The organism is Lentzea albidocapillata, assembly GCF_000719115.1.
Classification (GTDB): domain Bacteria; phylum Actinomycetota; class Actinomycetes; order Mycobacteriales; family Pseudonocardiaceae; genus Lentzea; species Lentzea albidocapillata.
This window is the reverse complement of sequence record NZ_JOEA01000009.1, coordinates 56,702-114,372: the sequence shown is the minus strand read 5'-3', so window position 1 is coordinate 114,372 and position 57,671 is coordinate 56,702. Positions and strand designations below refer to the sequence as shown.

At 70.1% G+C, this 57,671-nt stretch carries 47 protein-coding genes (2 of these 47 running past the window's edge); 26 read left to right on the top strand and 21 right to left on the bottom strand.

All coding sequences use genetic code 11. From position 1 onward, the window contains the following. Both IG04_RS0114625 and IG04_RS0114620 read right to left on the bottom strand, forming a co-directional pair. Positions 1-570, bottom strand: the 5' portion of a protein-coding gene (locus IG04_RS0114625) for an oxygenase MpaB family protein (RefSeq protein ID WP_030477179.1). 261 nt of this gene lie to the left of the window's left edge; the window shows 570 of its 831 coding nt (coding positions 1-570); the start codon lies at positions 568-570; its stop codon lies off the left edge, out of view. A 69-nt stretch (positions 571-639) separates the two neighbouring features. Continuing rightward, a complete protein-coding gene (locus tag IG04_RS0114620) occupies positions 640-3,519 on the bottom strand; it encodes an alpha-L-fucosidase (RefSeq protein WP_030477178.1) in 2,880 nt (959 codons plus the stop codon). Between the two features lie 201 nt (positions 3,520-3,720). Between IG04_RS0114620 and IG04_RS0114615 the strand changes: the two genes are divergently transcribed. Beyond that, positions 3,721-4,587: a DUF4231 domain-containing protein gene (locus IG04_RS0114615; protein WP_030477177.1), complete on the top strand. Its 867-nt coding sequence runs from the start codon at positions 3,721-3,723 to the stop codon at positions 4,585-4,587. Positions 4,588-4,599: 12 nt separating this feature from the next. On the opposite strand, the gene IG04_RS0114610 is transcribed toward IG04_RS0114615, so the two are convergent. Beyond that, on the bottom strand, positions 4,600-4,986 hold the full coding sequence (locus tag IG04_RS0114610; RefSeq protein WP_030477176.1) for a hypothetical protein: 387 nt from the start codon (positions 4,984-4,986) through the stop codon (positions 4,600-4,602). A gap of 30 nt (positions 4,987-5,016) precedes the next feature. Here IG04_RS0114610 and IG04_RS0114605 point away from each other — a divergent pair, with 30 nt between their 5' ends. From IG04_RS0114605 to IG04_RS0114560, 10 genes are all read left to right on the top strand, one after another. Beyond that, complete coding sequence (locus tag IG04_RS0114605; protein ID WP_144065363.1) at positions 5,017-5,562, top strand: helix-turn-helix domain-containing protein; 546 nt, start codon at positions 5,017-5,019, stop codon at positions 5,560-5,562. 27 nt (positions 5,563-5,589) lie between these two features. Next, positions 5,590-6,669 (top strand): NAD(P)/FAD-dependent oxidoreductase, encoded by a 1,080-nt coding sequence (locus IG04_RS0114600; RefSeq protein WP_030477174.1) that lies wholly within the window; start codon positions 5,590-5,592, stop codon positions 6,667-6,669. Then, positions 6,666-6,848, top strand: a complete 183-nt coding sequence (locus tag IG04_RS48800; protein WP_051769887.1) for a 2Fe-2S iron-sulfur cluster-binding protein — start codon at positions 6,666-6,668, stop codon at positions 6,846-6,848. The genes IG04_RS0114600 and IG04_RS48800 overlap by 4 nt, the downstream gene beginning before the upstream one ends. Next, positions 6,845-8,038, top strand: coding sequence for an NAD(P)/FAD-dependent oxidoreductase (locus IG04_RS0114590; RefSeq protein WP_030477172.1), 1,194 nt, complete (start codon positions 6,845-6,847; stop codon positions 8,036-8,038). The genes IG04_RS48800 and IG04_RS0114590 overlap by 4 nt, the downstream gene beginning before the upstream one ends. After that, positions 8,035-8,928, top strand: coding sequence for a dihydrodipicolinate synthase family protein (locus IG04_RS0114585; protein WP_030477171.1), 894 nt, complete (start codon positions 8,035-8,037; stop codon positions 8,926-8,928). The genes IG04_RS0114590 and IG04_RS0114585 overlap by 4 nt, the downstream gene beginning before the upstream one ends. Beyond that, on the top strand, positions 8,925-9,917 hold the full coding sequence (locus IG04_RS0114580; RefSeq protein ID WP_030477170.1) for a proline racemase family protein: 993 nt from the start codon (positions 8,925-8,927) through the stop codon (positions 9,915-9,917). Before IG04_RS0114585 ends, IG04_RS0114580 begins: the two co-directional genes overlap by 4 nt. A gap of 17 nt (positions 9,918-9,934) precedes the next feature. Continuing rightward, positions 9,935-10,801, top strand: a complete 867-nt coding sequence (locus IG04_RS0114575; protein WP_051769885.1) for a hypothetical protein — start codon at positions 9,935-9,937, stop codon at positions 10,799-10,801. A gap of 67 nt (positions 10,802-10,868) precedes the next feature. Next, positions 10,869-13,313 (top strand): hypothetical protein, encoded by a 2,445-nt coding sequence (locus IG04_RS47160; protein ID WP_084401270.1) that lies wholly within the window; start codon positions 10,869-10,871, stop codon positions 13,311-13,313. 20 nt (positions 13,314-13,333) lie between these two features. Continuing rightward, positions 13,334-13,909 (top strand): ATP-binding cassette domain-containing protein, encoded by a 576-nt coding sequence (locus IG04_RS0114565; RefSeq protein WP_245816193.1) that lies wholly within the window; start codon positions 13,334-13,336, stop codon positions 13,907-13,909. Next, positions 13,906-14,502, top strand: coding sequence for an ABC transporter ATP-binding protein (locus IG04_RS0114560; RefSeq protein ID WP_030477166.1), 597 nt, complete (start codon positions 13,906-13,908; stop codon positions 14,500-14,502). The genes IG04_RS0114565 and IG04_RS0114560 overlap by 4 nt, the downstream gene beginning before the upstream one ends. An 87-nt stretch (positions 14,503-14,589) precedes the next feature. Here IG04_RS0114560 and IG04_RS0114555 read toward each other — a convergent pair whose 3' ends face one another. Then, positions 14,590-15,036: an Lrp/AsnC family transcriptional regulator gene (locus IG04_RS0114555; protein WP_030477165.1), complete on the bottom strand. Its 447-nt coding sequence runs from the start codon at positions 15,034-15,036 to the stop codon at positions 14,590-14,592. Beyond that, entirely contained in the window at positions 15,033-16,154 is a 1,122-nt protein-coding gene (locus IG04_RS0114550) for a M24 family metallopeptidase (RefSeq protein WP_030477164.1), read from the bottom strand. Before IG04_RS0114550 ends, IG04_RS0114555 begins: the two co-directional genes overlap by 4 nt. 28 nt (positions 16,155-16,182) lie before the next feature. Here IG04_RS0114550 and IG04_RS0114545 point away from each other — a divergent pair, with 28 nt between their 5' ends. Continuing rightward, complete coding sequence (locus IG04_RS0114545; RefSeq protein ID WP_030477163.1) at positions 16,183-17,127, top strand: 5'-3' exonuclease; 945 nt, start codon at positions 16,183-16,185, stop codon at positions 17,125-17,127. On the opposite strand, the gene IG04_RS0114540 is transcribed toward IG04_RS0114545, so the two are convergent. From IG04_RS0114540 to IG04_RS0114470, 15 genes are all read right to left on the bottom strand, one after another. After that, positions 17,124-18,473 carry a GNAT family N-acetyltransferase gene (locus tag IG04_RS0114540; RefSeq protein ID WP_169745997.1) on the bottom strand — a complete coding sequence of 450 codons (1,350 nt, stop codon included), beginning with the start codon at positions 18,471-18,473 and terminating at the stop codon, positions 17,124-17,126. The two genes, IG04_RS0114545 and IG04_RS0114540, sit on opposite strands and share 4 nt — an antisense overlap. After that, positions 18,380-19,084 carry a DUF4333 domain-containing protein gene (locus IG04_RS0114535; RefSeq protein ID WP_030477161.1) on the bottom strand — a complete coding sequence of 235 codons (705 nt, stop codon included), beginning with the start codon at positions 19,082-19,084 and terminating at the stop codon, positions 18,380-18,382. The genes IG04_RS0114540 and IG04_RS0114535 overlap by 94 nt, the downstream gene beginning before the upstream one ends. Positions 19,085-19,181: 97 nt before the next feature. Beyond that, positions 19,182-21,923, bottom strand: a complete 2,742-nt coding sequence (locus IG04_RS0114530; protein ID WP_030477160.1) for a DEAD/DEAH box helicase — start codon at positions 21,921-21,923, stop codon at positions 19,182-19,184. 511 nt (positions 21,924-22,434) lie between these two features. Next, positions 22,435-24,279, bottom strand: a complete 1,845-nt coding sequence (gene htpG / locus IG04_RS0114525) for a molecular chaperone HtpG (protein WP_030477159.1) — start codon at positions 24,277-24,279, stop codon at positions 22,435-22,437. Positions 24,280-24,324: 45 nt separating this feature from the next. Continuing rightward, positions 24,325-25,185: a diacylglycerol/lipid kinase family protein gene (locus IG04_RS0114520; protein WP_030477158.1), complete on the bottom strand. Its 861-nt coding sequence runs from the start codon at positions 25,183-25,185 to the stop codon at positions 24,325-24,327. Beyond that, complete coding sequence (gene tatC / locus IG04_RS0114515; protein WP_084401314.1) at positions 25,182-26,090, bottom strand: twin-arginine translocase subunit TatC; 909 nt, start codon at positions 26,088-26,090, stop codon at positions 25,182-25,184. Before tatC ends, IG04_RS0114520 begins: the two co-directional genes overlap by 4 nt. Before the next feature lie 113 nt (positions 26,091-26,203). Further along, positions 26,204-26,494 carry a Sec-independent protein translocase subunit TatA gene (gene tatA, locus IG04_RS0114510; RefSeq protein WP_030477156.1) on the bottom strand — a complete coding sequence of 97 codons (291 nt, stop codon included), beginning with the start codon at positions 26,492-26,494 and terminating at the stop codon, positions 26,204-26,206. Further along, on the bottom strand, positions 26,487-26,759 hold the full coding sequence (locus tag IG04_RS0114505) for a bacteriophage holin (protein ID WP_051769878.1): 273 nt from the start codon (positions 26,757-26,759) through the stop codon (positions 26,487-26,489). Before IG04_RS0114505 ends, tatA begins: the two co-directional genes overlap by 8 nt. A gap of 9 nt (positions 26,760-26,768) precedes the next feature. Next, positions 26,769-27,749, bottom strand: coding sequence for a helix-turn-helix transcriptional regulator (locus tag IG04_RS0114500; RefSeq protein WP_030477154.1), 981 nt, complete (start codon positions 27,747-27,749; stop codon positions 26,769-26,771). After that, positions 27,746-28,711, bottom strand: a complete 966-nt coding sequence (locus IG04_RS0114495; RefSeq protein WP_030477153.1) for a helix-turn-helix transcriptional regulator — start codon at positions 28,709-28,711, stop codon at positions 27,746-27,748. The genes IG04_RS0114500 and IG04_RS0114495 overlap by 4 nt, the downstream gene beginning before the upstream one ends. Positions 28,712-28,772: 61 nt before the next feature. Continuing rightward, positions 28,773-29,618, bottom strand: a complete 846-nt coding sequence (locus IG04_RS0114490) for an alpha/beta fold hydrolase (protein WP_030477152.1) — start codon at positions 29,616-29,618, stop codon at positions 28,773-28,775. Between the two features lie 99 nt (positions 29,619-29,717). Next, positions 29,718-30,719, bottom strand: coding sequence for a beta propeller repeat protein (locus IG04_RS0114485; RefSeq protein WP_030477151.1), 1,002 nt, complete (start codon positions 30,717-30,719; stop codon positions 29,718-29,720). Positions 30,720-30,768: 49 nt separating this feature from the next. Beyond that, positions 30,769-33,609 (bottom strand): helix-turn-helix transcriptional regulator, encoded by a 2,841-nt coding sequence (locus tag IG04_RS0114480; RefSeq protein WP_144065365.1) that lies wholly within the window; start codon positions 33,607-33,609, stop codon positions 30,769-30,771. Between the two features lie 610 nt (positions 33,610-34,219). Further along, positions 34,220-35,443, bottom strand: a complete 1,224-nt coding sequence (locus tag IG04_RS0114475) for a cytochrome P450 (RefSeq protein WP_030477149.1) — start codon at positions 35,441-35,443, stop codon at positions 34,220-34,222. Continuing rightward, the gene (locus IG04_RS0114470) at positions 35,440-36,741 is read right to left on the bottom strand and encodes a glycosyltransferase (protein WP_084401277.1); all 1,302 of its coding nucleotides are present in this window, start codon (positions 36,739-36,741) and stop codon (positions 35,440-35,442) included. Before IG04_RS0114470 ends, IG04_RS0114475 begins: the two co-directional genes overlap by 4 nt. Positions 36,742-36,933: 192 nt before the next feature. Between IG04_RS0114470 and IG04_RS0114465 the strand changes: the two genes are divergently transcribed. The 11 genes from IG04_RS0114465 to IG04_RS0114415 all read left to right on the top strand — a co-directional run bounded on the left by IG04_RS0114465 (position 36,934) and on the right by IG04_RS0114415 (position 52,500). Then, positions 36,934-38,526 carry a flavin monoamine oxidase family protein gene (locus IG04_RS0114465; protein ID WP_084401279.1) on the top strand — a complete coding sequence of 531 codons (1,593 nt, stop codon included), beginning with the start codon at positions 36,934-36,936 and terminating at the stop codon, positions 38,524-38,526. After that, the gene (locus IG04_RS0114460; protein ID WP_030477146.1) at positions 38,523-41,600 is read left to right on the top strand and encodes a ferritin-like domain-containing protein; all 3,078 of its coding nucleotides are present in this window, start codon (positions 38,523-38,525) and stop codon (positions 41,598-41,600) included. Before IG04_RS0114465 ends, IG04_RS0114460 begins: the two co-directional genes overlap by 4 nt. A 1-nt stretch (position 41,601) precedes the next feature. Beyond that, positions 41,602-42,813 carry a cytochrome P450 gene (locus tag IG04_RS0114455; RefSeq protein WP_030477145.1) on the top strand — a complete coding sequence of 404 codons (1,212 nt, stop codon included), beginning with the start codon at positions 41,602-41,604 and terminating at the stop codon, positions 42,811-42,813. Beyond that, positions 42,810-43,619 (top strand): SAM-dependent methyltransferase, encoded by an 810-nt coding sequence (locus IG04_RS46470; RefSeq protein WP_030477144.1) that lies wholly within the window; start codon positions 42,810-42,812, stop codon positions 43,617-43,619. Before IG04_RS0114455 ends, IG04_RS46470 begins: the two co-directional genes overlap by 4 nt. A gap of 12 nt (positions 43,620-43,631) precedes the next feature. Beyond that, entirely contained in the window at positions 43,632-45,053 is a 1,422-nt protein-coding gene (locus IG04_RS46465; protein WP_030477143.1) for an NDP-hexose 2,3-dehydratase family protein, read from the top strand. Between the two features lies 1 nt (position 45,054). Beyond that, complete coding sequence (locus IG04_RS0114440; RefSeq protein WP_030477142.1) at positions 45,055-46,017, top strand: NAD-dependent epimerase/dehydratase family protein; 963 nt, start codon at positions 45,055-45,057, stop codon at positions 46,015-46,017. Continuing rightward, entirely contained in the window at positions 46,014-47,123 is a 1,110-nt protein-coding gene (locus tag IG04_RS0114435; protein ID WP_030477141.1) for a DegT/DnrJ/EryC1/StrS family aminotransferase, read from the top strand. The genes IG04_RS0114440 and IG04_RS0114435 overlap by 4 nt, the downstream gene beginning before the upstream one ends. Before the next feature lie 16 nt (positions 47,124-47,139). Next, positions 47,140-47,757 (top strand): dTDP-4-dehydrorhamnose 3,5-epimerase family protein, encoded by a 618-nt coding sequence (locus tag IG04_RS0114430; RefSeq protein ID WP_030477140.1) that lies wholly within the window; start codon positions 47,140-47,142, stop codon positions 47,755-47,757. Between the two features lie 41 nt (positions 47,758-47,798). After that, complete coding sequence (locus IG04_RS0114425) at positions 47,799-48,632, top strand: SAM-dependent methyltransferase (protein WP_030477139.1); 834 nt, start codon at positions 47,799-47,801, stop codon at positions 48,630-48,632. A gap of 63 nt (positions 48,633-48,695) precedes the next feature. Then, positions 48,696-51,488, top strand: a complete 2,793-nt coding sequence (locus IG04_RS48605; protein WP_084401281.1) for a cytochrome P450 — start codon at positions 48,696-48,698, stop codon at positions 51,486-51,488. Between the two features lies 1 nt (position 51,489). Further along, a complete protein-coding gene (locus IG04_RS0114415) occupies positions 51,490-52,500 on the top strand; it encodes a methyltransferase (RefSeq protein WP_051769877.1) in 1,011 nt (336 codons plus the stop codon). 54 nt (positions 52,501-52,554) lie between these two features. Here IG04_RS0114415 and pafA read toward each other — a convergent pair whose 3' ends face one another. Continuing rightward, positions 52,555-53,913 carry a Pup--protein ligase gene (pafA, locus tag IG04_RS0114410; protein ID WP_030477136.1) on the bottom strand — a complete coding sequence of 453 codons (1,359 nt, stop codon included), beginning with the start codon at positions 53,911-53,913 and terminating at the stop codon, positions 52,555-52,557. 116 nt (positions 53,914-54,029) lie between these two features. Here pafA and IG04_RS0114405 point away from each other — a divergent pair, with 116 nt between their 5' ends. The 3 genes in view from IG04_RS0114405 to glpK are tightly spaced (at most 50 nt apart) and all read left to right on the top strand, a layout consistent with a single transcriptional unit that may run on beyond the window. Then, complete coding sequence (locus tag IG04_RS0114405; protein ID WP_051770009.1) at positions 54,030-55,394, top strand: bifunctional phosphatase PAP2/diacylglycerol kinase family protein; 1,365 nt, start codon at positions 54,030-54,032, stop codon at positions 55,392-55,394. 40 nt (positions 55,395-55,434) lie between these two features. Next, complete coding sequence (locus IG04_RS0114400; RefSeq protein ID WP_030477134.1) at positions 55,435-56,193, top strand: IclR family transcriptional regulator; 759 nt, start codon at positions 55,435-55,437, stop codon at positions 56,191-56,193. Between the two features lie 50 nt (positions 56,194-56,243). Continuing rightward, a protein-coding gene (glpK, locus tag IG04_RS0114395) for a glycerol kinase GlpK (protein ID WP_245816195.1) crosses the window boundary here: on the top strand, positions 56,244-57,671 show its 5' portion. The gene runs 42 nt beyond the window's last position; the window shows 1,428 of its 1,470 coding nt (coding positions 1-1,428); its start codon is at positions 56,244-56,246; its stop codon lies off the right edge, out of view.

Below are 57,671 nucleotides of genomic sequence, written 5' to 3'. Positions count from 1 at the left end.
GAGCGCGGCGGTCGTGCGCGGCGGATCGGGAATGCCCATGGCGTCGGCGATGACCGCCATGTCGGCGACGTACCCGTCGTAGTCGTCGAGCGGCTTTTCGCCGTAACGCTGGTGGCAACGCAGGAAACTGTCGACCTCGGCCACGTGCACCCACCCCAGCAGGTGCGGGTCGTCGGCGCGGTACAGGCGGCCGTCCGGCGCGGTGCCGTGGATGTGCCGATGCACGCGCCCGAGCCGTTCGACGGCCTTGAGCGCGTCCTCGGCGGTGCCGTAGGTGGTGACGCCGACGAACAGGCTCGTGCGCTGCAACCGGCCCCACGGATCGGTCAGGTAGTCGGAGTGCTGCGCCACCGCCGCCATCGCCAGCGGGTGCAACGACTGCAGCAGCAACGCCCGCAGCCCGCCGATGAACATGGCGTGATCCGCGTGCACGTGCCGGATCGGCCGGTCGTCCGCGAACAGCCGCGGGCCGGGCGCGTCGTGGATGCGGCGCGCGTGTTTCTCCCGCTCGGGCCCCACGACCTTCTCGAAGAGTCCTTGGCTCACCTGCCGCCGCAATGCCTCCAGCATCACCCCATGATGCGCTCCGGTCCCTGAGAAAGGCACCTCGCGCGGGCAGGGTGCCTTTCAGCGGTGGAGTCAGGCGAGCGCGATCTGGTCCAGATCGGGAGCGCCGGCGGTGTCGTTGCCGAACCTGATGGTGTTGGCACCGGCGTTCAACGTCACCGGGATCTCGGCCACGTAAGGGGTGTTGTTGCCGACGCCGTCGACCTTGACCTCGACCGGCGCACCACCGTTGACCGTCACGAAGTACGACCGGGCCCCGTTCACCGTGAACCGGACGAACAACCTGTAGGAACGCGTCTCCGGCACGATCACCTGAGGAAAGGTCACCGAAGCGTCCGCGCTACCGCCGATGTTGCGCACCTTCTCCGCACCGGAGCACGCACCGCAACCCGTCAACCCGGTGCTGCCGAACTGGTTCGCCGAGTCCTCAGCCTCACGGACGAACACACGGTCGGCAGGCCTGGTGCGCACCGGCACGGCGCCCGAGACCTTGCGGTCGCTGCCCAGCAACTGGAACGACGCGGCGACGGGAATGCTCGCCGAGCCCACGTCCTGTCCGGCGGGCGAGGTCGCGGTCCAGGTGCCTTCGAGCAGACCGGCCAGGCGCATCGACGTCCGCACAGCGGGTGCGCCGGTCAGGGTCCAGCCGGCGGGCAGCGCCGGTGCCAGCGAGACCTCGTCGATCTGGTCGTCGGCGTCGAGCCGGAGGCGTGCGGTGATCTTCACGGACTGCTGACCGGGTCCGACCCATTGCACGCCATGGGGTTGCACGGTCAGGGTCGTCTTCGGCGTGTAGTTCGACGGCGGCAGCCCGCCGACCGAGACGCGGTCCAGGCCGAGCCGGCCGGTGCTGAAGACCTTCACGGTGTTGGCGCCCGCGTTCAACGACACCGCGATCGACGCCGCGTCCGGCACGTCGGCGCGATCCCTCGGCACCGCGACGGACGTCGGTGCCGCGCCGTTCACCGAGACGGACACGGTGGACGTCTCGGCGGCCGTCACGTCGAGCTGCAGGGCGTAAGTGCCCGCCGTGGCAACGGAAATGTCGCGGTAGGTCACGGCGTTGCGCTCGCCGCCGCCGAGGCCGGTCACCTGCCTCGCGCCGGAGCAGGCCGCGCAGGACTCAGTGCGCGCCGAGCCCGATCGTGACGCGTCTTCGGCCTCCAGCGCGCCGTCACGCGAGCCGCGCGGATAGCTGTGGCCGACGCGGATCTCGTCGATCTTGAGTTGTTTGGAGTACACGGGCGCCTGCGGTCCGCCCCAGGTGCCGAGCACGGTCAGCTTCAGGAACCGGCCCTCCTGCGCGCCGATGTCGATGAACTGGGTGCCACGAGCGGAAGGCAGTGCGCCGCTGCGGACGTGCCACCACGTGCGGCCGTCGTCGGACCCCGTCACCTGGTAGTCCTTGATGCGGCTCGAGTCCTCCGGCCTGCCGAACGACACGCGGGCGTGCGTCGGCGACGACTCGCGCTGGTTGATCGCGAGGAACGCGGCCTTCCTGCGGCGGCCGAGGTCGAGCGAGATCGACACGGGCTGGGCGCCGCCGGCGTCCCAGTACGTCTCGTGGCTGCCGTCGGTGAGGTTCGAGGCGGGGAAACCGTTCCCGGACGAGGTCGCCGACGCCTTCACGTCCGGGTAGAAGCCTTGCTGCCCAAGGGTTTCCACGGCGAACACCGTGTCGTACTCGTCCCACTTCGTGATGCCCTGGATCGTCAGGTGCCCGGCCGACTGCGTGAACCGCAGCTGTTCACCGGTCCGCAGATCACGGACGCCGGTGACCCGGTATCCGTTGTCCCGCAGGCGAACGAAGTCGGCGCGCGGCCGGGTGACGACGTGCACGTACTGCTTGCCGGTCCTGGGGTTGATGGTGATCACGCCGTGCGCGCCGTCGTTCCAGAACCCCGGCTGCATGCCGCCGTACAGGTAGCCGGCGCCCTCGACTCCGTGGATCGACTCGCGGATCGGCGGCACCCAGCCGGCCATGAAGTTGTTGTAGGTCTCCTGCTGCGCGGGCATCCTGCCGTTCACCATCGGTGTCTCGGCCATCAGCGACTTGATCGACGAGCCCGCGTTGGTGATGTAGCGGCCGGTGTTCAGGCGCGTGTCGACGGCGTGGTTCCCGCCGTCGTACCACCAGTCGCCGGTGTTGGGCAGCTTGTAGCAGGCCTCGGACAGGCGCGGCATCGGCGTGAACGTCGCCGCCGGGTAGTCGTAGGACGGGAACATGCCGGTCTTCTGCTCGTTCGAGACCGTGTCCATGATCGGCGTGTCCTCGTTGTTGTTGCTCAGCAACCACGTCGGCCGCAGCTGCCGGACCTGCTCGTAGAGCTTGTTGCGCTCCCAGTACTCGTTGTCGTTGTCGATCCAGAACCCCGCGAGGTCGTCGTAGTTCCTCATCACCTCGAAGAAGAGGTCGTAGCTGTACCTGCCGAAGCCCTCGCGCGTGGTGAGGTCGACCTGCTCGCCCTTGTGGGCCGAGTAGGCGGCCGAGTCGAGCATCTGGACGCCGTGCTCGCTGTGCCACTGCGGGTCGTCGGTCATGTAGAGGATGACCTTGACGTCCTTGGCCTTGCCCGCCCGGACGAGCTCACCGAGCAGGTCGCGTTCGGTGGCACAGCTCCCGGGGATCTTCGACGGCCACGGCCGCGCGTAGCCCAGCCTGCTGTGGAACGTCGCCAGCACGACGTAGGAGGCGCCGAGCTTGCGCGCCTCGTCGATCCAGTAGTCGGCGGTCCAGCCGCCACCGGTGACGTCGCGCTCCCACTCGGCGCAGTTCAGGTGCTTCGGGGCGGTGAACATGCCCCAGTGCAGGAACAACCCGGCGGTGGACTGCCGCAGCCAGTCCTGCCGCGGATGCCGCACCTCCGCCTGCGCGGGCCCCTGGGCCACCACGGTGAGCAGGCTTGCGAGCAGCACGGCCACCACGGCCGCGCACACACGACGTAATCCCATGCGCCACGCTCTTCTCGTCCGGGGCGGCGGCGAGAAGATCCGATGATTGCAACCAGAACAAGCGCGGTCAAGTCCTCGTCTTGGCGCAAACCCCACTACTCATCGGAGCAATTCACGATCACCCGCGCGGTCGGGCGCCGCCGTGGTAATCAAACCCTGGCCTGACCACGATCAACTTCGGCGCGCGAGAGCAGGACCTGAATGAACGACGAGCACCTGCCCGGCTTCTACCACGACGCGGAGGCGGCCTCCCGGCTCGGGCAGCGGCTCACGCTGCTGTTCAGCCGGGTGCGACTGATCGGCGCGGTGGTCGCGGCGGTCGGCGGTGCGTTCAAGTGGCAGATCGGCGGCGGTGTCGACGTCTGGGCGTGGGTGGCGCTGGGCGGGTTCCTCATCGCCCTGTTCGGCGAGCTGCTGCTGTGGGTGATGCACCCGGAGCTGAAGTGGAACGCGGGCCGGACCGTCGCCGAACGGGTGAAGTCGCTGGCGTGGCGCTACGCCGTGGCGGGCGCCCCGTTCCACGGCGGCGCCCAGGACCCCCGCAGGGCCTTCGAGCTCGCCGTCGCCGACGCGGTCAGGGACCACCGCGGGAAGGTCCTGCTCACCAGCGCGAACGACACGGGCGAGCAGGTCATGACCGAGCTGCGGACCAGGCCGTTCGACGAGCGCAGGACCACCTACCGCGAAGACCGCGTGCGACCCCAGCTGCAGTGGTACCGCGACAGGTCGGCGATGAACGAGACCCGCGCGAACGTGTTCCGCGTGCTGATGATCGCCGGAGAACTCGTCGCGATCGTCTTCGCCATCCTGCGCATCAACGGCGTCTGGGACGTCGACCTGTCCGGCGTGATGGCCGCGGCCGTCGCGGGCGGTGCGGCGTGGATCGGGCTGCGGCAGTACGAGAACCTCAGCGTCGGCTACGCGGCGGCGGCCGGCGAGCTCGCGGAGATCTACCACCGGCTGCCCCACGCCGTGGAGAGCGACTGGGCCTCCACGGTCGCCGAGACCGAGGCCGTGATCGGCAAGGAACACTCCACCTGGCTCGCGTCGCGGCCCAGCGCGACCTGACCGGCGCGTCCGTCAGCCGAGCGCCTCGACGACCTTGGTCACCATCGCGCGTTCCGCCGCGGCCACCTCGCCGTCCGCACCGGCCACCGAACGGCACATCTCCGACACGGCGGCACGGAAGATCGCCACGTCCCGCGGTTCGTTGGCGTTGATGATCGCCACGGAGTCCCGCAGCGCGGCCAGGACACCGGACTCCACATCGGACGCCGAGCCCTTCGGCAACGAGGGCGGGGCGGTGGCGATGATGGCGCGCAGGTCGTCCGAGAGCAGGGTGATGGCCCTGACGCCGGCCTGGCTCTCCTCGTCGACCGAGCCGGGGTCCGCGGTGGACACCAGCACCATGGCACCGAAAACGGCCGTGCGGAGGGTCTGCCCCTCCGCCTCCGTGTACGCAGTCATGGGCGCAAGCCTATGCAACGATCACCGACCATGAGTGCGGGTCAGGTGCTTGGCGCCAACATCAGGGCGTTCCGCGAGCAACGCGGGCTGTCGCTGTCGGAGCTCGCGCGGCGGTCGTCCATCGCCAAGGGCACGCTGTCCCAGCTGGAGAGCGGCGCGGGCAACCCGACGATCGAAACAGTGTTCAGTTTGTCGAACGCTTTGGACGTGCCGGTGTCGGAGCTCGTGACCGAGCGGACGTCGCCGGAAGTCGTGCTGGTGCGCGCCCGTGACGTCGAGGTGCTCAGCAGCAACGCGGTCGACCTGCGGCTGATGCGGCGGATGGACATCGGGGACACCGTGCTGGAGATCTACGACCAGCGGGTCCGGCCCGGCGCCACGCAGACCAGCGAAGGTCATCCCGGCAAGGAGCACGTGCTGGTCACGAGCGGGCGGCTGCGCGTGGGACCGGCGGACGCGCCGTACGAGCTGGGGCCGGGCGACTACGTGTGCTTCCCCGGCTCGATGCCGCACTCGTACGAGACCGTCGGCGATGAGGTCAGCTCGGTACTGGTGCTGGAGTATCCGAAGCACTAACGTTCATTCTATTGAACGGAGGTGGCGATGCAGCCGGACGTCGTGGTCATGGGCGCGGGCATCATCGGGGCCGCGTGCGCCCAGGCCCTGAGGGCGCGCGGACTCGGTGTGCTCGTCGTCGACCGTCACGGACCGGCGTCGGGCACCAGCGCGGCCGGCGAGGGCAACGTGCTGGTCAGCGACAAGGAGCCCGGCCCGGAACTCGGCCTCGCCCTGGCGAGTCGCGACCTGTGGCCGGAACTCGCGCAGGACGCCGAGTGGGAGGAGAAGGGCGGACTGGTCGTCGCCACGACCTCCGGGGCCGTCGTCCCGCTCCAGGCCTTCGCCGCAGCCCAGCGCACGGCGGGCGTCGACGCCTGCGAGATCACCGCGGCGGACGCCCTGGCGCGCGAGCCGCACCTCAACCCGGAGATCACCGCCGCCGTGCATTACCTGCAGGACGCGCAGCTCAACCCGGTCAAAGCGACCCGGACCCTGCTGCGCGGCATCGAGGTCAGGCGCACCGAGGTGTCCGCGACGGACGGACGCAGCGTGACGACGCCGGAGGGCGTGATCAGCTGCGGCGCGGTCGTCAACGCCACCGGCCCGTGGGCGCGGAACTTCGGCGTCAACGTGCTGCCCCGGCGTGGCGTGGTGCTCGTGACCACGCCGATTCCCGGCACGATCCGGCACAAGGTCTACGACGCGGACTACGTCGGCGCGGTCGCGAGCGGCGACGCGGACCTCCAGACGTCCGGTGTGGTCGAGTCGACGCAGGCCGGCACCGTGCTGATCGGGTCGAGCCGTCAACGCAAGGGCTTCGACGACACGATCGAGAGCAAAGTACTGAAAGCACTGGCGCGCAAGGCGATCGCGATGTTCCCGATGCTGACGAACGTCCCGGTCATGCGCGCGTACGGCGGTTTCCGCCCGTACGCGCCGGACCACCTGCCGATCATCGGCGAGGATCCCCGCACGCCCGGCCTGTGGCACGCCACCGGCCACGAGGGCGCGGGCGTCGGCCTCGCCCCGGCGACCGGACGTCTGCTCGCCCAGCTGCTCACCGGCGAGGACCCCCTGGTGGATCCCCACCCGTTCCGCGTGGACCGGCCGGAGGTGATGGCGTGAACGTGACGTTCAACGGCCTGCCGCGCGAGGTCGCGCACGTCGCGGAGTTGTTGCCCGGCAGGTACTTCTGCGGCATCGGCGTGTGCTTCGGCTGTGTCGCGGAGATCAACGGCGTGCCCGAGGTGCGCGCGTGCCGCCACCCGCTGCGCGACGGCGACGTGATCAGGACGACGTCATGAGGATCGTGGTGGTGGGGGCGGGCCCCGCTGGAATGGCCGCCGCCCGGACGGCCGCCGACGCGGGCGCCGAGGTCACCATGGTCGACTCGGAACCGGAGGCCGGTGGCCAGTATTTGCGCGGCAGCGCCAGGTTCGGCCACTCCGGGGTCACACACCTCAAGAACACCGAGGCCTGGCTGGTGGAGGGGAACACGCTCCACCTGCGCGGACCGGAACAACTGCGGTTCGACGCGCTGATCATCGCCACCGGCGCCTACGACCGCCCCCTCCCCTTCCCCGGCTGGGACGGCCCCGGCGTGATCACCGCAGGCGCCGCCCAGGCGCTCGCGAAGCAGGGCGTCACGCTGGCAGAACGCGTGATCGTCACGGGCACCGGCCCGTTCCTGCTGCCCGTCGCCACCGCGCTGCAGGACCTCGGCGCCACCCTCGTAGGCGTCTACGAAGCGTCGTCCCCCGCCAGATGGCTCCGCGAGGCCAAGGCGATCACCGCGAACCGGCACAAGATCGGCGAGCTCGCCGGCTACCGGAAAGTGCTGCCACGCCTGGAAACCCGCACCGCAGTCATCGCCAAGCACGGTGACCGCGTGACGGTCGCGAAGCTCGACAGCCGGTGGCGCCCGGTCAGCCACCGCACCGTGCACGCCGATCTCGTCTGCGTCGGCTACGGCTTCCTGCCCCGCACCGATCTCCTGCCGGACGCCCGGCGCACCAACGACTTCTACGACGTCGACGAACGCCAGCGGACGTCGGTCGAGAACGTCTACGCGGCCGGCGAGGTCACCGGCATCGGCGGCGCCGACCTCGCCGAGGCCGAGGGAGTCGTCGCCGGAGCCGCCGCGGCAGGACTGAACCCGCCCGCGAAGGCCGTGGAAGCCGTGCGCAAAGGCCGCCTGTTCGCCCAGGCCCTGGCCAGAGCGCATGCCGTGCAGCCGGGCTGGCAGACGTGGCCGGCCCCGGACACCACCGTGTGCCGCTGCGAGAAGGTCCGTCTCGAAGACCTGACCGACGCGACCGGCATGCGCGAGCTCAAGCTCTCCAGCCGGGTCGCGATGGGCCGCTGTCAGGGCCGCATCTGCGCCCGCAACGCCGCCGAACTGACCGGCGTGCCGTTCGACGGCCAGCGCCGCGTGATCGCGGTCCCGATCCCCCTCGGCGAACTCGCCGCACTTCCGGAGGAGAACAAGTCATGACCGAACGCCTCGACGGCGTCATCGTCGCCACCGCACTCCCCTACGCCGAGGACCCGAGCGCCCCGGCGGGACTGCGCCCCGACCTCGACAGGTTCGCCGAGCACTGCCGGTGGGTCGTCGACAGCGGCTGCCGCGGTGTCGGCCCGAACGGGTCGCTGGGCGAGTACTCGTCGCTGACCGACGCGGAACGCCGTGAGGTCGCGCAGACCGCCATCGCGGCGGTCAAGGGGCGGGGCATCGCGGTCATCGGCGTGCACGGCGTGGGCGCGCACCAGGCCCGGCACTGGGCCGAGCTCGCGGCCGAGGACGGCGCGGACGGCGTGCTGTGCCTGCCGCCGACGATGTACCGGGCCAACCGCGGCGAGGTCGTGCACCACTTCCGCGAGGTCGCGAAGGCCGGGCTGCCGATCATGGTCTACAACAACCCGATCGACACCAAGGTCGACCTGACGCCGGACCTGCTCGCCGAGATCGGCCAGATCGAGAACGTCGTGGCGGTCAAGGAGTTCTCCGGTGACGTCCGGCGCGTGCTGGAGATCCGCGCGGCCGCCCCGCACCTCACCGTCGTGGCGGGCGCGGACGACGTCGTGCTGGAGAGCCTGCTGATGGGCGCGACGGGCTGGTTCGCGGGCTACCCCAACGTGTTCCCGGCCGAGAGCAAGCAGCTGTTCGACCTGGCGCTGGAGGGCAGGCTCGACGAGGCGCGGGCGTTGTACGAGAAGCTCGTGCCGGCGTTCCGCTGGGACTCGCGCATCGAGTTCGTACAGGCCATCAAGCGCTCGATGGACTACGTCGGCCGCTACGGCGGTCCGTGCCGTCCGCCGCGTGGCCCGCTGAGCCCCGAGCAGCTCGCCCAGGTCGACGCGGACATGAAGCTGGCGACGTCATGAGGTTCGCCAAGTACTTCAGCGCCGTCGACTCGCACACCGAGGGCATGCCGACGCGGGTGATCACGGGCGGGGTCGGCGTGATCCCCGGCGAGACCATGGCCGAGAAGCGGCGCAACTTCATCAAGAACCACGACCACATCCGCAGGCTGCTGGTCAACGAGCCGCGCGGCCACGCGGCGATGAGCGGCGCGATCCTGCAGCCGCCGACCCGCCAGGACGCGGACTGGGGCGTGCTGTTCATCGAGGTCTCCGGCCTGCTGCCGATGTGCGGGCACGGCACGATCGGCGTCGCCACGGTGCTGGTCGAGACCGGCATGGTCGAGATGACAGCACCTGTCACGACCGTGCGCCTGGACACCCCGGCCGGGCTGGTGCTCGCCGACTACGACACCCGCACGAAGCTCGTGACGATCCGCAACGTCCCGTCCTACGCGCACGAACTGGACGCCGTGGTGACCGTGCCGGGACTCGGTGAGGTCCGGTACGACATGGCGTACGGCGGCAACTTCTACGCGATCGTGCCGCTCCCGGACCTGGGCATCCCGTTCGACCGTGCGGAGAAGGACCGGATCCTGGCCGCCGGTCTGTCCATCATGGACGAGATCAACGCGGTGAACCGGCCGGTGCACCCCGTGGACGCGGCGATCGGCGGGTGCAAGCACGTCCAGTTCGTCGCGCCCGGCCAGGACGGCGCCCACTCGCGCAACGCGATGGCGATCCACCCCGGCTGGTTCGACCGATCCCCCTGCGGCACAGGCACCTGCGCCCGGATGGCCCAGCTGCACGCCCGCGGTGAGCTCGGCATCGGCGAGGACTTCGTGAACGAGTCGTTCATCGGCACGAGGTTCGTCGGCCGGCTGCTGGAGGAGGTGCCGCTCGGCGACCGCACGGCCGTCGTGCCCACGGTGGCCGGACGGGCGTGGATCACCGGCATGGGCCAGTACCTCCTGGACGAGACCGACCCGTTCCCCGAGGGATTCACGCTCTAGTCACTAGAGTCAAGTCCGTGACAACGACGCCCAGTCTGGAAGCGCTGCTGCGCATCGGACCGTTCCACTCGGCGCTGCGCGCGGCCATCCGCCGGCGTGGCCTGACGCTGGAACGGCTCCGGCTGCGCCTGGGGCAGCAGGACGTGGCGGTCGCGCTGTCGACGCTGAGCGACTGGCAGCAGGGCCGGGTGCGGCCGGTCTCCCCGAAGTCGCTCAGGGCCGTGGCGGTGCTGGAGGAGCTGCTGGAGGTGCCGCCGCGTTCGCTGCTGGCCCTGCTGGAGCACACCGGCCCGAGCGGCTGGCCCGACGTCGTGCCCGGCATGATCCCCGGCTTCAACGCCAACGACCTGGAGATCCTCTCCCGGCACGACAGGGTGTTCGTGGACGCGGAACGGCACGCGTCCCGCGTCCACACGCAGATGGTCGTCCGCGCGCGCAATGACGGCGTCGACAGGTTCTACGCGCACTACTTCTGCGACGACTCGGTGGAGACCGCGCAGCTGCGGCAGGAGCCTGTCCGCAACTGCCGTCTCGGCCGGTCCACGCGTCACGAGGCCGAGCGCGTGGTCGTGCACGAGCTGCTCTTCGACAAGCCGTTACGGGAAGGCGAGACCTGGGTCTTCGAGTTCGTCGCGCACGACGCCACGCGGATCGACAGCATCGAGTACGCGCACGGCGTGCGCTGTTTCCTCGCGCAGAGCCTGATCGAGGTGCACTTCGACCCGGCGGCGCTGCCCGTCGACCCGCACGTGTACCTGCAGGACTGGGAGGAGCAGGAACCGCACCGGACCATCGACCTGGTGCCGGACCACACGAACTCCGTGCACCACTTCGAGACCGACGTGTCGGTGAACTGGGTGGGTATCCGCTGGAGCTGGGCTTAGGCCTGGCCGTCGTTCCGTTACCTCCAGAAGGCTCCCCAAATCGGGGAACGGCGGTTAGCGTGCGCAGGTGCAGTTGCCGTGGAGAGCCGCGCCCAGAGCGGCGCTGTCGAGTCCGCTCACGTTGCTCGTGAGCATCGCGACGACGTTGCTGCTGGGCTTCGTGGTGGCCGCGGCCGCCCTGCACTCCTCCGCCGCGGGCAGTGCCGCTCTCGCCTACCAGCAGAGCCGGATGTGCCCGCATTCCGTGCACCCGTCGCTGGACGGGGACGGGCTCCCGCTGTCCACGGCCGTCTCCCTGGCGGCGCGCAGTGACCTGGGCGGGGCCTACTCGCGGATCGGCCGGCCCGACTTCAACGGCATCGCGACCTACGGCCGGTTCGGATATCGGCCGGACGCGTTGTCGCACCTGACCGTGGTGCAGGGCGGTGGCACCGGGCTGTGGGTGCCGCAGACGATCGCGACGGCCGCGCAGGTGAAGATCGGCGACCGGCTGACCGGGTCCTCGCTGGTGGTGAGCGCGATCTACGCCGACCTCGCGCAGCCCGTGGACGGCTGGTGGTGCTCCGAGGCGAAGACCGTGGTGCCGAACCCGCTGGCCGGCGACGGCGCCAGCACGTCGGTGATCTGGGTGGCTTCCGCCGCGGACCTCTCCGCGCTGCCGCCGGAGTTCGAGTCGAACGCCACGGTGTCGTTGCGCTTCCCGGCCGAGGCGCCGTCCACGCTCGCCGAGGCGGAGGCGTTGCGGGACAACGGCAACGCGCGGCTGGCGGCGCTCGGGCTGCCGCTGACGCGGACCGACCTGCTGTCCGGTGCCGTCGTGGCGGCACGGACCTCGGAACGCAACGTCTCCTCCTCGCTGCTGCCGTTGGTGATCATCAGCGTGCTCGTCGGGCTCGCGGGCGTGGGCACCGTGACGGTGCAGTGGGCCCAGCGGCGCCATTCCGAGCTGCGGTTGCTGTGGGTGCGCGGGGCGAGTCCGTTGGCGCTGGGCTTCCGCGGTGTGCTGGAACTGGGGCTGCCGCTGGTCCTGGGCGGTGTGCTCGGGCTGGTGGCCGCCCGGCTGCTGCTGCCGCTGTACGCGCCGGGTGTGGTACTGGCTCCCGGGACGCTCTGGGTGGCGCTGGGGTTCGTGCTGGCCGTGGTGGTGCTGAGCCTCGCGGTGACGGTGCTGGTGGCGTCCTGGCGCGCGCATCGGACGTTCCAGCAGCAGGCCCGTTCGCGGCGGCTCGGGCTGGTGCCGTGGGAACTGGTCGTCGCCGGGCTGGCCGTACTCGCGTGGGTCCGCCTGTCCCACAACGGACTGGGCACGTCGTTGAAGCCCGGTTCACTGCCCCGCGTCGACGTGGCCGCGCTGGCGTTCCCGCTGCTCGTGGTGCTGGCGGCGGCGTTGTTCGCGACCCGGCTGCTGCGCTGGTCGCTGGAGTGGTCGCATCACGTGCAGTGGTGGCAGGTTCCGGCCGCGCAGCTCGCGTTGCGCCGCCTGGCCGCGGCCGTCGGACCGGTGACCGGTGTGCTGCTCGTGGGCGTGCTGGCGGTCGGCACCATCGCCGTCGGCAGCGCGGTGGCGGGGGCGCAGCAGTCGGCGCTGGACTCGAAGTCCGGTGTGTTCGTCGGCGCCAACAGCACCGTCCAGGTGTCGCAGGACATCGCGCTCGGCCGGGTCACGCTGCCCTCTTCGTTGCGGGGCAACACGACTCTCGTCGGCGTGAGCACGGGCGCGCTCGTCGTGGACCCCGCGACGTTCACCGACGCCGCCGTGCTGAACGACGCGACCGAGGTGCGCTCGCTGCTCTCGGGCCTGAAGCGCACCGGCGAGGTCGCGCCCGCCCTGCGCATCGGCCGCTCGGCGAACCAGGAGATCCAGATCGCCGGCCTGCCGCTGCTCAAACCCGTGGCGGCGCTGCCGTCGTTCCCGAAGCTCGGCACCCGCGGGTACGTCGTCGCCCGTGACTCGGTGCCCGCCGCCGAGCAGGTCGGCTCGTGGCACCTGTGGTCGACACTTCCGTTGGCCGCCTTGACTTCCGCGCTGCAGGCCGACGGCATCCACTACACGAACGTCGCCGACCGCGCCCGTGTGCTCGACGGCCTGCCGTTCCTGACCGTCGAGTGGACCTTCGGCTTCGTGGCGGCGATCGGCGTCGTCCTGGCCGTGGTGGCCGCCGTGGCGCTGCTGCTGGCCATCGAGGTCCGCCGCCGCCAGAACGCCGTCTCCGGCGCCCTGTCGACCCGCATGGGCATGCGCCCGTCGGTGCTGTGGTCGAGCCATCTCATGGAAGTGGGCGCGCTGGCGTTGCTGGCCATGGGGATCGGCGTGGTGGCTTCGTTCGTGAGCGCCGGGGCGGCCGTACCGCGCCTGGACCCCGCGCCCTGGCTCAACCCCGCGCCGATGCTGCCGGACCTGCTGCCGTTGCTGGGTTCGATGGTGACGTGCGGCGCCCTGGTGGTCGTCGTGGCGGCCTGGCTTGCGTTGCGCGGTGTGCGAACCGCGCGGATGGGAGAACTGCTCAGGTGATCCGTGCTTGTGGCGTAGGGGTGTCCTACGGTTCCGTGCACGCCGTCGCGGACGTGTCGCTGTCGATCGCGCCCGGCCTCACCGTCCTGTCCGGTCCGTCCGGCTCGGGCAAGTCGAGCCTGCTGCGCGTCCTCTCGCTGGTCGAACGCCCTTCGCTGGGTGAGGTTTACGTCCACGACGTGCCGACCTCGTCGTTGTCGTGGTCGGAGCTGCGTGTGTTGCGGCGCAAGGAGATCGCGGTCGTCTTCCAGAACCCGGCCGACAACCTGATCTCGCACCTGACCGTGGGCGAGAACCTGCGCGCGGCCGGTGCCACGGACCTCTCCCTGCTGGACCGGCTCGGGCTGGGCGGGTCCGCGACCTGGCGGATCGGCGCTCTTTCCGGTGGCCAGCAACAACGTCTGGCGTTCGCCTGCGCGCTCGCCCGCGGCGCTTCCGTCGTGGTGGCCGACGAACCGACCTCGCAGCTCGACGCGCGGTCGGCCGATCTCGTGCTGGAGACGCTCGGTTCGCTGCCGGTGCCGGCCGTGGTGGCGTCGCACGACCCGCGGCTGGTGGCTCTGGCGGACCTGTGCGTTCCACTGGCCGCGTCATGATCCGGGCGGCCGGGGTGCACCGGGCCTTCGGCGGCGTGTCCGTGCTGCGCGGGGTGGATCTGGCGGTCTCCTCGGGCGAGCTGGTGACCCTGAGCGGGCCGTCCGGATCGGGGAAGACCGCGCTGCTGTCCCTGTTGTGCGGGTTCGACTTCCCGGACAGCGGATCGGTGCTGCCCGGCCTCGCCTCGTGGTCCGCGTGTGCCGTTCTACCGCAGTCGCTCGGCCTGGCCTCCGAGCTGACGCTGGAGGAGAACGTCGCCCTGCCGTTGCGGCTGGCGGGACGGGACGTGGCCGGTGTCCGTGAGTTGCTGGCGGAGCTGGGGATCGCCGGGCTGGGCGCCCGGTATCCGGGGCAGGTCTCGTTCGGGCAGCAGCAACGGGCGGCGCTGGCGCGGGCCGTGGTGACGGGGCCTTCGGCGTTGCTGGCCGACGAGCCCACCGCGCACCTGGACGCCACCAGTGCCGAGGCCGCGGTCGGCCTGCTGCGGCGGGTCGCGGACGAGGGGGCCGCGGTGCTGATCGCCACTCATCACGACGCCGTGCACGCCGTCGCCGACCGGGTGCTGGTGCTCGCCGACGGCCAGGTTCGCTGACGCCGGCCGGTGCTGCGGCGGGTTTCCCCGCCGCAGCTAGTGCCGTGACCGGCAGCCTTTGCCCGTCGCGGCACTGCCATTCCTCTGTCAGACCGCGGGCGGCCTGTCCTCGTACGGCGTCGAGAGCACGACGGTCGTCCTGGTCGACACGTTCGCCGACTCCCGGATCTTCTGCAGCAGCTCCTCCAGCGCGACCGGCGAGCCGACGCGGACGCGCAGGACGTAGGAGGCGTCGCCCGCCACCGAGTAGCAGGCCTCGATCTCCTGGAGGTGCTCGAGGCGCTTCGGGTAGTCGTCCGGCTCGGCCGGGTTGATCGGGAACAGCGAGATGAACGCCGACATCGGCAGGCCGATCTCGGCGCCGTCCAGGCGGGCCGCGTAGCCCTTCACGATGCCGCGCTGTTCGAGGCGCTTCACGCGCTGGTGCACGGCCGAGACGGACAGGCCCACGCGTTCGGCCAGGTCGGTGAAGCTGCACCGGCCGTCCGAGGCGAGTTCCTTCAGTATCGCTCTGTCGATCTGCTCGAGGGTCAAAGCACCACCAGGTCGTGAGGTCGGTTGTTGAAGGACTCGACGCCGTCCGGGGTGGCGACCACGATGTCCTCGATGCGAGCGCCCCAGCGGCCGGGCAGGTAGATGCCGGGCTCCACGCTGAACGCCATGCCTGCTTCGAGCGGCAGCGAGTTGCCGCTCACGATGTAGGGCTCCTCGTGCACGTCCAGGCCGATGCCGTGGCCGGTGCGGTGGACGAAGAACTCGCCGAAGCCCGCGTCCGCGATGACGGTGCGGGCGGCGGCGTCCACCTCTTCACAGGTCACGCCGGGCTTCACGGCATCCACGGCGGCCTGCTGCGCGGCCTGCAGGACGGCGTAGGTGTCCCGGACGTCGTCGTAGGAGGGCTCGCCCATCACGTACGTGCGGGTCGAGTCGGAGTTGTAGCCCTCGGCGACCGGGCCGCCGATGTCGATGACGACGACGTCGCCCGCCTGGACCACGCGGTCGGAGTCGCGGTGGTGCGGGGACGCGCCGTTCGGGCCGGAGCCGACGATCACGAACTCGGCGACGGTGTGGCCCTCCTCGACGATCGCCAGCGCGATGTCGTGCGCGACCTCGCGTTCGGTGCGGCCCACCCGCAGGAACTCGCCCATGCGCGCGTGCACGCGGTCGATCGCCGCACCGGCCTTGCGCAGGGCGTCGATCTCGGCGGCGTCCTTGCGCATGCGCAGTTCGCGGATGATCGGGCCGGCCAGCGACTGCGTGCCGCCGATCGCCTGGCCGAGCTTGATGGTGTGCAGGGCCGGCATCATGTCCGCCACGGCCGTCCGCGAGCCCTTGAGCGCGGCCTTGACCAGCGCGTACGGGTCCTCGCCGTCGACCCACGTGACGACCTCGACACCGAGTTCGCCGGTCGGGATGGCCGCGTAACCCGGCTGCTCCAGCTTCGGCACGACCAGCGTCGGCGTGCCGCCCACGGGCAGCGCGAGGCAGGTGAGGCGCTCGAAGGAGTCGCCACCGGCACCGATCAGGTACCGCAGGTCCGAGCCGGGCGAGATGAGGAGGGCGTCGACGCCCGCCTGCTCGGCGGCGGCGGAAGCGCGGTCGAGCCGCGCACGAAGCGCGGACACGTCGATGGGCCCGATGATCGTTGCCATGGCCGAAAGCCTAGTAGCTTGTCCCTCCGTGAGCTCTCCCCTGGTGCTGCTGGACTCCGCGAGCCTCTACTTCCGGGCGTACTACGCGCTGCCGGACTCGATGACCGCGCCCGACGGCACGCCCGTCAACGCCGTGCGCGGGTTCGTCGACACGATCGCCCGCGTCATCACCGAACGTGGCGCGGCCCGCCTGGTCGCCTGCCTCGACGCCGACTGGCGCCCCGAGTTCCGGGTGAAGGCACTGCCGTCCTACAAGGCGCACCGGGTCGCCGACGACGCCACCGACGGCTCGGAGGAGGTCCCGGACACGCTGACGCCGCAGATCCCGATCATCCTCGACGTGCTCGACGCCGCCGGCATCTGCACCGCCGAGGCGGCCGGCCACGAGGCCGACGACGTGATCGGCGCACTCGCCCACCGCGAGACGAGGTCGCCCGTCGAGGTCGTCACCGGCGACCGGGACATGTTCCAGGTCGTGCGCTTCGAGCCGACGCCCGTGCACGTCGTCTACGTCGGCCGCGGCTGGAGCAAGGCAGAGGTCCTCGGCCCCGGGGAGCTGGCCGCCAAGTACTCGCTGCCGGTCGAGAACGCGGGCTCGGCGTACGCCGACATGTCCGTGCTACGTGGCGACCCGTCCGACGGCCTGCCGGGCGTCGCGGGCATCGGCGAGAAGACGGCGGCGAAGCTCATCACCGAGTTCGGCTCACTGGACGCCGTCCTCAAGGCCGTGACGGACCCGATGGACCGCAAGCTCACCACCAAGGCCCGCAACGCGCTCATCGCGGCCGAGGACTACCTGGCGGTGGCGCCCGTGGTCGTCCGGACCGCGCTGGACGCCCCGGTCGTGCTGGACCGCGCCGACGACGTGCCGCGCGTGCCCGCCGACCCCGAGCGGCTGCGTGAGCTCACGCAGCGCTGGGGTCTCGGCAGCTCGGTGCCACGTCTGGTGAACGCGATGGAGCGGCGTCCTTAGAAGAACGTCGAGCAGAGCGGGGCGACGGAGCCGGCGAACAACGCGTCGGCCTCGTCGAACCGCGAACCCTCGATCCGCTTGGCGGCCGCGAGGTCGGAGAACCGCGTGTCACCGAGGTAGACGGCACCGAGCAGGTCGGCCGGGATCGTGATGTCGGGCTGCGCCTCGACACGTTCGGCACCGTCGGGCGACACGCGGTAGCAGCCGTCGTTGGCGGGCAGCAGCGTGTCGCGCACCTCGATGACGACAGGGTCGGCGCTGCCGTAGGTGCGGGCGGCGAGCATGCGCGGCACGTCCACGAGCCGCAGCCAGATCTGGTCGTAGACGTCCTTCGTGGACACGACGCGCGGGTCCTCGAAGAGCCAGTGGAGCGGGTCGTCGAGTGCGGCGTCGACGTTGATCTCGTCGATCAGGTCCAGCCGTGTCAGGTAGATCCAGAGGTCGCGCCACGCGTGGGCGTTGGCCCACGCGAAGTCCTGGACCTCCATGTAGTGCTTGAAGTCCTTGTCCTCGGACACCTTGTAGCAGACATAGCCGTCGTCGCCGTCCGATCCACTGTGGACGATCATGACGCGGTTCTCCGCCTCGGTCTTGCGGTCGAGCGCCCTGGCCCACCAGCCCGGCCAGCGGGAGATCTGTCCCGGCCGGTCCTGCCCGAACTCGGCGTGCAGCTCCGGCAGCAGCTTGTCCGAGGTGTCGGGGTCGACCATCCGCACCTGTCCGGTCGGCGAGCCCGGGATCACGGCCTTGCGCGCGTCGATCCGCAGGAACCGCACGCGGCCGGCCATGCCGTAGCCGAAACGGCCGTAGATGCGCCCCTCGGACGCTCGGAGCGTCGCGACGGGTTCCGCGAGCGTCGAGAGTTGCTCGCGCATCAGGGCGCTCAGCACGCCACGGCGCGTGTAGTCCGGACGCACACCCACGCGTGACACGGCCGCGTGCGGTACGACAGCACCGCCGGGCACCACCATCGTGCCGCCGAACGACTGGGTCGTGCCGACCATCTCGTCGCCCTCGAACGCGGCGAGCACCCGGCCGGGCTCGTAGGACGGCAGAACGACAGACCATTGCTCGTCGGTGGGCAGGCCCCAGTGCATCGCGCGGCGGAAGAGCGTGCTGTGGGCTCGGTACTGCGATTCGTCGGTGAGAACGCCACGTTCTCGTACTGGTTGTACGGGGGCGTGGGGGCGGCGCCGCGAGGTGCCCTGCTGAGCGTGGATTACCTCGCCGACGTTCCGGGTCGCGCCACTACTCAGCCGGTGGGCTGGCCGACCTCGTACTCGCCGTCCTCGGTCTTGACGACGATCTTGACCTTCTTGTCCTTGCCGCCGACCTGCACCTTGCACTCGAACGAGGTGTTGGGCTTGACCTCGTTCTCACCGGTGCACGTCGCCGCGCCGACGTCCGAGATCTTGTACTCGTCCTTCAGGATCTGGACGACGCCCTTCTGGACCTCGGTGTTGTTGAAGATCTTCTTCTTGAAGAAGGCCGGCGACACGAAGCCGGTGAACAGCACGCCGCCCACGAGCAGGACGACGACGACCGCGGCCACCCAGATCGCGGCGCTGGACTTCTTCTTCGGCGGCATCGGCGGGCCGTAACCCGGCTGCTGGCCGTACGGGTTGGGCTGCTGCTGGCCAGGCATGCCGTACTGCTGCGGCTGCTGGCCGTACGGGTCCTGGGCGGGAGTGCCGTACGGGTTCGACTGCGGCTGCTGACCTGGCACGCCGTACTGCTGCGTCTGCTGCTGCGACGGGTCGAAACCCGGATACGGCTGCTGCTGGCCCGGCTGGGGCTGCGGCTGGCCGTACGGGTTCTGTCCCGGGTTCTGCGCCGGGAAGCCGCCAGACGGCGTGCCGGGAGGGAAACCGCCTCCATAGGGCTGCTGCGGCTGTTGCGGCTGGCCCCAGGGCTGCTGCGGATCGTTCCCTCCGGACGGTCCGTACGGGCTGCTCATCAGTCGACCTCCGTATGTACGACGTTGCGGCGAAATCCAATCACACCGTTGACGTCAGTCTTTACTCCGACTCGCAAAACCTTCGTCAGGACTAGGGTCACATCATCGCCACCACTCCGCGGCGCAGCGCGTCGACGGCCTTGGCGGCGGCCGCGCCGACCGGGTCCTGGCGGCCGACCACCTCGCGGATCTGGTCCAGGAGGTCGATCACCTGCCTGCACCAGCGCACGAAATCGCCCGCGCCGAGCTCGTTGCCACCGGCCTCGGCGGCGCTCAGGACCTTCTCCAGCGACTCGCCGCGCGCCCAGCGGTACACCGGCCAGGCGAAACCGGGGTCGGGCTGACGGGTGATGCGTTCGAGCTTGAGGCGGCGCTCGTCGTCCTCGATCTCCGCCCACAGCCGCACGGTCTTGAGCATCGCGTCGGCCACCGCGCCCTGCGGCAGGCGTGCCTCTACGGGACCGTCCCGGCGCGCCTCGTAGACCAGCGACGACACGACGGCGGCGAGCTCCTCCGGCTTGAGGCCCTTCCACACGCCGTTGCGGATGCACTCGGCGGCGAGCAGGTCCGACTCGCTGTAGAGCCTGGTCAGGCGCTTGCCGTCGGCGGTGACCTCCTCCGACTCGCTGAGGTAGCCACGCTCACGCAGCAGCGCGCGGATGCGGTCGAACTGGCGCGCCAGCGAGTGCGTCGTCGCCGCGACCTTGCGCTCCAGCTGCTGGTTCTCGGCCAGCAGCCGGTGGTACCGCTCGCCCCATCGGGCGTGGTCCTCGCGCTGGTCACAGCCGTGGCACGGGTGGGCGCGCAGGGCGCGGCGCAGCGTCGCGAGCTCGGGGTCGTCGTCCGCCGTGGTCTGCCTGCGGCCCCGCGACGGCACCGTGATGCCCGTGTTGCGGATCGTGGACGCCAGATCGCGACGCGACTTGGGCGAGCGCACGTCGACCTGCTTGGGCAGCCGGATGTGGCCCAGCACCTCGACCGGCGACGGGAAGTCGGCCGACGTGAGGCGGCCCGACCAGCGGTCCTCGGTGACGACCAGCGGCTTCGCCTCGCCCATCGGCTCGAGGCCGGGGTCGACGACGACGGCGAGGCCGCTGCGGCGCCCGGACGGCACCGCGATCACGTCGCCCTTGCGCAGGCGTTCGAGCGACTTGGCCGTCTCGATGCGGCGCGAGTTCGTGTTCTGCTTCGCGAGCTGCTTCTCCCGGTCGCCGATGCGGCGGCGCAGCGTCGCGTACTCGCTGAAGTCGCCCAGGTGGCACGTCATCGCCTCGGTGTAGCCGGCGAGCGCCTCCTTGTTGCGCTCGATGCGGCGCGCGAGCCCGACGACCGACCTGTCCGCCTGGAACTGCGCGAACGACTGCTCCAGGATCTCGCGCGCGGACGCGGCCCCGAGCTGGTGCACGAGGTTGACGGCCATGTTGTAGCCCGGCCGGAACGACGACCGCAGCGGGTACGTGCGGGTGGACGCGAGCCCGCCGACCGCCTTGGGATCGATCCCCGGCTGCCAGACGACGACCGCGTGCCCCTCGACGTCGATGCCGCGACGCCCCGCACGGCCCGTGAGCTGCGTGTACTCACCCGGCGTGAGGTCGACGTGCGCTTCTCCGTTGTACTTCACGAGCTTTTCGAGCACGACCGTCCGCGCGGGCATGTTGATGCCCAGCGCGAGCGTCTCGGTCGCGAACACGACCTTGACGAGCCCGCGGACGAACAGCTCCTCGACCGTCTCCTTGAACGCGGGCAGCAGCCCGGCGTGGTGCGATGCGATGCCGCGCTCCAGCGCCTCGCGCCACTCCCAGTACCCGAGCACCGTCAGGTCGGCCTCGGGCAGGTCCCGCGTCTTCTCGTCGACGATCCGGCGGACCTGCTCGGTCTCCTCCGGCGAGTTGAGCCGCAGCCCCGCCCGCGCCGTCTGCGTGACCGCCGCGTCACAGCCGGCCCGGCTGAACACGAACACGATCGCGGGCAGCAACGACGCCGCGTCGAGCCGCTGGATCATGTCGATGCGCGACGTCGGCTTGAACCCGCTGTTGCGCGCCGCCCGCCCATTGCCGCCGGTGCGGTTGCGCCCGCGGCTGAACGGCACGTGGTACCGCACGAGCTCCTCGGTCTTGCGGACCACCTGGGAGTTGATCCGCGCGTGCGTCTGGTCGCCCTCGAACAGGTCGAGCATCTGGTTGCCCACCAGCATGTGCTGCCACAGCGGCACGGGCCGGTGCTCGTCGACCACAACGGAGGTGTCGCCGCGGACCTCGACCAGCCACTCGCCGAACTCCTCGGCGTTGCTGACCGTCGCGGACAGACCGACCACCTGCACGTGCTCGGGCAGGTGCAGGATGACCTCTTCCCACACCGGGCCGCGGAAGCGGTCCGCGAGGTAGTGCACCTCGTCCATCACGACGTACGCGAGTCCGTCCAGAGTGGACGAACCCGAGTACAGCATGTTCCGCAGCACCTCGGTCGTCATGACCACGACCGGCGCGCCGCCGTTCACGCTCGTGTCGCCGGTGAGCAGGCCGATGCTCTCCGGCCCGTACCGCGCGGTGAGGTCGGCGAACTTCTGGTTGCTCAGCGCCTTGATCGGCGTCGTGTAGAAGCACTTGCGGCCCTCGGTCAGCGCGAGGTGCACGGCGAACTCGCCCACCACCGTCTTACCGGCACCGGTGGGGGCGCAGACGAGCACTCCGTGACCGTCCTCCAGGGCCTCGCAGGCCTGGCGCTGGAACGGGTCCAGCTCGAACGAGATCACGGACAGGAAATCGGTCAGCTTGGGCCGCTGGGCATTGCGCCGGGAGTGGGCGTAGGCCTCGGCCGGGGACCGCGAAGCACTTGACACCCCATCAGGCTGTCACATCGCACCGACAATTGCCGTCGAGATAGATTAACTTCAACCGACACTGAAACGACAGAGGGCGATGTCCCCAGGACATCGCCCTCTACCTGCGGTTTCACGTCAGGCGTCGACTTGCGTGAGACGACGGTCGTACGGCAGACGCCCGCCCTCACAAGCCCACCACGCACGCAGCCTGGCGTGGCGATGCGAAGCGAGCCGTCTGAACCTAGAGCGCCGGGTAGCGGCTCGGGTCCGCTCATGGCGATTGGGGCTTTACCTTGAGTGGGCGGGATGCTCCCCTCACGGGCACGGCCGGGCGCTTTTCAGCCCGGCCTTGCCCGGCCGTCAAGCATCCCGCCAGAGGCTCAAGGTCAAGCCCCAATCGCAACCCCGCGCAGTTCCGTCACGACCTGACGGACCACCCTCGCAAGGCGACCTCTCGCGCGCCAGCGCAACCACCCCGCTGGAACGCGACAAACGCCCTCAAGCCGACCCGCACGGGCCACCACCAGCGTCAGAACGTGCGCTGCACCCGGTCCGCCACCAGCTTCACGAAGCGGGACGGGTCGGCGAGCTCGCCGCCCTCGGCCAGCAGCGCCAGCCCGTGGATCAGCTCCGCGGTGTCGGCCAGCCCGTCGCGTTCGCCGCCCGCGAACGCCTTGTGCAGCCCCTCCACCAGCGGGTGCGACGGGTTGAGCTCCAGGATCCGCTTGATCTTCGGCAGCTCCTGCCCCATCGCCTTGTACATCTTCTCCAGCGTCGGCGTGATGTCGTACGAGTCACCGACCACGCACGCCGGGGAGGTCGTCAGACGGGACGAGAGGCGGACCTCCTTGACGCTGTCCTCCAGCTGCTCCTTCATCCACGTGAGCAGGTCGGCGAACTCCGCGGTCCTGGCCTCGTTGGCCGACTTCTCCTCGTCGGTCTCCAGGTCCACCTGGCCCTTGGCGACGGACTGGAACGTCCTCCCGTCGAAGGCGGGGACGGAGTCGACCCACATCTCGTCGATCGTGTCGGTGAGGATCAGCACCTCGAAGTCCTTGGCGCGCAACGCTTCCAGGTGCGGCGACTTCTCGACGGCCACCCGCGAGTCGCCGGTCATGAAGTAGATGTGCTCCTGGCCGTCCTTCATCCGCGAGACGTACTCGGCCAGGGTCGTCAGCGACTCTTCGGAGTGCGTGGACGCGAAGGAGCAGACGTCCAGGATCGCGTCGCGGTTGTCCGCGTCGGAGAGCAGGCCCTCCTTCAGTGCCGCGCCGACCTCGCCCCACAGCTTCGCGTAGTCGTCCGGGCGCGTGCCCATCAGCGACTTGATCGAGGACAGCACCTTCTTGACCAGGCGGCGGCGCATCAGCTGGATCTGGCGGTCCTGCTGCAGGATCTCCCGCGAGACGTTCAGCGAGAGGTCCGCCGCGTCGACGACACCCTTCACGAAGCGCAGGTACTCCGGCATCAGCTCGGCGCAGTCCTCCATGATGAAGACGCGCTTCACGTAGAGCTGGACGCCGCGCTTGCCGTCGCGCATGAACAGGTCCATCGGCGCCTGCGCGGGCAGGAACAGCAGGGCCTGGTACTCGAACGTGCCCTCCGCCTGCATGCGGATGGTCTCGAGCGGCGCGTTCCAGTCGTGGCTGACGTGCCGGTAGAACTCGGCGTACTCCTCCTCCGTCACCTCGGAGGCCGGGCGCGCCCACAGGGCCTTGCGCGAGTTGATGTCCTCGCCGCCCAGGCGCACCGGCCAGGTGATGAAGTCCGAGTAGCGCTTGACGATCTCGCGGATCTTCGCCGGCTCCGTGTAGTCGGGCAGGCGGTCCTCGTCGTCGGACGGCTTGAGGTGCAACGTGACCGAGGTGCCCTGGGGCGCGTCGTCCACGTCGTCGATCGTGTACGTGGCCTCGCCGGTCGACTCCCAGCGCACGCCCTTCTCGGCGTGCGGGTACCTCGTCACGAGGGTGACCTTGTCCGCCACCATGAACGACGAGTAGAAGCCGATGCCGAACTGGCCGATCAGGTCGGACGCACTGCCGGACTGCTGTTCCTTGAGCTGCTTGAGGAACTCCGCGGTGCCGGACTTGGCGATCGTGCCGATGAGCCCGACGACGTCCTCGCGCGTCATGCCGATGCCGTTGTCCCGCACCGTCAGCGTGCGCTCGGCCGGATCGGACTCGATCACGATGTGCAGGTCGTCGACGTCGACCTGCATGTCCTTGTCGCGGAACGACTCCAGCCGCAGCTTGTCGAGCGCGTCGGAGGCGTTCGAGACCAGCTCGCGCAGGAACGTGTCCTTGTTCGAGTAGATCGAGTGGATCATCAGCTGCAGCAGCTGACGTGCCTCGGACTGAAACTCCAGCGTCTCCATGAATCCCTACCGAAAACCGTGAAACGAACCGAACAGCCCCATAACTTAGCGACCCACGACCGTGAGGGCGCCAGGAACCGTGTGAACTGAGACGGGCAACGCCTCCTGGCGTTCGCCATCGGCGTAAGCGATCCAGCCGTTGCCGCCGGACAGCGAGACCTCACGCGCGCGAAACGTCCGCACGGCCGGGTGCTCGGTGTGCTTGCCCGTGCGCAACGTCGGCAGCATCCGGGCCATCATCGCGCGGCTGCCGCCCTCGACGACCGTGACGTCGAACAACCCGTCTCCGGCATCGGCCGCGGGGCACACGGGGATACCGCCGCCGTAGTTCGGTGTGTTGCCGATCGCGACCAGCGTCGCGTCCAGCTCGAACGTCCCGGACTCGGTGGTCACGACCAGCGGCGCCGGCTTCAGCGACGCGAACTCGGCGACGATCGCCAGGTCGTAGCGGCGCCGGCCGGCGGGCCAGCGCATCGCGTTCGCCCGCTCGTTCACCGCGGAGTCGAACCCGGCGCACAGCACCGTCGCGAACCACTGCCCCGTCGACAACCGCCCGAGGTCGAGCTGTTTGCGGGTGCCGTGCACGACGTCCTCGACCGACCGCGCGCCCACGGCCGCGGCCAGGTCGTTGCCGGTGCCCGCCGGGACGATGCCCAGCGCCGTCGACGTGCCCGCAACTGCCTGGACGCCCAGGTGGGCGGCTCCGTCACCGCCCAGGACGACCAGCAGGTCGACGCCGTCCGCGACGGCCCGGCGCGCCATCGCCAGCGCGCCCTCGGCGTCGTGCGCGACCATCTGCGTCAACGACGACACGTGCGGCCGCAACGCCGCGGCGGTCGACCCGGCCATCCGGGCTGCCCGCCCCTTGCCCGACGCGGGGCAGACCAGTAAGGCGGCCCGCGTCACGTGGCATCGTCGTAGTTCACGCGCTTCGGGGGCTCCGTGGCGATGGCCTTCTCACCGGGGTCGTTGCCGTCAGCGTCGGACGCGACGTAGTCGAACGGCGCCGCCTCGTCGTCGTCGAGCGCGTCCCAGCCCTCGGCCACGCGGAGCTTCGCCTTGCGCTTGTCGTGCACGCGGGCGATCTGGATCGCCATCTCGAACAGCACCGACAACGCGAGGGCCAGCACGACCATCGAGATCGGGTCGGTGCCCGGCGTCGCGATCGCGGCGAACACGAACAGGCCCATCATCAGGCCGCGGCGCCACTTGCGCAGCTTCTCGTAGGACAGCACACCCGCGCGGTTGAGCATCACCACGACCAGCGGGATCAGGAAGCTGACACCGAAGATGAAGAGCATCGTGATGACGAAGTTGATGTACTTGCTACCGGTGAGCGCCGTGACCCAGTTGTCGCCACCGAACCCCAGCAGCACCTTCAGGCCCTCGGGTACCACGAGGTACGCGAGCACCGCGCCGGCCACGAACAGCAGCGCGCCGGCGCCGACGAACACCCGCGCGAAGTTGCGTTCCTTCGTGTACAGGCCAGGCGTGATGAAGGCCCAGACCTGGTACAGCCACAACGGGCTGAGCAGCACCGCACCTGCCGCCGCACCGACCTGCAGCTGCACGAGGAAGATCTCGAACGGCTCGGTCTGCAGCAACGCGCAGGCGCCGTCGTTGGTGATCTTGGCCCGGTACTTCGCCAGGTCTTCGTGGCAGTACGGCCCCGTCAGGATGTCGCCCAGCGACGGAATCGGGCCGAGGCGCACCTGGAACCAGATGAAGCCGAAGATGGCGCCGACGGCGATGACCAGCATCGCCAGGCCGAGCCGGTACCTCAGCTCGTACAGGTGCTCTTTGAGCGACATGGTGCCGTCGGCGTTGCCCCGACGGCGCTTGCCGCGCTCCCGGCGCTCGGCGAACCACCGGAACGGACTTGCCACCGCGTCGACCGTCCTTACAAGTCAGGAGAGCAGGAAGGTCAGTTGTTCGCGGCCTTGTTCTGGCTGGTCTGCTCGATGGGAGGCGCGACCTGGGGCTGCTGCGCCGGCTGCGGCTGGGCAGGCGGGAGCTGCTGGACCGGCTGCTGCACGGGCTGCTGCTGTACCGGCGCGTCGTCCGCGTCCTGGTCGCGCAGGCCCTTGGTCTCAGCCTTGAAGATCTTCGCCGACTTGCCGAGCGAACGGGCCATGTCGGGAAGCTTCTTCGCACCGAACAGCAGAATGATCACCACAGCGATGATGATCAGCTCGGTGGGTCCGAGGTTACCCATTGGTGATCCTCCTGTCTGCCCCGCTACGACGATCGTACGCGGAGTTTGCCCTGGTGCGGGCCTGTTCCCTGGGCCGCCGTCCGGCGATGGCCACCTTCAGCGCCGCGGAGCGCGCCTTGAGCAGGCCGACGCCGTTGCCGAGCCCGTCCCCCACCAGAGTGCGGGCACGGGCGAATCGACGCAAGGATCGGATGACTCGGATCGCGATCACGATGAGCACGATCAGGCCGAGAGCGATCAGCGCCAGGGTCGGTGTGGACGGCACAGGCACACGTTATACGTCTTGGGTGGACAGCAGGTGATCTGCCCGGCGCAATGCCTCTGCCGCTTGGCGAACAACCTCCTCCGCGAGTTCCGACGGCTTTTCGACGTGCACGTCACCGCCGAGCCCGAGGAGCAGGCGGACCATCCAGGACGGGTCGTCGTAGCGCATGAGGACACGCGTGCGGCCGTCCGAGAGCTCCGCCGCGTGGTCGACCGGGTAGTACTCGGCGACCCAGTGCGCGTCCGGTTCGAGAAGCAGCACGGCGACCTTCTGGTCGTCCCTGGGGTGGAACAACCCCTCCGATGTATCGGTCAGCTGGGCGTGCGGCGGAGGCGACGACTGCTCGTCGAGCACCTGCACGTCGTCGATGCGGTCGAGCCGGAACAACCGCACGCCGAGCGCCGATCGGCACCATCCTTCGAGGTAACCGCGCCCTTCGACGAGCAGCAGACGCATCGGATCGACCACTCGGTCGCTCATCGCGTCGTGCGACTGCGAGTAGTAGCGGATGCGCACGGCCCGTTCGCGCTTCACGGCGTCCTGCACGGCGGCACGAACCTCGGCGGTCTCCCCGCGTTCGAACGCACCGAGCCCGACGACCATGCCCGCCGGCTGCGCCTTGCCGACCGCCGCCTCGATCTTGGCCAGCGCCCGCTGCACCGCGTCCGTGTCGACGACGCCCGGCGTGTCCGCCAGCGCGCGCAACGCGACCAGCAGCGACGCCGCCTCGGCCGCGGTCAGGCGCAGCGGCCGGTCGAGGCCCGCGTCGAACGAGACGGTGATCGTCTCGCCCTCGAACGACAGGTCGATCAGGTCGCCCGGCCCGTAGCCGGGCAGCCCGCACATCCACAGCAGCTCGAGGTCCTTGCGCAGCTGCTTGGGCGTGATGCCGAAGTCGGCCGCGGCCTCCTTGACGGTGATCGCGGGCCGGTTGAGCAGGTACGGCACGAGTGCGAGCAGCCGCGGCAGCCGTTCGTTCGACGCGGTCACCGCGCTCCTTCCAGTGCGCCCTGCAGGCGGTCGCGGACCGACTTGGCCAGGACCTCGGGCTCCAGCACGACGACGTCGGGCCCGAACCCGGCGAGCCACTTGGCCGCCGAGTCGGGGAACTTCAGGTCGATCTCGACGACGTCGCCGCCGTCGCGTTCCTCGACGACCTTCGCGTGCCGCCGCAGCCCTTGCGCCCGGTCCTTGGCGACCCAGATCTTGGCGGGCGACGTGTGGTGCGGATCGGCCTGCGTGCGCGCGATGAGGCTCATCAGGTCCGTGCCCTCGGGCACGGTGAAAGCGCCGGGCTTGCCGACGGTCCGGACCGCGCCCACGACGCGGGAGAGCCGGAAGCACCGCGTGTCCTGGCGTTCACGGTCCCAGCCGACGAGGTACCACTTGCCGCGCCACGCGACCACGCCCCACGGTTCGACCGTTCGTTCCTTCTGCCCGCCCGGCGGCGGCTTGCGGTAACCGAACGAGACGACCTGCCCCGCCTGCACGGCCTGCAGCAGTGGCGGGAACGCGGGCTCGTTGGCCCGCACCTTGGGTTCGACGGCCGCGGGCGTGTCCTGGTCGACGTCCACCCCGGCGGCCCTCAGCTTGATCAACGCGCCGTGCACGGCGCCCGTGAGCTGCGGCGAGTCCCACAGCCGGGCGGCCAGCGCCACGGCGGCGGCCTCGTCGGGTTCGAGGTCGATGTCACCCAGCTCGTAGTCGCGCCGCGCGATCCGGTAGCCGTCCTCCGCTCCCTCGGCGTTGGACTGCCGCCCGGTCTCGAGCGGCACGCCGAGATCGCGCAGCTCGGACTTGTCCCGTTCGAACATGCGGAAGAACGCCTCGTCCGTCGGCGCTTCGTGATAGCCGGGGACGATGGCGCGGATGCGCTCCGCTGTCAGGTACTGACGGGTCGACAGCAGGCACAGCACCAGGTTGACAAGGCGTTCGGCACGTGCGATGGCCACGGACAGACCCTAACGCGTGCGCGCACCGAAACCTCATCACCACCTGTCGTCAACGGTCCGTTCAGAACAACTCACGTAACTCGCGGACCAGTTCGACGGGTGCTTCCTCGGCCATGTGGTGCCCGCAGTCGAGGGAACGAACCCGCACGTCGTCGGCCCATTCGGCCCAGATCGCGGGCAGGTCGCCGTACAGGTCGCCGAGGTCGTCCTTGGCCGACCAGAGAGCGAGCACCGGACACGTGATCCTGCGTCCCGCGGCCCGGTCCTCGTCGTCGTGGTGGCGGTCGACCTCCAGCCCGGCGCGGTAGTCACCGCACATCGCGAGCACGGTCTCGGGGTCGTGGATCGCCCGCTGGAAGTCGGCCCAGTTCTCCACGCCCATCGCGAGTGGCGTGTCGTGGTGGCGGCCGCCGTACCAGAGGCCGGGGTTCTCGTTGATCATCGCGGCGGCGAGTTCCTGCCTGGCCAGGAAGAACCAGTGGTACCAGGCCTGGGCGAACCGGGCGTCGCAGCGGCTCAGGTGGGCACCGATCGGCAGTCCGTCCAGCACGGCCAGGTGCGTGACCCGGTCCGGGTGGTCGAGCGCCAGCCTGATCGCCGCGGCGGCCCCGCGGTCGTGGCCGACGACGGCGAACTCCTCGTGGCCGAGCCCCCGCATCAGGTTCACGAAGTCGCGGGCCATCGCCCGTTTCGAGTAGTCACCGGGTTTGCTGGATTCGCCGTAGCCGCGCAGATCCGGGCACACGACCGTGTGGTCCGCAGCGAGCAGTGGCGCGACACGGTGCCAGGTGGTGTGGGTACGGGGGTGGCCGTGCAAGAGGAGGACCGGCGGCCCTGCACCGCCGGTCCTCACTCGCAGATTGGCCTCGCCGACGTCCCTGCAACGCAACGAGAATCCGTCGAACACCTGCTTCGGCTACCCCGCACGGGAGTGGCCGACACGTTCTTTTTCGCCAGAGGCCCGACAGGTGTTACACCGCGACGGGGAGGGATGACCGGCGCCTCCTCACGTGCGACCGACGCGGCCCTTCTCGCCGGCAGCCCAGCAGGTGTGTCCGACGCAGTCCACGGTGTCGAAACTTCCCGTGTCCGCGACCTTCCAGGTCTTGCCGTCCTTGCTGGTGTCCGTTCCGGACGGACCGACCGTGACCAGGCCGTTGCCGCGGTAGGCGATACCCGACCGGTACCCGACGGGAGCCTGCTTGCCCGCCGTCCAGCCGCGTCCGTCGTTAATCGCGAACGCCGGCGTCGGGTCGGTCGGCAACAGGTAGTCACCACCGATCGCCACACCGCGCCACGGCGTCTTGAACGCCACCGCGAACACCCCGGCCGCCTCGCCGGACGGCAACGGCACCTCGCTCGCCTTCCACGACCGGCCGCCGTCGCGCGACTCCAGCACCCGTGCCTTCGCGCCGCCGCCGGTCGCGATCCACGCGTGGTTGCCGCTGGTCGTCACGCACTGCCCGGACGCCGCGAACGCGAACTCGCCCGGCAGCGCGTCCGGCATGCCCAACGTGGCGTTGACGTGCCACGACCGTCCGCCGTCCCACGTCCGCAGCACCCGGAACTTGCCGTCGACGGGGTCGCTCAGCGCCAGCCCGCGGAACCGGTCGAAGAACGCCACGCAGTCGTAGAACGCCTTCGGGTCGGTGTTGCGGAACTCCTCCTGCCAGGTCCGGCCGCCGTCGGACGTGCGGTAGATCCGTGACGACTCGCCCTCCCCGATCGACAGCGCCACGGCGTTGCGCGCGTCGAAGGCCTCGATGTCACGGAACTCGAGCGCCTCGGTGCCGGGTGGGCCCACCGACTCCCACGTCCGGCCGGCGTTCACGGTGCGCAGGACGGTGCCCTTGGAGCCGCTCGCCCACGCGACCTGACCGGACACGGCGGACAGGCCGCGCAGGCGGGCGTCGGTGCCGGTCGGCTTCAGTTCCCAGTAGGTGTCCGTCGCCGAAGCCACCCCGGGAAGAACCAGAAGTGCGGCGAGTGCCGCCGCAATGATCCTCATGCGGCCACTCTGGTCGAGCCGGTGATCGCTTCCTACCCCCGATCGGCGGTCAGGGCGCGATCCGGGCCAGGTCCACCCTGGACGCGATGGCGAGCTTGCGGTAGATCTGCCGCAGATGGAATCCGACCGTGTGCGGTGAAATGAAGAGTTCCTTCGCCACCTGGCGGTTGGTGAGGCCGTCCGCGACGAGCCGGGCGACCTTCTGCTCGGTGCCGGTGAGGCTGTCCCAGCCGGTGCGCGGCCTGGGTTCCGGTTCCTGGTCGTCCTGGCGTCTCACCGTGGTGCGGCGCCGCCGGACGCCGAGCCTGCGCAGGGTGCGGCGCACTCGGGCGGAGTCGAGTTCGGCCTCGATCTCGTCGTAGCCGCCGAGCGCGTGGTTGAGTTCGAGGACCGCCTGCTCCCGGTCGGTGTCGAGGTGGACGGCCGCGATGTCCTCCGCGAGAGAGGCTTTCGTCCACGCGTCGGCGCATCTGTCCCGCAGTTCCGCCAGCACGCCGGTGTCCTGTTTCACCAGTGCACGGCCGTGTGCGGCAGCGACGACGACCGACTCGTGCTTCGGGTTGGCGCGGGCCAGGTCCTCGGCCGTGCTCGCGAACAGTTCGGCGAGGACGTGGTCGTCGGCGGCCATGGCGGTGCGCACGCACCATGCCGTCGCGGTGGGTGCCTCCATCAGCAACTGCAGGCAGAGCCCCGGGTCTTCCGCGAACGGGCGGATCTCGTCGATCGCCGCCACCGCGCCGTCGCCGGCCGCGGCCACCTGACCCGCGATCAGCCGCAGCGTCACCGCGCACGGGTGGGTGGGCCCGGCGGGGATCGACTCCTCCAGCCGGCGCAGCCCGTCGGTGGCGGTGACCAGATCGCCCCGGCGAAGTGCGCAGAGCACCAGCACCGCGCCGAGCTGGGGCTGGAACAACGGCATCTCGGCGATCTCGGAGGCCGCGAGACCGGTGGTCGCGGCCGCTTCGGCGGCAGCGACCTCGCCCTGGGCCAGCAGCACGGCCGCGCGCAGCGTGAGCGGGACCGACGTCATCACACCGGTTCCGTGCGCTTCCGCCGTGCCGCAGGCCTCGTCCACCCCGGCGAGCGCCTCGTCGAGCCGGCCGAGCCTGGTGAGGATCCACACCTTCGTCCACAGTGGATCGCTCTGCCAGATCCTGGTCAGCTCGTCGCGCACGGCCACGGCCGCCTCGGCGGCCTCGATCGCCACGTCGAGGTTCCCCTCGCGCCAGCTCGCCATCGCCCGCACGGTCAGCGCGGCGGCCAGCACGTCCGAGTTGAACTGGCCGGCCTGCGCCAGCACCTGGTCCGCCATCCCGATCGCCGCGGTGAGGTTGTGCAGCGACAAGATGTTGAGCAGCAACAACTCCGGCGACAGGTCGTGCCCGTCGGTGGCGGCCTCGGTGACCTCCAGGCCGACGGTGCACACCGTCGTGGCGTCACCGCGCAGCATCTGGGCGATGGTCTGCCAGGTGCGCAGCACGGACGCCGACTGCACGTGGCCGGGGTCTTCGGGGTGCAGCAGGTCCCGCGCGAGCTCCACGGCCTGGCTGAGTCTGCCCATCCGGACAAGGGCCGCGGCCGCCGTGACGCCGAGCGCGATCCGGTTCGGCTCGCCCGGTGCGGTGATCCTCAGGCCGTTGATCGCGAGCGCCGCGGCCGCCTCCGGGGAGTCCGGCAGCAGGCTCTGCGCGGCCGCGTCGACAGCGCTGACGGCCTCCGCGTCCCCGGTGCGCGCGCAGTGCACCAGGTGCACCGCGACGGACACGGCGTCCCGGTGCTCACGGCCGAGCAGCATCGTCACCGCCTGCCGATGCAACGCCGACCTCATCGGCTCCGGCACGGACCCGAGCACGGCCCGCCACACCGGTTCCCGGTGGAAGAGGAACTCGGCACCGCCACCACGCAGGAACCCGGCGGCGAGTGCTTCGCGCAGCGGCCGCAGCAGCACGGCCACGGGCTCGCCCAGCATCTCCGCCAGGTCCTCCGGGGCGAAGCCGCAGCCGAGCACCGCCGCGACCTGGAGCACGTCCTGCGCCTGGGGCGACAACCCGTGCAGCCGCTCGCCCATCATCCGCCGGAACGGCCACGGCAGCTGCCCGGCCGGTTCCGGTGACACGGCGCAGGCGATACCACGCTCCATCGGGCCCGCCATCAACCGGGCGACGCCACCGACGGCCTGGACCTGGTTGTCCCGCACCAGGTCCAGCACCACCTCGACGACCTGCAGTGGCGTGGTGCCGGCACTGCCGACCAGCGCGGCGACATCCTGGTCCGGTTCCGCGCCCAGCACGTCCGCGGCGATGGCCAGCGCCGCGTCGTCCGACAGTGGCGTAAGTGGTTCGATCCAGTCGCACGGAAGAACGCGCGCCATGTCCTGCAGCGTCGCGCTTGCGGCCGTGGCGAACTGCTCGGCGTGCACGGTGATAAGCCAGCACACGGGCAGATCCTTGAGCTTGGCCATCACCGCACTCACGGCGCCGAGCACCGGCGGCGGCGTCCGGTGAGCGTCGTCGAGCGTGACCAGCACCGGTCCGTGCCGGAGCCGCTGGACCAGCCGCGGCTCGATCTGGGCGGCCAGCGCGCTCACGCTGACGACGTGGGGGTGGTCCGTCCTGGAACCTTCCGCCGGAAAGGCGCCCGGCGACAGGTCCAGCGAGGAGAAGCCCTGCAGCGCGGCCAGGGACGTGCCTTCGGCCACCAGCCTGGTGTTGCCCGTGCCCGTGGAGGACGCCACCACCAGCATCCGTGCCTGCCGGGACTCCGCCGCCGCCTGGATGAACCGCTTTATCCTCCGCGTTTCCTCGTCACGTCCGCGCAACGGGAGCGATAAGGGCAGATCAACCGACTGCTCCCACGCCGCGAGATTCTCACCGAGAGGTGTGCACGACACTTATTTTCCCTGTCCTGTGAGCACAGTGAAGAAGGATGAAAAGCGAACTTCTACGGCTCGGACAAATCTGGCTCACGCAGCCAATCAAGACGCGGATATCCAGTGGACGTGCGACTCACCGACTTCACCCGAGAACCTCCCACCTCGTCCGCTGGGAGACTCGCGCGACGTCACCCGCCATGTCAACACCCATGGCGGACCGCGGACAGGAGCGTTCTTCAATGCCCTCCGCGATCCGCTGCAATCACCGCGTGGAATTCCACTGCTGCCATCGGGTGATGCCGACAATCGTGACCAGCACGATCACGTCCTGATCACCGGGATCACACCGGGCCGTCGCGATCGGAATCCGGGGAGAGCGCTCCCATGGGGAGGGTGGCCGAAGTGGGCCCCATTCGAGACGCGGCGCGCCGGTCCCGTCGGCGAAAATTCGAAGGCCGCGCCCGTTCACACGGGGGGCGAGTTGTGAAATGTCCGGCCGGGCAGCGGCCGGCTCGTTGGACCACCTGCGCGAAACAAACGTTTGCAGTCGGGCGGATCACCGTGACGCCGCAACGAGTTCGGCGTTCTCCACGGCGGACCGGTCCTGCGACCGGCCCGCCGATCTCCGTCAGCGCAGGGTCGCCGGAAGAACGCTCATCCGGCGGATCATCCACTCGGACTCCCACTCGAACGGCGTGGCAGTGCTCAGCTGAGCCTGCGGGAAACGGCGCAGGAACCCGCTCACCGCGATCTGGGCTTCCAGGCGCACCAGCGACGCGCCGATGCAGTAGTGCATGCCGAGGCCGAACGAGAGGTGCCCATGGCCGCCCCGCGCGGAGTCGAAGCTGTCCGCCCCCTCCCCCGGTTCCCGGTTGGCCGCGGCGATGCTGACCTGCACGGGCGCGCCCTTGGGGATCAGGTAGCCGCCGAGCTCGATGTCCTCCAGCGGGAAGCGCCAGGTCGGGTGCGGGAACGGCGGGTGCACGCGCAGCGCCTCCTCGATCCACGACTTGATCTCGTCCTCGGTCTTCGGCCGGTCGTCGACCGGGCGCCGCAACGCCTCGAAGAGGGAGGCCGAGATCAGGCTGCCCGTCGTCTCGTAGCCCGTGATGATCATGCCCAGCGTCCACACGATCACCTCGCCCTCCGTCACGGCGGCGTCGATGCCGTTGGAGGAGGCCAGAAGCCCGGTGATGACGCCGTCGCGCAGTGGTGCCGGGTCGGCCACCCACCCCTCGACCGCCCCGTACAACGCCCGCACCGCAAGGGTCCTGGCCTCGTAGTCCGACGAGTAGAGCATCACGTCGGTGATGCTGCGCAGCTGCCGTTCCGCCTCGTCGGGCAGGCCCAGCATCTCGGAGATGAACGCCAGCGGGATCTTGTGGGTGTAGTCGGTCACGACGTTGACCTCGTTGTCCCCGAGGACACCGCGCTGTTCGAGCTCGTCGAGGAAGCCCTCGACCTTCACGCTGACGCGTTCGCCCCACTTCTCGGTGTTGCGCGGGCTCAGCACGGGCGCGTGCAGCCGCCTGATCCGCGCGTGGTCCTCCCCGTCACTCATGATCATGGCCCGCGCGTACTCCGGTGGCGGCTGGGAGCCCACCATCAGGCCCGGCTGCTTCATGAAGTCCGGTACGAGGGTGATGTCCTTGCCCATCTTCGGATGCGCTAGCGCGACCTTGACGAGCTCCCGGTCGCACACCACCCACGCGTGCTGCCCGAGGTAGGGGATCCGTACGACCGGAGCCACCCGCGCGGCGGCGAGCAGCTCGGGCATGCAGTCGAAAGGACCAGGGTCGATGGGCATGGTCGTCTCGGGGGCCTGCGGCCACGTCTTCGTCGTCCCGTTCAACGTGCGATACCTCCGGTGGGAATCTGGTCCTGGAAAACGACAGCGGACTCGATCAGGTCGGCGGCCCGCTTCGGCGCGTCGCTGCTGTTGAGGTCCACCGCGATCTCGGCGGCGCGACGCCGATAGCGCTCGTCGGTCCGCACGGTGGTGACGGCGGCGCGCAGGCTGGACTCGGTGACAGCACGGGGTTTCACGACCACGCCGACGCCGGCGTACTCGACTCTCGCTGCCACGTCGGGGTTTTCCTCCGTGGCGGGAACGACGACCAACGGCACCCCGTGCGCGAGAGCGGCGTTGACCCCGTTGTAGCCGCCGTTGGTCATCATCACGTCCACGTGCGGAAGCAGGTGGTGGTACGGCACGAACCGTTCCATCCGGACGTTGCGCGGCAACGGAAGCAGCCGTTCCACGTCCAGTTTGCTGCCGGTGGTCAGCACGACGAGGACGTCCTCGCCAGCGAGAGCGCGCACGGCGGGCACCAGCATGCGTTCGACGTCGTTGGCGGTGGTGCCCTGCGTGATCAGGACGACGGGCCGGTCCCCGGAGAGCTCGTCCCACCACGACGGCGGGTCGAAGTTCTTCGGTGGCACGCCGAACAGGCCGCCGATGAAGTGGGTGCCCGGCGCCAGGTCGCGGCGCGGGAACTCGAACGACGCCACGGAGCCGACCAGGTACAGGTCGGGGTACCGGGAGATGTTCTCCATCGCCCTCGTCCTCAACCGGGGCAGCCCGACCTGCGCGCGCACGCGGTCGGCTTCCGCGCGAAGGTCCCGCATGGACACCTGGTCGCCGGCGAACCTCAGCGCGGCGTTGCGCAGGCGGTTCCACGGCGTGGTGCTCGGCCCCAGGCCCATGCCGAGCGGCCCGGTGTCGCGGCTGCCCAGGATGTAGATGGAGTTCGCCAGCCACACCAGCGGAATTCCCGTCTTCTCGCTGGCGAAGCAGGCGCCGTAACACATGTCGTCGGCGAGGATGCGGTCGGCGGGAAACCGTTGCAGCAACGCCAGGATGTCCGCGAGCTGGCCGGGAGCGGTGCGGTAGAAGATGTCGCGGACGCCGACCTTGAAGCTCTTGAGCCCGGCCAGTCCGGCATGCCCGGGAAACGCCTCCTCCCGGCTCCTGCCGCCGAAGTCGAGTCCTTCCGTCATCGGTTCGAAGCGCGCCCCGGTCCGTTCGACCTGTTCCCGGAAGACCTCCCCGGTGTACCAGCGCACCTCGTGACCGCGGCGCGTCAGTTCGGTGGCTATCTCGAACAGGCTGACCACATGTCCTGGGGCCGGTGTCGTCGCGATCAGCACTCGGGTCAACGTCGCCTCCAGCGGCTGCTCCGGGGTGGCCGCTGAGCGGCTCGCGTCAGCATCGCCTGTTCACGGCGCCGTCCGGCGTGTCAAGACAAACCCCGCGCACTTGCGCAGGGGCCGGTCGGCTTCCGCCCGTCTTGATACCGCTCACGCACCCGCGAGCCCGTTCACGACCGGCTCTGTCGGGGGATACGGGCGCACCGCCGCCGCCCCAACAATGGCGCCAGATCGAATTCCCCGCCCGCCGCTAGCGCACCGGAAGGGAAGTCCGCGGTGACAACGCTGCAAGAGGTCAACGGGCTCGACGCCATCGGTGAGAGGAAGAACGTCACCGTCATCGGCGCGGGTGTCGCCGGGCTGGTGGCGGCTTACGAGCTGGAGCGTCTCGGCCACGAGGTGGAGATCGTCGAGGCCGGCGACAGGATCGGCGGGCGCGTCCACACCCACCGCTTCACGGCCGAGGGCGAGGCCGGGCCGTTCGCCGAGCTCGGTGCGATGCGCATTCCTTCCGCGCACCGCCTGACCCTGCACTACATCGCGGAACTCGGCCTGCAGGACCAGGTGCTGCCGTTCCACACGATCTTCTCCGACGACGCGGCCTATCTGCCCAGCTCGTCCGGCTATTTGCGCGTGCGCGACGCACACGACGTGCTCGTCAGCGACTTCGCCTCCGGGGTGCCCGCGGGGCGGTACCGCGACGGCACCCTGCTGTTCGGTGCCTGGCTGGACGCGACCATCAGGGCCATCGCGCCGCGCCAGTTCTACAACGGCATGCACGGCGAGATCGGCACCGGCCTGCTCGACCTGGTCGAGGAGGTCGACCTGACGCCGTACCGCCGCGGCCACAACGGCACCATGATCGACCTGCACGCCTTCTACGCGGGCAACCCGCGCATCCGTTCGCTGGTGCCGCCGCACCTGGAGCGCTTCCTCGACGACGTGCTCGACGAGACCAGCTCCGACATCGTGCGGCTGCGCGACGGCATGGACCTGATCCCCCGCAGCCTCGCGACCCGCCTGCTCGGCAGGATCACCCTCGGGCAGGAGGTCACCGGGATCGAGGTCCGCGACCGGGACGTGGTCCTGAACCTGAGGCAGGGCACCAGGTCCTTCACCAAGACCTGCGACTACGTGGTGTGCACGGTGCCGTTCACGGTGCTGCGAGGGATGCGTCTCAGCGGGTTCGACGACGAGAAGCTCGACATCATCCACGAGACGAAGTACTGGCCTGCCACCAAGGTCGCCTTCCACTGCCGCGAGGCGTTCTGGCACGAGGACGGCATCCGCGGCGGCGGCTCGTTCACCGGCGGGCACGTGCGGCAGACCTACTACCCGCCCGTCGACGGCGATCCGGCGCACGGCGCGGTGATGCTCGCCAGCTACAGCATCGGTCCCGACGCCGACGCGTTGAGCGAACTCACCGAGCAGGAACGAATCACGCTCATCACCAGGGAACTCGGCGTCATGCACCCCGAACTGCGCCGCCCCGGCATGGTCCTCGGCGTCGCCACGAAGGCCTGGGGCGAGCACCGCTGGTCTCTCGGCGCCGCGACGATCCGCTGGGAACAGGACTCCGCGCTGCGGGAGGCGCAGCGCCGCGAGGCGACGAGGCCGCAGAAGGGGCTCTTCTTCGCCGGGGAGCACTGCTCGTCGAAGCCCGCGTGGATCGAGGGTGCGATCGAGTCGGCCATCGACGCGGCGCACGAGATCGAGTGGTGCGAACGACGGACGGGCGTGGCGTTCCCCGCGCGCCGGCTCACGCACACGGAGAAGTCCGCATGAGCGTCTTCGACCTGCCCAGGCTGCACTTCCGCGGTACCGCCTCGACGCGCCTGCCGACGGGACCGCGCAACGGCCTGGCCGACCTGGCCACGAACACCGCGCTGACAGCGGACGGCGAACCGTTCCCGGTGCACCGCCCGCCCGCCGAGTACCACGCCCACCTCGACGAGACGGGGCCCCGGTACGACAGCGCGGGCCGCGAGACGCCCGACGGGCCGTTCAGCGCCGCCAAGGGCCGTGACTTCGCCGGCAACGGGCACTTCTCGATCAACGCGCGGGTCGTCAGCACCGAACTCGTCGCGGGCCGGCCCGACAGCGAGGATCCGGTGGTGGGCAGGGCCGTCGATTTCTGGGGCCACTACAACGAATACCTGGCGACCACGGTCAACCGGGCACGGATCTTCGACGTGGACCCCGCATCCGACTGGACGACGACCCTCATGGTCGGCCAGGTCGGCTTCGGCCGCGAGGGGCGGTCACACGACGTCGGGTACATGGCGACCGGTGCGGTCAAAGGCTTCTCGCCGCCGCGCTGGCACGCCACCGGACGCGGCTGCGGCCACTGGCAACTCGGCCGCTCGGTGGTGCACCAGGTCGTCGTCACCGACGACGACCTGCGCTGGCTGGACGAGGCGGACGCGTCACCGGTCGCGCGGCTGCTCCGCGAGGCCGGGACCGGTGGCCTCGTCGTGCAGTTCGCCCTCGACGGCCAGTCCGCTCCCCAGGCACCGGACCAGCCCTCCCAGTGGCGGCTGCACGGCACGATCGCGCCGTGGCGGCCCGGCGAGCTGCGCACGTACCCGGCCGGACGGCTGCTCGTGCCGGATCGCGGCACCCGCAACCGACTGGGCAACCTCACTGTCGCGACCTCGCCGGGCCAGGTCACGCTGAACATGATCACGGCGCCCGTACCGGCGGCCGCGGCTCGTGACCTCGAACTGCGCACGGTCCGTGACGACCGGCTGGTGGCCCGGATCCCGGCCATGGCGTACACCGAGGACGCGGCTGTGACCTCCGGCGTGGTCACGGTTCCCGGCCTGCTGTCCGAAGAGGACATCGCGGGTGACGCGCTGCGGATCGTCGCCTCGGACGGCGTGCTCCTCCTGCGGGAGCAGGAGATCAACCTCCAGGTCGACGACGCGAGCGTGTTCGTGGATCACCCCCGGAGCACCGACGACGCCGAGCACGACGTCGAAGTGGCGGTGCGGTCGTTCGTCCGGGGCCGTCCCGCCCCGGTGCGCGACATCGCGGTCCGGCAGTTCGCCAACCCGGCGGCCCGTCCCCGTGGGCCGGTCGGCGCCGTCGTCTCGCTGGACACCGACGTGCTCGAGACCGATGACCGCGGTCACGGCTGGTTCACCCTGCGCGGCAAGGCGGCCGGCACCGCACGGGTGCTGCTGACGGCCGTGCCCGAGCCCGCCGCGCTCGACTACGACAACGACGACAAGCTCGGTTTCTGGTCCGGTGCCGGGTACCTGAGCGTGCGGGTGCTGCCGGACGACTGGCATCTCGAAGACGTGGAGCAGGCCGACTACGACCTGGTCTACCGCGAGGTGTTCGCCTACTACGAACACCTCTTCTCCTTCATGGACAAGGAGGTCTTCAGCCTCGCGAACCGCAGCCGCACCGAGACCTACGCCAAGCTGATCTGGCAGATGTGCGATCCGCAGAACAAGTCGAAGACCTACTACATGCCACCCACGCGCGACCTCTCCGAAGCGAAGTCGCGGCTGCTGCTGAAGTTCCTCCGCAACCAGCAGACTCCCGGCCACCTGCTGCTGCCGGCCGAGACGACCATGCCGAGCCGCAACCGGATCGCCACGCGCGGCCGGTTGGTCGAGATCCTGCGCGAAGCGGCCCTGATCGAGCTGGCCGTCATGCTGCAGTACCTCTACGCGGCCTACTCCGTGCCCACCTACGGCGCCGGCGCGGAGTACGTGCGGCTGGGTCTGTGGACCCCCGAGCAACTGCAGCTCGCCTGCGGTGACGGCGGGGAGACCCTCGACGAGGGCATCCGCAGCATGCTGCTCGGCATCGCCCGCGAAGAGATGATCCACTTCCTGCTGGTCAACAACATCATCATGGCGCTGGGCGAACCGTTCCACGTGCCGCGGGTCGACTTCGGGACCATCAACCACGCACTGCCGGTACCGCTGGACTTCGCGCTGGAACGGCTGGGCCTGGGCAGCGTCGAGCGCTTCACCCAGATCGAGAAGCCCGAGCACCAGGTCAGTGACCTGCGGCCGCGCGACGGCGAGGCCCAGGCGCAGCGGCAGGAACACGGCTACGCCTCGCTGAGCGAGCTGTACGCGGACATCCGTGAGGCCCTGCAACAGATCCCGGACCTGTTCCTGGTCGACAAGGGCAGGGGCGGCGGCGAGCACCACCTGTTCCTGCGGGAGTCGATCAACCACGAGCACCCCGACTACCAGCTGGAGGTCGACGACCTCCCGAGCGCCCTGTACGCGATCGACGTGATCACCGAGCAGGGCGAGGGCGGGGTGCTCGACGAGGACGCCGTCGAGGACTCGCACTACACGTCGTTCCTGCTGATCGGTGAGCTGCTGCGCAAGGCACCAGTCACGGGGCCGCACGGCGAGCTGTGGAACCCCGCGTACCCGGTCGCCCGAAACCCGTCCCTGAACCCCGCGAGCCCCGCCGTCGAGACGGTGACGGACCCGGACGCCCGCACGGTCATGCAGATCTTCAACGAGTCGTACTTCATGGCCCTGCAATTGATGGCCCAGCACTTTGGCGAACGCCCGGACGCGAGCCTGCGCCGGTCCGACCTGATGAACGCGGCCATCGACATCATGGCCGGGCTGATGCGCCCGCTGGCCGAACTGCTGGTGACCCTCCCGTCCGGACGTCGCGGTACGACGGCCGGGCCCTCGTTCGAACTGCCGGACGTGCCCGCCGCGATCTCACGGCCGGACGTGGCCCGGCGGTCGATCGCGATGCGGCTGGACGACATCGCGGCCCAGTGCGCCAAGTGCGCTCTCGTACCCGCGCGAGTCGGCGAGCTGAGCACGTTCTGGGCGGACCACTTCCGCGCACAGGCCGGAGGGCTGTGACATGACGCTGCCCCGGTTCAGCCTCAAGAGCTGGTCCGCCGAGGACATCTCCGACCCGTACCCGGTGTACCAGCGCTACCGCGAGATCCAGTCCGTCCACGAGGGCGCGGACGCGATCTACGTCTTCGGCTACGACGACGTGGTGAAAGTGCTGTCCGACCGCAACTTCGGCCGCGTGGCACGCTCCACCGAGGACGGTGTTCCGCTGTCCCTGCCGGTGCCTCCGGAGTTCGTCACCCTGCGCTCGGTCGTGGAGAACTGGCTCGTCTTCCTCGACCCGCCCGAGCACACGCGGCTGCGTTCGTCGCTGCAGAAGGAGTTCTCGGCCGGGGTGGTCACCGCGTTGCGGCCGCGCATCGACCGCATCGCCAGGGATCTGCTCTCCCGGCTGGCCGGGCAGGCCGACCTCGTCGGTGGGTTCGCGGCGCCGTTCCCGATCATGGTGATCTGCGAGCTCCTTGGTGTTCCCGCGCAGGACCATCAACGGCTGCGCGACCTGGCCGTGGCGTTGCAGGGGGCCAGCACCACCCGGACCGGCGAGTCACGCCACATCGACGCGGAGGGCGCCGCGCGGGAACTCACGGACTACTTCCGCGACCAGGCGGAGCGACGGCGGCCGGGCGCGGACGACCTGATCGCGTTGATGGCCGGCATCCCGCTGAGCACGGAACGCATCGTCGGCACCTGCGTCCACCTGCTGACCGCAGGACACGAGACCACGACCAACTCGCTGGCCAAGGCGGCGCTGATCCTGCGCGCCCATCCGGAGCTGATCGCCGACCTGCGCGACTACCCGGACCTGGTGCCCACCGCCGTGGAGGAACTGCTGCGCTACGACCCGCCGGTGCAGGCGGTGACGCGCTGGGCCCGCGAGGACACCGTCGTCGGCGGCACCTCCATCCCCGCCGACAGCCGCGTGATCGCGCTGCTGGGCTCGGCGAACAGGGACCCCTCCCGCTTCTCCCGGCCGGACGTCGTGGACGTGCACCGGCCGGCGGAGCGGCAGCTCGCGTTCGGCATCGGCATCCACTACTGCCTCGGCGCGACGCTGGCCCGCGCCGAGCTGGAGATCGGCCTGCGCGCGCTGCTGGACGGCCTGCCCGGCTGGGAACGAGCGGCCCACCACGTCGAGTACGCCGCCGACATGGTCTTCCACGGCCCGGCACGACTCCTGCTCGACCTGACCGACAGCTTGGAAGGGACGCACCCGTGACATCGCAGACCGACGCCGTCGGCGGCAAGTACGACCAGTTCGCGCAGGCCGGCACGACGGAGGCCCTGGGCGGCAACATCCACGCGGGCTACTGGGACTCGGGCGCCGAGCACGTGCCGATGGCCGCGGCGACCGACCGGCTCACCGACCTGGTCGGCGAACGCCTCGCCCTGCGGCCCGGCGACCGGGTCCTCGACGTGGGCTGCGGCAACGGTTTCCCGGCCATGCGCATCGCCGGGACCCACGACGTGCACGTCACGGGGATCACGGTGTCGCAGCAGGAGGTGGACCGCGCGACCGAGCTCGCGGCGGGCTCGGACCGCGTCGCGTTCCGGCTCGCCGACGCCGCCTCCCTGCCCGGCGACCTCGGCACGTTCGACGCCGTCTTCGCGATCGAGTCGTTGCTGCACCTGCCGGACCAGGCCTCGGCCTTGGCGCGGCTGCGCCGTTTGGTCCGTCCCGGTGGACGGCTGGTCGTGGCGGACCTGTGCCAGCGGGAGCCGTTCACCGGCGCGGGCGAGGCGGTGCTGGCCGGGATGATCCGCACGCTCGAGATCGCCGGGATCAACTCCGAGTTGGAGCACCGGGCGAGTCTGCAGAAGGCCGGGTGGGACCTGCTGGAGCTGCTCGACATCGGCGAGAACGTGCGGCCGAGCTACGAGCAGGCGGCCGCCGCGTTCCGCCGGATCGCCGACTCGGCACCGCCCTTCGCGGCCGCGGACATCATCACGGCCGCGGAGCTGATGGCGGCGTTCGGGGAGAACCCGAGCAGTGGCTACGTCCTGATCACCGCCCGACGGCCGTAGAGGGGGTCCGCCATGACTGCCCAGCTGAGCAAGCCCGCCACCCTGCGTGCTCGCGGAAACGCCGGCCACCTGCACCGCATCGCCCTGTCCGCCGCGACCCGCCAGGGCGCGCACATGCGCACTTCGGACGTGCGCGCCTGGCTCGCGCAACGCCGCCAGGCCAACGTTCTGCAGGTCGAACGCATCCCGTTCGCCGACCTCGACCAGTGGCACTTCGTGAGGTCCACCGGCGATCTCGTGCACGCGAGCGGCCGGTTCTTCGCGATCGAGGGCCTGCACGTGGTGGAGCACGACGGCCCGCACGGCGACGGCCCGTACCGCGAATGGCAGCAGCCGGTCATCAAACAGCCCGAGGTCGGGATCCTGGGCATCCTGTGCAAGGAGATCGACGGCGTCCTGCACTTCCTGATGCAGGCCAAGATGGAGCCGGGCAACCCCAACCTGGTGCAGCTGTCCCCTACCGTCCAGGCGACCCGCAGCAACTACACCGGAGCGCACGGCGGCTCCAGCGTGAAGCTGCTGGAGCACTTCGCCGACCTCGACCGGGACCAGGTCGTCGTCGACGTCCTGCAGGCCGAGCAGGGGTCGTGGTTCTTCCGCAAGTCCAACCGCAACATGATCGTCGAGACCTCCGCGGAGATCGCCGAGGACGAGGACTTCCGCTGGCTCACCCTCGGGCAGATCGCGGAGCTGCTGCACGAGGACGAGACGGTGAACATGAACGCGCGCAGCGTGCTGTCCTGTCTTCCCTACTACGACCCGAATCCCGGCGCGCTGCACTCCGACGTGCAGCTGCTGTCGTGGTTCACCGGGGAACGGGCGCGCCACGACGTGCGGACCACGCGCATCCCGTTGGCGTCCGTGGAGGGCTGGAAGCGCGGTCCCGACGCCGTCGAGCACGAGGACGGCCGCTACTTCAAGGTCGTGGCGATCGCCGTGCACGGCAGCAACCGGGAGCGGATCAGCTGGACCCAGCCACTGCTGGAGTCCGTCGACATGGGCGTCTCGGCGTTCCTGGTGCGCGACTTCGGCGGTGTCCAGCACGTGCTGGTGCACGCGCGTGCCGACGGCGGTTTCCTTGACACCGTCGAACTCGCGCCCACCGTGCAGTGCACGCCGCGCAACTACGAGCACCTCCCCGCCGAGGACCGCCCGCCGTTCCTCGACGTGGTGCTGCGGGCCGAGCGGTCCCGCATCCGTTACCAGGCAGTGCATTCCGAGGAGGGCGGCCGGTTCCTGAACACCCGGTGCCGCTACCTGACCGTCGAGGCCGACCCCTCGCTGGTGCCGTCCGAGCCGCCTCGCGGCTTCGTCTGGGCCACGCCCGCGCAGCTGACCACGCTGGCACGGCACGGCCACTACCTCAACGTGGAGGCGCGCACGCTGCTGGCGTGCATGAACGCCGCCTCCGCCTGGCCACGGGGACTGGTGTGAGATGAAGAGGATCACTGTGCTCGGCGCGACGGGCTTCATCGGCTCGGCGGTGCTGAAGACCTTGGCACGCCAGGAAATCCGCCTTCGGGCCGTGGCCCGCAAACCGGCCGAGGTGCCGCCCGGCCCGGCCGAGGTCGAGGTGGTGACCGCCGACCTCACCGACCGCGCCGAACTCGCGCACGCGGTCGAGGGCTCGGACGCGGTCGTCTACCTGCTGCTCGGCGACGGTGGCTGGCGCGCCGCCGAGGAGGGCTCCGCCGAGCGCGTGAACGTCGGTGTCATGCAGGACCTGCTCGACGTGCTGGGCCGCGACGACGGCGTCCGCCCGGTGGTCGTCTACGGCGGCGCGGCGTCGCAGGTCGGTGTGCCGCAACGGGAACCGCTCGACGGCAGCGAACCGGACAGGCCCGAGACCGCGTACGACCGGCAGAAGCTGCGCGCCGAACTGCTGCTGGAGCGGGCGACGGCCGCCGGCCGGGTCCGGGGCATCACCCTGCGGCTGCCCACCGTGTTCGGCGAGAGCACGCCGGGCGGCGGTCACGATCGCGGTGTCGTGTCCGCGATGGCGGCCAGGGCGCTCGACGGGCAGCCGCTCACGATGTGGCACGACGGCACCGTGCGGCGCGATCTGGTGCATGTCGACGACATCGCCGCCGCGGTCTCCGCGGCACTCGCCCACCCCGATCCGTTGTCCGGCAGGCACTGGCTGCTCGGGGCGGGCCGTGGTGACGCGCTCGGCGACGTGTTCCGGCTCATCTCCGCCATCACGTCCGAGCACACCGGGACGCCGCCGGTCGAGGTCACCTCGGTCCAGGCCCCCTCGCACGCCCCCGTGACCGACTTCCGCAGCGTGACCATCGACTCCTCGGCGTTCCGGGCCGTCACTGGCTGGCGCCCGGAGATCCCGCTGGGGGAAGGGATCCACCGAACCATCGCCGCACTCGCCCGAAAGGCTCGCCCATGACCACGCGTGTTTGGGACTACCTCCTCGAATACCAGAACGAACGGCTCGACATCCTCGACGCCGTCGAGAAGGTGTTCAACTCCGGGCAGCTCGTGCTCGGGGAGAGCGTGCGCGGGTTCGAGGAGGAGTTCGCCGCCTACCACGGCGTCGGGCACTGCGTCGGTGTCGACAACGGCACGAACGCGATCACGCTCGGGCTGCAGGCGCTGGGCGTCCAGCCCGGCGACGAGGTGATCACGGTGTCGAACACCGCGGCGCCGACCGTCATCGCGATCGACAACGCGGGTGCCACGCCGGTGTTCGTCGACGTCCGCGAGGAGGACTTCCTCATGGACACCGCGCAGATCGAAGCGAAGATCACCGACCGCACCCGTTGCCTGGTGCCCGTCCACCTCTACGGGCAGTGCGTCGACATGACGGCAATCCGGGCGATCGCGGACAAGCACGGTCTGAGCGTGCTGGAGGATTGCGCGCAGGCACATGGCGCCCGCCAGCATGGCAAGATCGCCGGCTCGACCGGTGACGTGGCGGCATTCTCCTTCTACCCCACCAAGGTCCTCGGCGCGTACGGCGACGGCGGCGCGGTGATCACCCCGCACGACAACGTCGCCGTCCAGCTGCGCCGGCTGCGCTACTACGGCATGGACAAGATCTACTACACGGTCCAGACCCCGGCGCACAACAGCCGCCTCGACGAGATCCAGGCGGAGATCCTGCGGCGCAAGCTGACCCGGCTCGACACTTACGTCGCCGCGCGAAGGGCTGTGGCGCAACGGTACGAGGAAGGCCTCGGGGACACCGATCTCCTCCTGCCCAAGACCAACGAGGGCAACGACCACGTGTACTACGTCTACGTCGCAAGGCATCCGCGGCGTGACGACATCATCGAGCGCCTCAAGTCGTACGACATCCACCTGAACATCAGCTATCCCTGGCCCGTGCACACGATGAGCGGTTTCGCCCACCTCGCGGAGCGCACCGGCTCGTTGCCCGTCACCGAGGCGCTGGCGGGCGAGATCTTCTCGCTGCCGATGTACCCCTCGCTGTCGCCCGACCTGCAGGACAAGGTCATCCACGCGCTGCGCCAGGTCCTGGCCACGCTCTGAGATCGCAGGAGCTCACATGAAAGTCCGCACGCTCGCAGTGGAAGGCGCGCTGGAGTTCACCCCGCAGGTGTTCGGTGACGACCGAGGCCGGTTCCTCTCCCCGTTCCAGGAGGCAGCCTTCGCCGAAGCGCACGGCAGTCCGCTGTTCCCGGTGAGGCAGACGAACCACAGCGTGTCCGCCCGCGGGGTGGTCAGGGGCATCCACTACACCACCACGCCGCCGGGTTGTGCCAAGTACGTCTACTGCGCGGCCGGGTCGGCCATCGACGTCGTGGTCGACATCCGCGTGGGCTCGCCGACGTTCGGCCGGTGGGACTCCGTGCTGATGGACCAGAACCACCACCGCACCCTGTACTTCCCGGTCGGCGTCGGGCACGCGTTCATCGCTCTCGAAGACAACACCGTGATGTCGTACATGATCTCGGGCACCTACGTCGCGGAGCACGAACTCGCCCTTGACGTCCTCGACCCGGCCCTCGGTCTGCCCGTGCCGAAGAACGTCCCGCCGATTCTGTCCGAAAGGGACAGTGTCGCGATCACCCTCGCCCAGGCGAAGGAACAGGGTCTGCTGCCCCACTACGAGCTCTGCCGGCAGATCGAACAGGAACTGACGCAGGCCGTCGTCTCCCTCTGACCTCCAGACCGAACTCGTTCACCCATCAGGAGAAGCTCGCCATGACCCAGACTCTGCCCCAGCCGCAAGACGTCGGTGCGCTCTACGACAAGCTGACCCTGAGCGCGATGCGCGACGGCAGCTTCAACACCAACGTGCACATCGGTTACTGGGACTCGCCGGACTCCACTGCCACGATCGACGAGGCGATGGACCGGCTCACCGACGTCTTCATCGAGAAGCTCGGCGTCGACGCGTCGTCGCACGTCCTCGACCTGGGCTGTGGGGTGGGCGGCCCGGGCCTGCGACTGGCGGGCAGGACCGGCGCACGGGTGACGGGTGTCAGCATCAGCGCGGAACAGGTCAAGACCGCGAACAAGCTCGCCGCCGAGACGGGTCTCTCCGCCAGGGCGGTCTTCGAGCACGCCGACGCGCTGAACCTGCCGTTCCAGGACAGCTCGTTCGACGCGGTGATGGCGCTGGAGTCGATCTGCCACATGCCCGACCGCGACCAGGTGTTCCGCGAGATCTTCCGCGTCCTCAAGCCCGGCGGCCGGGTGGTGCTGACCGACATCTTCGACCGCTACCCGCGCAAGGAGGTCCGCAGTCCCGGCATCGACAAGTTCTGCCGCGACCTCATGTGCACCACGGCCGACATCGACGACTACGTGCCGATGCTGCACCGCGCGGGCCTGCGCCTGCACAGCATCGACGACATCACCGAGCAGAGCACCCTGCGCCTGGCCGACGAGATCGAGAAGCTCGGTGGCTTCGAGGAGCGTCCCGTGGCGATGGACGAGGGCAACTTCGAGTTCTCCGAGGACGCCTTCAAGCCGGGCGACCTGTCCGGCGCGGACGACTTCGGCTGCCTGCTGGCCGTCGCGGTCCGTCCCTGAAAGCACTGACGCGGCAGGGCGGCCCCGGGTCGCCCTGCCTCTCCGACGAAGGGCGCGCACGCGATGACGGGCAAGACAGAGCGGACCGACGTGCTGATCGCGGGTGGCGGTCCGGTCGGAATGGCGCTGGCGATCGACCTGACGTACCGGGGGATCGGCTGCGTGGTCGCCGAGGCCGGTGACGGCGAGGTCCGGCACCCCAAGGTGAGCACGATCGGCCCCCGGTCGATGGAACTGTTCCGCCGCTGGGGACTCGCGGACGCGATCCGGAACGCGGGCTGGCCGTCCGACCACCCGCTGGACATCGCCTGGGTCACCAAGATCGGCGGGTACGAGCTGCACCGCTACCGCCGGGGCACCGCCGCCGACCGGCCGGTTTTCCAGCACACCCCCGAACCCGACCAAATCTGCCCGGCGCACTGGCTCAACCCCTTGCTGGCGCAGGCGACCGGCGCACCGTTGCGGCTGCGGACCTCGCTCAGCGACGTGACGCAGAACGACGACCACGTGCACGCCGTGCTCACCGATCTGGACACCGGCGCGAAGACCGAGGTCCAGGCCCGGTACCTGGTCGCGTGCGACGGCGCGGCGTCCCCGATCCGGCAGGCGTGCGGCATCGGCTCCCCCGCGCGCTTCCAGCCCCAGATCTTCCGCAACATCCTGTTCCGCGCCCCCGAACTGCGCGCCCGCCTCGGCGACAGCACCGCTCTGGTGCACTTCCTCGTCCGCTCACCCGTGCTGCGCTTCCCGTTGCGTTCACTGGACGGCGACGAGCTGTTCAACATGGTCGTCGGCGTCGAGGACGAGCACGCCGAACGGGCCGAGGCGCAGTCCCTCATCCGGGACGCGATCGCGTTCGAGACGCCGTTCGAGGTGCTGAGCGACGGCGACTGGCACCTGACCCACCGCGTCGCCGACCGCTACCGGCACGGCCGCGTGTTCCTCGCGGGCGACGCCGCGCACACCCTGTCCCCCTCCGGCGGCTTCGGCCTCAACACCGGCATCGCCGACGCGGCGGACCTGGGCTGGAAGATCGCCGCCACGCTCGGCGGCTGGGCGGGGCCGCGCCTACTCGACAGCTACGAGGCCGAACGCCGGCCGATCGCCGAGGCGAGCCTGAACGAGGCCAACACGAACCTGCGGCGCACGATGGACCGCGAGGTGCCGCAGGACATCGACGGCCCTGACGGCGAACAAGCCCGCAAGGCCATGTCCGAACGGCTCGCGTCGAGCGGCGCGCACCGCGAGTTCGACGCCCCGGAAATCCACTTCGGACTCCGCTACCGGTCGTCGGTGATCGTCGACGACCCCGGCCAGTCGCCGGCGATCACCGTCCCGGACGCGGCCTGGCGGCCCGGTGGCGAACCGGGCAGGCGAGCGGCGCACGCGTGGTGGGACGCCACGACGTCCACTTTGGACCTCTTCGGTCTGGGCTTCGTCCTGCTCCGCTTCGGTGACGACGAACGGCTTCCGCTCTTCGAGGCTGCGTTCGCCGAACGCGGTGTGCCGCTGAGCGTGCGCCACAGCGACAACGACGAGCTGGCCAAGCTCTACGACCGCGCCTTCGTCCTGGTCCGCCCGGACGGCCACGTGGCGTGGCGGGGTGACGCGCTGCCGGACGACCCGGCGACTCTGGCCGACACGGTGCGCGGAACCGCGTTGCAGGCACCCCGGGCCGAGATGCCCACGACCCCGGCCTCCGTCGACTCGCTGCCCGCCGTGCTCGCGGCGGGCCAGGTCGCGCCGATCGTCACCGTCGACTACTTCGGTGGCACGAACTGGGTGGTGTGCGACCCGGACCTCGCCCGCACCGCGCTGCTGGACTCCCGGCTCAGCAAGGACATGGCGCTCGCACCGGAGTGGATGCGGATCCCCGGCGCGATGCTCGGTGCCCAGCCACGCGCCGAGGTCGCCAAGGCCATGGTGATGAGCGAGGGCGCGGAGCACACCCGGATCCGGCGCCTGCACGCGAAGTTCTTCACGCCCCGCAAGCTCGGCGAGTGGGGTGAGCGGATCACGAAGCTCGCCGAGGGGCTGCTGGACAACCTCACGTCGGAGCAGGGCGAGGTGAACCTCGTCGACCGCTTCACCTTCGCGCTGCCGCTGGGCTTCTTCAGCGAGCTGATCGGCGTACCACCGCACCTGAGGCCCGCGCTGCGCGAGGTCACCGACAACATCATCTACTCGCAGGACCAGGACGAGCGTGCCGCCGGGGTGGGTGGGCTCGCCGGCACGGTCGCGCAGTGGGCCGCCGAGGGAAACGTGCTGGAACAGGGGTTCGTCACGGACCTGCTGGCGGCGCAGGCCGAGGACGCGGTCAGCCTCAACGAGGTCGTCACGTGGACGACAGGCCTGATCATGGCGGGCTACGAGTCCACCGCCAGCCTGATCGCCTCGTCGATCCACGAGGCCCTGCGCCGCCCGCCCGGCGAACGCCCCCGCACCGACGCCGAACTCGGCGACTGGGTCGAGGAGACCCTGCGCGTGCAGCCGCCGCTGCCGCACGCGACGTGGCGGTTCGCCACCGAGGACGTCGAACTCGGCGGCTACCTGATCCCGAAGGGCGCGCCGGTGCAGGTGAACCTCGCCGCGGCCAACCGCTGCCCGCACCGCACCGCCGGGGACGAGTTCGCGCCCGGCACCGGGGGCGACAACGTCAGCTTCGGCCTCGGCCGGCACCTCTGCCTCGGCGCGCCGCTGGCCCGGCTGGAGGCCCGGATCGCCCTCGGCACGTTCCTCACCCGCTTCCCGCACGCCCGCCTGAGCACGACGAACGAGGTGCGGTGGGAGTCCGACTGGATCATCCGCCGCATCAGCGCCCTGCCCGTCGTGCTGTCGCCTGCCCCGGAGGACTGAGATGAACCACGAAGGACCGGACGACTCGGTGAGCCAGATGCTGGTGCACCTGCGCGCGGCACACCTGCTGCGCGCGGCGGTGGTGCTCGACCTGGCCGACACGCTGGAGGACGAGGCGCTCTCCGTGGCGGACCTGGCCGTCCGCACGGGCACCGACCCCGGCGTGCTCGGCAGGCTGCTGGCGGCACTGGCGAGCTTCGGTGTCTTCACCCTGACCGAGGACGGCCGGTACGCGCACACCGCGCTCTCCCGGACGATGTGCTCCACCCACCCGGTGGGCCGCATCCTCGCCCAGGACCTGAAGTCCGACGCCACGTGGCAGGCGTGGAGCAACCTCGCCGCCGCCGCGAAGGAAGGCCGCAGCCCGTTCGCGGTGGTGCACGGCACGGACTTCTACAGCTACATCAGCGAACACGACCCAGAGCAGGCCGCGAACTTCCACCAGGCCATGAACAACGCGACCGAGGAGGACAACGGCGACGTCGTCGCGGCACTGGGCCTGCCCGCCACGGGCCTGGTGGTGGACGTGGGCGGCGGCCGCGGCGGACTCCTGCGCGACGTCCTGCGTGCCGCACCAGAGCTGCGGGGGGTGCTGTTCGATGTCGAGGGGGTCATCGCCGACGCCCTGCCGGAGCTGGTCAGCGACCCGCTCGCCTCGCGCTGCGAGACGGTCGCCGGGGACGCGCTGGCCGCCGTTCCCGAGGGCGCGGACCTGTACCTGCTGCGGTTCATCCTGCACAACTGGGGCGACGAGGACTGCGTCCGCATCCTGGAGTCCTGTGCCCGCGCGGCGAAGCCGGGCTCCCGGATCGTGGTAGTCGAGGTGCTGCTGGAGAAGTCCGGCACACCCGACGCGTACACCGCGATGGCCGACATGGGGATGTTCGTGCTGTTCGGCAGCCAGGAACGCACCGAGGCCGAGTACGCGGGCCTGTTCGAACGGGCCGGGCTGGAGTACCGCGGCTCGACGGCGACCGAGTCGCTGCACCTGTTCGAGGCCGTCGCACGCTAGAGACGACACGAGGGGCGCGCTCCAGACCGGAGCGCGCCCCTCGTCGTCGTTCGGTCAGAGCGAGGAGATCAGGCGCTCCACGCGCTCGTCCACCGCCCGGAACGGGTCCTTGCACAGCACCGTGCGCTGCGCCTGGTCGTTCAGCTTGAGGTGCACCCAGTCGACGGTGAAGTCGCGACCGGCGGCCTGCGCGGCGGCGATGAAGTCACCGCGCAGCTTGGCCCGCGTGGTCTGCGGCGGGGTGTCCTTGGCGGCCTCGATCTCGCCGTCGTCGGTCACCCGCTCGACCTGGCCCTTGCGCTGCAGCAGGTCGAACACGCCACGGCCACGGCGGATGTCGTGGTAGGCGAGGTCGAGCTGGGCGATGCGCGGGTTGGACAGGTCCATGTTGTGCTTTTCCATGTACCGGTTCATCAGGCGGTTCTTGATGGCCCAGTCGATCTCGCGGTCGATCTTCGTCAGGTCCTGCGCCTCGACGGCGTCGAGCGTGCGGCCCCACAGTTCGAGGACGCGCTCCGCCATGGGGTCCGGCGAGCGCTTCGCGGTGTGCTCGACGGCCTTCTCGAAGTACTCGCGCTGGATGTCGAGCGCGGAGGCCTCCTTGCCGCCCGCGAGGCGGACCGTGCGGCGGCCGGTGAGGTCGTGGGAGATCTCGCGGATGGCGCGGATCGGGTTGTCCAGGGAGAAGTCGCGGAACTGGACGCCCTGCTCGATCATCTCCAGCACCAGGTTCGCGCTGCCGACCTTCAGCAGCGTCGTCACCTCGGACATGTTCGAGTCGCCGACGATGACGTGCAGGCGCCGGTAGCGCTCGGCGTCGGCGTGCGGCTCGTCGCGGGTGTTGATGATCGGGCGGGACCGCGTGGTCGCGGACGACACGCCCTCCCAGATGTGCTCGGCGCGCTGCGAGAGGCAGTACACGGCGCCGCGCGGGGTCTGCAGCACCTTGCCGGCGCCGCAGATGAGCTGGCGGGTGACGAGGAACGGCAGCAGCACGTCCGCGATGCGGGAGAACTCGCCGGCCCGTGCGACCAGGTAGTTCTCGTGGCAGCCGTAGGAGTTGCCCGCCGAGTCGGTGTTGTTCTTGAACAGGAAGATGTCCCCGCCGATGCCCTCGTCGGCGAGCCTGCGCTCGGCGTCGACGAGCAGGTCCTCCAGGATCCGCTCACCGGCCTTGTCGTGCGTGACGAGCTGTGCCAGGTCGTCGCACTCGGCCGTCGCGTACTCCGGGTGGGAGCCGACGTCGAGGTAGAGCCGGGAGCCGTTGCGCAAGAAGACGTTGGAAGAACGCCCCCACGAGACGACGCGGCGGAACAAGTACCGCGCGACCTCGTCCGGGGACAGACGACGCTGCCCGTGGAAGGTGCAGGTCACCCCGAATTCTGTCTCAATGCCGAAGATCCGCCGCTGCATGCCTCAACAGTAGGCGACTCTCAGGCGGAGCAGGGTGATCCGTTCGGGCGGCACGCCGGTTGCGGTTTAGTGTCGGTGGCGTGTGGAAACGGGTCAGCGCTCTCGACAAGAAGCTCATGAGCTCCTCGGCTAGACTGCCTCCGAGCAGGCTCGACACGGGTTTGAAGAGGCTTTCGAAAGCCGCCAACCACAGTCTGCTGTGGTTCGTCATCGCGGCGATTCTGGCGACGAGAAAAGGCCCGTACCGGCGTGGTGCGATGAGAGGCCTTGCGGCCATCACCGGGGCTTCTGCCAGCGCGAACCTGGTCGGGAAGTCACTTTTCCCGCGGCGGCGGCCCGCCGCCGATCTGCTCGCGTTGCGCCGCCGGCTGGCGAAGCGGCCGACGTCGTCGTCATTCCCGTCCGGTCACTCCGCGTCAGCGGCCGCTTTCGCCACGGCGGTGGCGATGGAATCACCCAAAGCAGGCGTGGTGATGGCGCCGATCGCGGCCGCCGTCGCCTATTCACGCGTCCACACGGGCGTTCATTGGCCGACGGATGTCGCGGTCGGCGCGGGCGTGGGCGTCGGCGCCGCGTTGCTGACGCGCCGGTGGTGGCCACTCGGGATCAACGAGCCCGCCTCGGCCTACGAACACGCCGACCTGACGTCGTTGCAGGACGGCGACGGGCTGGTCGTGGTGGTGAACCCGTTCTCGGGCATCGGCCCGGACCCGACGCCGCAGATCACCGAGGAGTGGCCGAAGGCGCAGGTCGTCTCGATCGAGGAACTCGACGACCTGCCGGACGCGAAGGCGCTGGGTGTGGCCGGTGGCGACGGGACCGTGGCCGCCGTGGCCGCCGTCGCCGCCGAGCGCGATCTTCCGCTGGTGCTCATCCCCTCCGGCACGTTGAACCACTTCGCGCGGGACGTGGGCATCACCGGTCTGCACGACACGGCGCAGGCGGTCGCGGACGGCGTGGGTGTCCGGGTGGACATGGCGCAGGTCAACGGCCAGTGGTTCGTGAACACGGCGTCGCTGGGCGGCTACCCGGACATGGTGCGGATCCGCGAGAAGCTGGAGAAGCGCTGGGGCAAGTGGCCCGCGGCGGGCATGGCGTTGTTCCGCGTGCTGCAACGCGCCAAGCCGCTGGACATCACCATCGACGGCGACAAGCACCTCGTCTGGTTGCTGTTCGTCGGCAACGGGCCGTACCGGCCGAAGGGTTTCGCGCCCACGATGCGGCCGCGGCTGGACGACGGCCTGCTCGACGTCCGGTACGTCCGGGCGGACCGGAAGTACTCGCGGACCAGGTTCTTCCTGGGCGCCCTGCTCGGCGCCCTGGAGCACTCGCGCATGTACAAGCACCTCGAAGTCGCCTCGTTGAACGTCGAGGTGCACGGCGCACCGATCTCGATCGCGACGGACGGCGAGGTGCGCGAGCGCGGCAACCACTTCAAGTTCCGTTCGCGTGCGGCCGCGCTCGGGATCTATCGCCAGTAGTGTTCGACATTGTCGAACGTACGCAGGTAGAGTGGGGTGCGTGCCCGGACCCATTCAGTCCATTCAGCGCGCGGCCGAGGTCCTGAAGCTGCTCGCTCACGGTGGCGCGCACCAGCTGAGCGTCGGCGAGATCGCGCGCGCCCTGGACCTCGCGAAACCGACCGTGCACGGCATCCTGCGGACATTGCAGGAGGTCGGGTTCGTCGAGCAGGAGGTCGAAGGCGGCAAGTACCGCCTGGGCGCCGCGCTGTTCCAGATCGGCACCTCCTACCTCGACGGCAACGAGCTGCGCGCCAAGGCGTTGAACTGGTCGGACACGCTGGCGATGCGGGCGCGCGAGGCGGTGCGCATCGGCGTGATGCACGGCAAGCACGTGCTCGTGGTGCATCACGTGTTCCGCCCGGACAACAGCCGGCAGACGCTCGACACCGGCGCCCTGCTGCCGTGGAACGCGACGGCGCTGGGCAAGGCGCTGGTCGCGTTCGGCGACAACTGGCCCGACGGCGACCTGCAGGCCTTCACCCGGCACACGCTCGATCCCGAGCAGCTGCATGCCGACATGAACGTGGTCCGCGACCGCGACTGGGCCTACGACCTGCATGAACTCGTCGAGGGCGAGGCGTCGGTGGCCGCCCCGATTCGAGACAGGCGCGGTGTGGTCGTCGGGGCGATCGGCATCTCCGGGCCGGTCGAGCGGCTGTGCGACTCACCCGATCAGCCGCCACGCCTCGAACTCGTGTCCTACGTACGTGAGGCAGCTCGCAGCGTTTCGAGGGAGCTCGGCGGGCTCTCCTGGTAGTACTGTGGAATCGTTCGACAATGTCGAATGGCTCGCACAAGGGAGTGCACGTGGCTTACATCGCGGCGATAGACCAGGGCACGACGTCGTCCCGGTGCATCGTGTTCGACCAGGCCGGCGGGATCGTGTCGGTAGCTCAGCGCGAGCACCGCCAGATCTTCCCGAAACCGGGCTGGGTAGAGCACGACGCCTCCGAGATCTGGACGAACGTGCAGGCGGTCGTGCGCGACGCCCTCTCTCACGCTTCTCTCTCGCTCGGTGACATCGCCGCGTTCGGCATCACGAACCAGCGCGAGACGACGGTCGTGTGGGACAAGGCGACCGGCGAGCCCGTACACAACGCGATCGTCTGGCAGGACACCCGCACGGACGCGTTGATCAGGCGGCTCGGCGACCAGGACAGGTTCCGCGAACGCTCCGGCCTGCCGCTGGCGACCTACTTCTCCGGCCCGAAGCTGCGGTGGCTGCTCGACAACGTCGAAGGCCTGCGCGCACGGGCCGAACGCGGCGAGGTCCTGTTCGGCACCATGGACACCTGGCTGATCTGGAACCTGACCGGCCGCCACGTCACCGACGTCACCAACGCCTCGCGCACCATGCTGATGAACCTGGAGACCCTCGACTGGGACCAGGAGCTGGTGGACGCAATGGACGTCCCGCGCGAGATGCTCCCCGAGATCCGGTCCTCCTCCGAGGTCTACGGCACCTACGAGGGTGTGCCCGTCGCGTCCGCGCTCGGCGACCAGCAGGCCGCGCTGTTCGGCCAGACCTGCTTCGAGCCCGGCGAAGGCAAGTGCACCTACGGCACGGGCGCGTTCCTGCTGATCAACACCGGCGGCAAGCCGGTGCACTCGCAGAACGGCCTGCTCACCACCGTGGGCTACCAGATCGGTGACCAGCCCGCCGCGTACGCGCTGGAAGGCGCCGTCGCGGTGACGGGCGCGCTGGTGCAGTGGTTCCGCGACAAGATCGGGCTGATCTCGTCGGCAGCCGAGATCGAGACTCTCGCGCGCACGGTGGACGACAACGGCGGCGCGTACTTCGTGCCCGCGTTCTCCGGTCTCTTCGCACCGCACTGGCGCAGCGACGCGCGTGGCGTGATCGCCGGCCTCACGGGCTACATCTCGCGCGGGCACCTCGCACGGGCCGTGCTGGAGGCATCGGCGTGGCAGACGCGTGAGGTCGTGGACGCGATGAACGCCGATTCCGGTGTGGACCTCACGACGTTGCGCGTCGACGGCGGCATGACGGCGAACAACCTGCTCATGCAGTTCCTGTCGGACGTGCTGGACGTGCCGGTGGTGCGCCCGATCGTGGCCGAGACGACGTGCCTGGGCGCGGCGTACGCGGCCGGTCTCGCGGTGGGCTACTGGAGCGGCACCGACGAGCTGAAAGCCAACTGGCACAAGGCGGCCGAGTGGGAGCCGTCGATGGAACCGGCGGCGCGGGCTCGCGGCTACCGGAAGTGGAAGAAGGCG

Bases quoted from the DNA above. Each gene is read 5' to 3' on its own strand.
- IG04_RS0114455 (WP_030477145.1), top strand. From the start codon at position 41,602: ATGACGCTGCCCCGGTTCAGCCTCAAGAGCTGGTCCGCCGAGGACATC.
- IG04_RS0114615 (WP_030477177.1), top strand. From the start codon at position 3,721: ATGAACGACGAGCACCTGCCCGGCTTCTACCACGACGCGGAGGCGGCC.
- IG04_RS0114535 (WP_030477161.1), bottom strand. From the start codon at position 19,084: ATGAGCAGCCCGTACGGACCGTCCGGAGGGAACGATCCGCAGCAGCCC.
- tatA (WP_030477156.1), bottom strand. From the start codon at position 26,494: ATGGGTAACCTCGGACCCACCGAGCTGATCATCATCGCTGTGGTGATC.
- IG04_RS0114440 (WP_030477142.1), top strand. From the start codon at position 45,055: ATGAAGAGGATCACTGTGCTCGGCGCGACGGGCTTCATCGGCTCGGCG.
- IG04_RS0114460 (WP_030477146.1), top strand. From the start codon at position 38,523: ATGAGCGTCTTCGACCTGCCCAGGCTGCACTTCCGCGGTACCGCCTCG.
- IG04_RS0114585 (WP_030477171.1), top strand. From the start codon at position 8,035: ATGACCGAACGCCTCGACGGCGTCATCGTCGCCACCGCACTCCCCTAC.
- IG04_RS0114605 (WP_144065363.1), top strand. From the start codon at position 5,017: ATGAGTGCGGGTCAGGTGCTTGGCGCCAACATCAGGGCGTTCCGCGAG.
- tatC (WP_084401314.1), bottom strand. From the start codon at position 26,090: ATGTCGCTCAAAGAGCACCTGTACGAGCTGAGGTACCGGCTCGGCCTG.
- IG04_RS0114610 (WP_030477176.1), bottom strand. From the start codon at position 4,986: ATGACTGCGTACACGGAGGCGGAGGGGCAGACCCTCCGCACGGCCGTT.
- IG04_RS0114430 (WP_030477140.1), top strand. From the start codon at position 47,140: ATGAAAGTCCGCACGCTCGCAGTGGAAGGCGCGCTGGAGTTCACCCCG.
- htpG (WP_030477159.1), bottom strand. From the start codon at position 24,279: ATGGAGACGCTGGAGTTTCAGTCCGAGGCACGTCAGCTGCTGCAGCTG.
- IG04_RS48605 (WP_084401281.1), top strand. From the start codon at position 48,696: ATGACGGGCAAGACAGAGCGGACCGACGTGCTGATCGCGGGTGGCGGT.
- IG04_RS0114620 (WP_030477178.1), bottom strand. From the start codon at position 3,519: ATGGGATTACGTCGTGTGTGCGCGGCCGTGGTGGCCGTGCTGCTCGCA.
- IG04_RS0114415 (WP_051769877.1), top strand. From the start codon at position 51,490: ATGAACCACGAAGGACCGGACGACTCGGTGAGCCAGATGCTGGTGCAC.
- IG04_RS0114435 (WP_030477141.1), top strand. From the start codon at position 46,014: ATGACCACGCGTGTTTGGGACTACCTCCTCGAATACCAGAACGAACGG.
- IG04_RS0114485 (WP_030477151.1), bottom strand. From the start codon at position 30,719: ATGAGGATCATTGCGGCGGCACTCGCCGCACTTCTGGTTCTTCCCGGG.
- IG04_RS0114425 (WP_030477139.1), top strand. From the start codon at position 47,799: ATGACCCAGACTCTGCCCCAGCCGCAAGACGTCGGTGCGCTCTACGAC.
- pafA (WP_030477136.1), bottom strand. From the start codon at position 53,913: ATGCAGCGGCGGATCTTCGGCATTGAGACAGAATTCGGGGTGACCTGC.
- IG04_RS0114580 (WP_030477170.1), top strand. From the start codon at position 8,925: ATGAGGTTCGCCAAGTACTTCAGCGCCGTCGACTCGCACACCGAGGGC.
- IG04_RS0114560 (WP_030477166.1), top strand. From the start codon at position 13,906: ATGATCCGGGCGGCCGGGGTGCACCGGGCCTTCGGCGGCGTGTCCGTG.
- IG04_RS0114590 (WP_030477172.1), top strand. From the start codon at position 6,845: ATGAGGATCGTGGTGGTGGGGGCGGGCCCCGCTGGAATGGCCGCCGCC.
- IG04_RS0114600 (WP_030477174.1), top strand. From the start codon at position 5,590: ATGCAGCCGGACGTCGTGGTCATGGGCGCGGGCATCATCGGGGCCGCG.
- IG04_RS0114405 (WP_051770009.1), top strand. From the start codon at position 54,030: ATGAGCTCCTCGGCTAGACTGCCTCCGAGCAGGCTCGACACGGGTTTG.
- IG04_RS46465 (WP_030477143.1), top strand. From the start codon at position 43,632: ATGACTGCCCAGCTGAGCAAGCCCGCCACCCTGCGTGCTCGCGGAAAC.
- IG04_RS0114550 (WP_030477164.1), bottom strand. From the start codon at position 16,154: ATGGCAACGATCATCGGGCCCATCGACGTGTCCGCGCTTCGTGCGCGG.